Here is a 55,061-nt window from a genome sequence, read left to right as displayed (position 1 = left end):
ACATGATCGTGGCCGACACCCTGCACGAGCATCAGGTCTTCGATTACATCACCCCCGACGCGGTCAAGCAGTGCCAGGATGTGGTCGTCTTCGAGGAGTCGGGCCAGCCGCGCGTGTCCGCGTGGAAATACTGGCTCGGCGTGGGCAAGTGCATCCAGGCCGACTACCTGCTGGTGCCCCAGCTGACCACCTGGCGCGAGCGGGTGGGCTCTGACGGCGGCGTGCAGACCCCGGCCTCGGTGGCCATCGATTTCTACCTCATCGACATCAAGGCGGAGCGCATGACCCGCTCCCGGTACGAGGAGACCCAGCAGGGCTTGTTGGAGAACCTCTACAACGCCAAGAAATTCGCCGCCCGCGGCGGCAAGTGGGTGACCGCCACCCGCCTGGCCCAGGACGGCATCGACGAAAAACTTATGGAACTCGGATTATGATTCTTTTTCCCGCTGTAGACATCAAGAACGGTGAATGCGTCCGCCTGGCCCAGGGCAAGGAGGACGAGGTCACCGTTTTCGCCTCCGATCCGGTGGCCCAGGCCCGGTATTGGGAGGAGCAGGGCGCGCGGTTCCTCCACGTGGTGGACCTGGACGGCGCCTTTTCCGGCATGCCCAAGAACTTCGAGCTGATCAAGGCCATCTGCTCCGAGCTGCACATTCCGGTGCAGCTGGGCGGCGGCATCCGCGACATCGAGACCGCCCGCAAGTACGTGGAGGCGGGGGTCCATCGGCTGATCATCGGCACCATGGCCCTTGAGGACCCCGAGCTGTTCTCGGACCTGTGCCAAGCGCTGCCGGGCCGCATCGGCGTGTCCCTGGACGCGGTGGACGGCAAGCTCAAGACCAAGGGGTGGGTCGAGGATGCGGGATTGTCCATCGACGACGTCCTGCCCCGCCTGGAAGCGGACGGCATCTGCTTCATCGTCTACACCGACATCTCCCGCGACGGCATGCAGACCGGCGTCAACCTCGACGGACTGGCCGCCCTGTGCTCCAAGACCTCGGTCCCGGTCATCGCGGCTGGCGGCGTCCACACCCTCGACGACATCAAGAATCTCTACCCGCTCTCCAGAAAAGGCCTCGAAGGCGCCATCTCCGGCCGGGCCATCTACGTCGGCACCCTCGACGTCAAGGAAGCCAACGCCTGGATCGACGCCCAGTAAAAGAGCCGATTTCACCACCGATTCAACCAATAAAAGCCCCCGGTTCGACGAACCGGGGGCTTTGCTTATCCCCTTTGGAGCGACTTGAGGCGCAGCCTCAACCAGCGGCTTTCCTCCCCCGCCGCCCCGTCCGAAAGCCCTCCCCTGGAACGCCTTTGAGGCGGAGCCTCAAACAGCGGCTTTCTTACTCCGCCACCACGTCCGAAGACCCTCTTTCTTCGCCCGCAATTCCGTTAAGCCGCACGGAGCGAGCCCTGTTTCGGACGCCTAGAAGCCGACCGCGAAGGGGCGACGGCTCCGCTCCCGTGGCCCGGGGGGAATCCCATAAAAGGGGTGTTCCCGTGGAGACTGTCCCTATACTTTTGATCGGATGGAGCCGACCCGAGCGGATCGGATTCTCAGCGGCCAAACCTCGGGCGGGGCAGCCCCCCAAAGCACTTTTCTTTGGTTCTTTCTTTTTTGCTTTGGAAAAAGAAAGAACCCCGCCGGGAGGGCTGCAAAAAAACATGGAGGAGCGCCAGCGACGGCTCTGTCTTTCTCTTTCTTCTTCTTCTTCTTCCTTCTCTCATTCGACACCCACCAAAAAAAGGCCGCCTCATAGAGGCGGCCTTCCGTCATTATCCAGTTATCCATCCATCGCGCCGAGGGCGCGAAAACCCTACTGCTTGTCGGTAGGATACACGTGCACATCGGTCTGCGGATACGGAATCGAAATCCCCTCCGCATCGAACACCAGCTTCACCTTCTCGGTGATCGCAAAATACACTCCCCAGTAGTCGCCGGTCTTGCACCAGGGCCGGACCACGAAGTTGACGGAGGAGTCTCCCAGCTCGTTGACCTGAATGACGGGAGCGGGCTCCGGCAGGATGCGCGGCTCTTCGGAAATGATCCGTTCCAGGGTCTTCTTGGCCTTGAGCAGGTCGTCGTCGTAGCCGATGCCGAACACCATGTCCACGCGCCGGGTGTCGTTGGCCGTGACGTTGGTGATGGTCCCGCCGAGCACGGCGGAGTTGGGGACGGTGATGACCTTGTTGTCCGGGGTGGTCAGCACGGTGTTGAAGATGTTGATGGCCGAGACCGTGCCGGACTGGCCGCCCACGGTGACGTAGTCGCCCTTCCTGAAGAACTTGAGGAGGATGAGCATGACGCCCGCCGCAAAGTTGGACAGGGAGTCCTTGAGCGCCAGGCCGACGGCCAGGCCTGCGGCACCGAGCACGGCCAGGAAGCTGGTCACGTTGATGCCCGCCTGCCCGAGCGCCGCGATGACCACCGCGGCCAGCAGGGCGTAGTAGATGATGTTCTTGAGAAACGCTGCCAGGGTCTCGTCGACGGAGGCTTTAAGCATGACCTTCTTGGAGCCGTTGGCCACGCCCTTGGCGATCATGCGGCCGATGATGAAGACGAGCAGGGCGACGATGATGCGCAGCCCGTACTGGGTGACGTAGAAGGTAAGGGTCTCGGCCAATTGGGAAATGTTGAAGTCCATGATTCCTCCGGGAAAGGCAGATTTGTTTCGCTGTGGGAATGATTAGCACAACCAAATGGTTGTTTGGAACAGATTTGTTCGGTCGCGCGCAAGGTTTTTGCTAGGCGTCGCCCCATTTCCCCTTTTCGTTGACGCGGATGTACTTCTGGAAGGTGTAGTAGAATCCGGCCAGGGCGTTGCACAGCCCGGCGGTGCCGTCCAGAAAGCCGAGCTTGAGCAGGTAGAGCTTGATGAAGCGCATGACGGCGTGGAGCAAGGCCTTGCCCGGGCCGCTGGAGACGCCCTTGGCCCGCAGGGCGGTCGCGCCCTCCTCGGCGTAATAGTTGATCTTGTCCATGTGCTGCCTGAAGGACTCGTAGGGGTAGTGAAGGATGTCCCCGGCGAGTTTCTTGGTCTCGCCGCGCGGCTTGAAATGGTAGTGCGCGCCCGAGGCGCTGACCTCCATCTGGCCGCAGCGGAAGACCCGCAGCAGATGGTCCGGATACCAGCCGGAATGCTTCATGAACCGGTTGAAGTAGAAGGAGCTGCGCGGCACGTAGTAGCCCGCCAGGTGCTCCTTGCGGCCCAGGGCCGTGCGGATGGACTCGCGCAGTTCGTCGGTCAGGATCTCGTCCTGGTCCAGGGAGACCACCCAGGTGGTGGACACCTCCTTGAGGGCGAACTTGAATTGGTCCACCGGCCCGGGCCAGGCGCGGACCAGGACGCGCGCCCCGCATCGCTCCGCGATCTCGCGGGTCCGGTCCGTGGACTCGGAATCCACAACCAGCAGCTCGTCGCAGAAGTCGAGCGATTTGAGGCACTGTTCGAGCCACCGCTCGCCGTTGTAGGTCAGCACCAGTCCGGTCACTGTCTCGCGCATGGGGTCAATCCTCCTGATTCGGGCCTTATAGCCCGTAAACCGCGGCCCGGTCCATCGGAAAAGGGGCTGGCGCGGGCCATGAAAAAAGGCCCCCCGCACTTCGGCGGAGGGCCTTGGGATGCGTGTCGGCTAGAGGTCGGTGTGATGATCCGGGCCCGAGGCGTTCACCTCGTCGGGCAGGGATCGTTGCAGTCCTTGCAGGGCAGGATGAGGTTCATGACCACGCCCACGATGCCCGCCAGGCCGATGCCGCCGAGCTTGACGATGACCAGGTCGAAGCTCATGCCGCCGATGCCGAAGACCAGGATGATGGCCACGATGGCGAGGTTGCGGGGGAGCATCAGGTCGTTGCCCGCGCGCACCAGGGTGTTGATGCCGATGACGGTGATGGCGCCGAAGAGCAGGATCATGATGCCGCCCATGACCGGGACCGGGATGGTGTTCAGGAACGCGCCGAGCTTGCCCACGAAGGCCAGGATGATGGCGGTGATGGCCGCCCAGGTCATGATGGCCGGGTTGAAAGCGCGGGTCAGGGCCACGGCGCCGGAGACCTCGGAGTAGGTGGTGTTCGGCGGGCCGCCGAGCATCGCGGCCAGGGAGGTGGCCAGGCCGTCGCCGAGCATGGTCTTGTGAATGCCCGGGTCCTTGACGTAATCCTTGCCCGAGATGCCGCCGATGGCCAGGATGTCGCCGAAGTGTTCGATGGCCGGGGCGATGGCCACGGGCACGATGAACAGGATGGCTTCCAGGTTCCAGGTGGGGAAGGTGAAGTTGGGCAGGGCCAGCAGCGGGGCCTCGGCGATCTTGCCGAAGCTGACCAGCACCGGGGCGGTCCAGTTCTGGAGCGCGCCGGGGTCGAAGGCGGCCTGTTGCGCGGCGGTAAAGCCGGTGATGTCCAGGATGATGGAGGTCACGTAGCCCACCGCGATGCCGAGCAGGATCGGGATGAGCTTGATCCAGCCCTTGCCGAGCAGGGAGGCGAAAATGGTGGTCAGGAGCGCCACGCCCGCGATGATCATGGCGGTGGTGTTGGGCACCAGCCATGCGGAGCCGTCGCCGGTGCGGCCCAGGGCCATGTGCACGGCGACCGGGGCGCCCGTGCAGCCGAGCCGAGCCGCGGGCCAGCGCGCGGAGGCACCATGTGCACGGCGACCGGGCGGGGCCAGGATCAGGCCGATGACCATGATCACCGGGCCGGTGACCACGGGCGGGAGCACGCGGCGCAGCATGTTGGAGCCGTAGATGCGGATGAGCATGCTCAGGATGACGTAGAGGATGCCCGCGCCGAACAGGCCGCACATGGTGGACGGGATGCCCCAGGTCTGCACGCCGTAGATGATCGGCGCGATGAAGGCGAAGCTGGAGGCCAGGAAGACCGGCACCTTGCCCCGGGTGACGACCTGGAACAGCAGGGTGCCCGCACCCGCGGTGAACAGGGCCACGTTCGCGTCCAGGCCGGTCAGCAGCGGCACCAGGACCAGCGCGCCGAAGGCCACGAACAGCATCTGCGCGCCGAGCAGGGCGTTCTTGGGTTTGAAATTGTACTCAGTGGAATGCACGTCACTCATGATTTGCCAACTCCTCTCTTGTTGCGGAGCCCCCCGACTCCTTTGTTGCCCCTCATTGCATCTCTCTAAAAAAAGGCACGCTCTGGAGCGTGCCGTGTTGCCTACTTGGTGCCGAAGATTTTGTCTCCGGCGTCACCGAGACCAGGGAGAATGTATCCCACGTCGTTCAGCTTTTCGTCCACCGCAGCGGTATAGAGGTCCACGTCCGGGTGCGCGGTCAGGATGCGCTCGATGCCCTCGGGCGCGGCGCACAGGAAAAGGCCCCGGATGGACTGGCAGCCCGCATCCTTGAGCAGGTTGATGGTCGCGTTCAGGGTGCCGCCGGTGGCCAGCATGGGGTCGAGGATGAGCGCCATGCGCTCCTCGATGTTCTTGGCCAGCTTGACGTAGTACTGGACGGGCTGCAGGGTCTCCTCGTCGCGGTAGAAACCGACCACGGACGCCTTGGCGCCGGGGATCATGTCGAACACGCCGTCCATCATGCCGAGACCGGCGCGCAGGATGGGCACCACGGTGACTTTCTTGCCCTTGATGGAGTCCACTTCGACCTTGCCGGCCCATCCCTTGATGGTCCGTTTCTCGGTCTCGAAGTCCTTGGTCGCCTCGTATGTCAGAAGCCGGGTGATTTCATTCGCAAGCGTGCGGAAGTGGCTGGTGGAGATGTCGTGCTGTCGCAGCAGACCCACCTTGTGCCTGACCAGAGGGTGGTCGACCAGGTGTAAGGCCATGGTTTGCCTCTCTTTGGTTATGGGTTGTGATATTATCTAAAGAAATTTTCAATTGCGCAAAATTTCTTTTTTCTATGCCGATGCGCAAATCGGGTCAAGAGCCAATTTCCTGTTAGGACAGTAGATAAAATCAAATTGAATTTTACTTTCCAATGATTCCCGGTATATCACTTTGATCATGACGGATACGAAAAACGAACAACAGTGGGAACGGACCATTTCCTTTGCCGACGGCGGCACGCGGCTCGACAAGTTCTGGGGCCGCGAGCTGGCGGACGAGGGCGTGTCGCGCGGACGGGTCAAGGCGTGGATCGAGTCCGGCCTGGCCAAGGTGAACGGGCGGGTCGTGGACAAGGGCAAGTACAAGCTCGCGGCGGGAGAGAAGACGGTCATCGGCGCTGCCGAGCCCGAGGCCGGGGAGGGCGCGCCCGATCCCGTGCGCGGGCGGCTCGACGTGCTCTTTGAGGACGCGGCCATGCTCATGGTCTGCAAGCCCGCCGGGCTGACCACCCACCCCGCGCCGGGCGAGCCCGGGCCGACCCTGGTCAACCTCCTGCTGCACCGCTGGCCCGACATCGCGGCGGACAAGAGCGGCATGGACGAGCAGCGGCCCGGCATCGTGCACCGGCTGGACAAGGACACCTCCGGGGTCATGGCCGTGGCCCGGACCGAGGCGGCGCGGCTGAAGCTGTCCGCCGACTTTGCCGAGCACAACGTCTTCAAGGTCTACCTCGCCCTGGTGCACGGCGTTCCGACCCCTGCCCAGGGGACCGTGGACGCGCCCATGGGCCGCCATCCGAGCCAGAAGACCAAGATGGCCGTGGTGGACAAGGGCGGGCGCGAGGCGCGCAGCGACTACCGGGTGCTGTGGACCGGCCCGCGCGGGCTGGCCTCGCTGGTGGCCGTGCGCATCCACACCGGGCGCACCCACCAGATCCGGGTGCACATGGCCCACATAGGCCATCCGCTGCTCGGCGACGCGGTCTACGGCCCGCGCGAGAGCGCCGAGTGGGAGCGGCGGCCCGACCTGCTGGCCGGGCTGGCCCCGCGCCAGATGCTCCACGCCTTCTATCTCTCCGTGTTCCATCCCGAGACCGGCGAACCGGTGACCCGCTGGCTTCCCCCGCCCGAGGACTTTTGCGCGCTCCTGGCCGGGCTGCCGCGCGAGTGCCTGCGGGTGGGCGTCGTGGGCATGCCCGGCGGCGGCAAGTCCGCCCTGATGCGGTTCCTGGGCGCCATGGGCCGCCCCTGCTTCTCGGCGGACGAGTGCGTGGCCGAGCTGTACAATCCCGGCGGCGACGGCGCGGCCATGATCAACCAGCGGTTCGGCGGGGCGTACACCCTGGAGGACGGCGGGGTGGACAAACCCGGGCTGTTCGCGGCCATGCGCGAGTCCGACCAGGTGCGCCGCGAGGTCAACGACATGGTCCATCCCATGGTCCGCCACCGGTGCGAGGAGTTTTTCAAGGCCCACCGCGACGAACCGGTGGCCTATGCCGAGGTTCCGCTGCTCCTGGAGGGGGGTTGGCACAAGGAGGGCATGGTCGACCTGGTGGCCGGGGTGCGCTGTCCGGCGGACAAGCGGACCGGCGAGCTGCGCAGGCTGCGCAACCTGCCGCCGGAGATCCTGGCCGTGTTCGACTCCTGGCAGTGGCCGGAGAAGGACAAGCTCGCGGCCTGCGACTTCGTGGCCGACAATTCCGCCGGGCTGGACCACCTGGAGCGCGAAGCGGAGCGCCTCGACGCGGCGGCCCTGGCCGCCCTGGCCGACCGCGACAGGGCGACCGAAGCGTGGATGGACGGGCTGTGGCCCGGACTGGCCGGAGAGCTGGACCGCGAGCGGGCGGGCGGGGAGGGGCCGGCGTGATCCCCCTGCGGAGCAACGTGCCCAGGGTGACGATTCCCTACGCCGTGTCCGCCATCATCGCGGTCAACGTGCTGGCCTTTCTCTACGTGCGCACCCTGGACCCCCACGCCGTGGCCCGGCTCTACCATCTCTTCGGGGTGGTCCCGGCCCGGTTCATGGAGCCGGACTGGGCCGTCTGGGCGGGTTATCCGAAGACCCTTGGATGGCCGCTGGTCACGTACATGTTCCTGCACGGCGGCTGGCTGCACCTGATCCTGAACATGTGGATGCTCTGGCTGTTCGGGGACAATATCGAGGACGTCACCGGCCACGGCTGGTTCGTGCTCTTCTACCTGCTCTGCGGGCTGGCCGCGGTGGGAACCCACATGGTCTTCGAGGGAAGCTCGCCCATGCCGGTGGTGGGGGCGTCCGGGGCCGTGGCCGGGGTGCTCGGCGCGTACATCGTGCTCTACCCCCACGGGAGGGTCCTGACCCTGATCCCGGTCTTCTTCTTTCCGTTCATCTTCCGCATCCCGGCGTCGCTCTTCCTGGGGTTCTGGTTCCTGCTCCAGGTCTTCTCCGGGATATACTCCAAGGTCCAGGGGGCCCAGGACGTGGCCTGGTGGGCGCACGTCGGCGGCTTCGTGGCGGGCATCGTGCTCATCCGCTGGTTCCGTCTGCCGGGCGTCTGCCGCTACTGCTACAACCCGGACAGCAAGGATTACGACCGCGAGGACTCGGCCCTGCCGCCCCTGTGACGGCTAGTTGCCGTTGAATCGGTCCTTTAGCCTCCATTTTTCCACCAGCGCCGCCACCGAGGGCGGGACCAGGCTTTGCCACTCGCCCCCGTCGCGGATGGCCGCGCGCACGTCCGTCCCCTTGATGCCCTTCTCGTCCTCGGGCCGCTCCCACATGACGTGGGTCGCCAGCCCCAATCCTTTCAGCCGCGCGAGCTTCTCCCGTCCCCAGTCGTCGTAGATGGTCAGGTAGAAGACCGCGTCCCCGGGTGCGCTCTGCCGGATCAGCTCGGGCCGGTTGATGGGAAAGGGGACCACGGAAAAGGAATGGCGGTCCACCCCGGCCTCGACCATGGCCGCCTCGATCATGGCCTTGCGCTCCTCGAAGGTCAGCGGGTTGCTCTCGGCGGTGGACCGTTCCGGGTTGGTCGGCTCGTCGCGGATGGAGTCCGCGTCCGGGTTGGTGATCCCGATGACCAGCCGCTCGCAGAGCGCCTTCCCGGCCAGCAGGTAGACGAGGTGGTCGTTGTGCAGAACCTGGAACCGTCCGTGGATGAAGCCGAGTGGGTGCATGCCTATTCCTTGGGATCGAGGATGAAGGGGGGATGGTCGCCGGGCCAGTATTCCACCTGGTCCGGGGAGTCGTGGATGCCCGCCAGCCGGGCGCGGTCCAGGAGGTTGAGGACCGAGAACAGGAACTCGCGGCCGCGCATGCAGCCGAGCGCGCCCCCGGCCGCCGAGACCTCGTCGAAGCGGGTGACCTGGTCGCGCCGCACGCCCTCGCCCGCGAAGAGCAGGGGGACCGGCTCGCCGGAGTGGATGAGCGGCCCGCAGCTCGGGGTGGAGTGGTCGGCGGTCACGGCCAGGAGGACGCGCGGGTCGTCGGTGAGCCGCTCCGCCACCTCGGCCAGCCCACGGTCCAGGGACTCGATGACCCGGACCTTGGCCAGGGGGTCCTTGGTGTGGGCCGCTTGGTCCGGGGTCTTGGTGTGGACGTGAATGAAGTCGAAGTCGTCCAGCCGGTCGAGCGCGGTGCGCACGCGATCGGCCAGGTCCGCGCCCGGATCGCCGGTGTCCGGCGCGTTCGAAAAGTCCATGCCCAGGAACCGGGCCAGCCCGGCGAACAGGACTCCGCTGGTGATGCACAGGCCGCGCAGCCCGTAGCGCGCCCCCATGGACGGGCAGGGGACCAGCCGTCCGGCGCGCTGGGTGACCAGCCCGTCAGCCGGGACCTGCCCGGCCTCGGCCCGCTCGCGGTTGAACGGCAGGGCCGCCAGGGTGCGGTGGGCGTGCAGGAGGTAGGCGCGCAGCGCGTCCGCCGTGCGCAGTGCGGCCGGATCGTCGGCGTGGGAGCTGCGGGGCAGGGGCGGGGGGCAGGAGCCGCCCGTCCACCATGGGGTTGGTGTCCGTGACAAAGGGGGAGACGTCCCCGCGCAGGACCAGGACCCCGAACAGCCCGCCCACCGGGTGCAGGGAGATTTCCACGCCGCCGTGCTCGAAGCGGTCCACGGACCGGAACAGTGTTTCGCGCTCCTCGGGCGAGACCTTGACCTTGTCGCGGAGCAGCACCAGCCGGTCGTCCCGGTCCGGGCCGATGTGGGCGAAGTGGGTCAGCACGGCCACGTCGTCCGGGCCGAGGGCAAGCCCCGCGCCCAGGGCCTCCAGCGGGCCGCGTCCGGGAAACTCGCCGGGCAGCCCGCCGAACAGGGCGAAGTGGGCGTTCTCCGAGGGCAGGGGCTGGCCGAAGAAGGTGGCGTGGTAGAGGCCGTTGGCCCCGGCGGCGGCCAGCCGGTCCAGGCAGGGCGTGTGCGCGGCCTGGAGCGGGGTCAGCCCGCCCAGTTGCGGGTGGGAGCGGTCGCCCAGGCCGTCGAGCAGGATCAGGATGCAGCGTTTATCCATGGCGTGTTCCGATATAGGGAAATTCTATGATCCGCATGTGTATCCATAAATACAATCGCATTGCAATCACCGCAAGCAGGGGTAGTATGCAATAATGCTCATCGATCTGCACGTCCATTCCACCTGCTCCCAATGCTCGGTGCTCCGGCCCGGCGAGATCCTCGCCCACGCCCGCGCCATGGGGTTGGACGGCGTATGCATCACGGACCACGACACCATGGCCGTCCGCTCCCAGCTGCGGGAGGGGTTCCAGCCGGACGGGCTGCTGGTCATCGTGGGCATGGAATACGCCACACCCCAGGGCGACTACCTGGTCTTCGGGAACCTCGATTCCCTGCCGGGCGGCCTGGGGGCCGAACCCCTGCTGGAGCGGGTCCGCTCCCTGGGCGGCGCGGTCGTGTCCGCCCACCCCTGCCGGACCCTGCGGCCCGCCGATCCCGCCGTCCTGGCGGGCGGGCTGTGCTCTGCGGCCGAGGTCGAGAACGGGCGCAACTCCAGGGCGGAGAACCTCCTCGGGCTGCGGCTGGCCGTGCGCCACGGGCTGAGCCAGGTGGCCGGGTCCGACGCCCACACCCTCGAGGAGCTGGGCCGTTGCCCCACGCGGTTCTCCGTGCCGGTGGCCAGCGCCGCCGATCTGGCGGACGCCCTCAACCGGGGGCTTTGCCGTCCCTTCTCCGAAAACCGTTCCGCCGCCTGATCTCCCCATCCGCTACTTGCTCGGGATGAGGAAGGACGTGACCTTCTTCACTCCCTTCACGCCCCTGGCCACCTTCACGGCCAGGGCGGCGTCCGCCTTTGACCGGACCATGCCCAGCAAAACCACCTCGCCGTCCATGACTTCCTGCTCGATCTGGGTGGCGCTCAGGTCGCCCTCGGCGATGAGGTCCGTGCGCACCTTGGCCGCGATCTCCAGGTCGTCGGCGGTGGTGTCGGTCTCCTTCTTGAAGTAGTCGGTGACCTTGCCCACGTTCTCGGTCCCCTTGGCGGTCCGTATGGCGAAGGCCCGGAAGTCCTTGTCGTCGATGGCTCCCACCAGATAGACGTGACCCAGGAAGCAGTATACGTGCACCTTGAGCGCCAGTTTCGAGTCCTTGTCCGCCAGGGTCCCCTTGATGGACAGGGAAATCTTGTTGTCCGAGGCCTGGTCGCCCACGCTGCGTTCGTCGCGGGCCGAGCCGTAGATGGCCCCCCATGGGGTCCAGGCGGCGGAACCCAGGGCCAGGCAAAGAATCGTCAGGCAGGCCGCGAGCCGGAATGGGTTGTTCATGAACGCCTCCTTTTCGCTTTGTGGATAACTCTGTGGAAAGTATGATTCGGAATCCGTTTTCGGTCTTGACACCCCGTACAGGCAGATTACTTTAGGTGAGCATCGGTAAAATTATTATTTCGTCTGCATGAAGGAAAACGATTCTAATGGAATATAGAGACTATTACAAACTTCTCGGCGTGTCCCGTTCCGCGTCCAAGGAAGAGATCGGCAAGGCCTTCAAGAAGCTGGCCCGCAAGTACCACCCCGATCTCAACCCCAACGACGAGGGCGCGGAGGCCAAGTTCAAGGAAATCAACGAGGCCTACGAAGTCCTCAAGGACGAGAAGAAGCGGAAGCTCTATGACCAGTTCGGCTCCAACTGGGAGCACGGGCAGAATTTCCAGCCCCCGCCGGGCTACGAGAACGTCCATTTCGGCGGCTCCGGATTCGGCGGTGGCGGCGGAGGCTTCTCCGACTTCTTCGAGACCATCTTCGGCGGTGGCGGCGGAGGCGGCTCCTTCCGTGGCGGCTTCCAGTCCGGCGGGTTCTCCCAGGGCGACTTCGGCGGCTATCAGCAGCGTCCCCGCAGGGGGGCGGACTCCGAGGCGTCCTACGAGCTGTCGCTGGAAGAGGCCTTCCGAGGCGGCAAGAAGACCATCTCGCTCCAGGAGCAGACCGCCGGTCCCGACGGGTTCCCGCGCATGACCACCAAGACCCTGGAGGTCAACGTGCCCGCGGGCATCAAGGACGGCCAGAAGATCCGGTTGGCGGGCCAGGGCAATCCCGGCCTGAACGGCGGCTCCAAGGGCGACCTGTACCTGAAGATCAAGCTCATGCCGCACGCCATGTTCAAGGTGTCGGATTCGGACGTGGTCCTGGACCTCGCCCTGACCCCGTGGGAAGCGGCGCTCGGCACCACCCTGCGCGTGCCCACCCTGGACGGCGCGGTGGAGATGAAGATTCCGCCCGGCATCGGTTCCGGCAAGAAACTGCGCATCAAGGGCCGCGGGCTCGGCTCCGGCTCCCGCAAGGGAGACCAGTTCGTGCGCATCATGATCCAGGTCCCCGAACGCCTCACCACCGAGGAGCGGGACCTGATGGAAAAGCTGCGCGACGTGTCCCAATTCAAGCCGAGAAGCTTCTAGAGGTAGGACGATGACCACCAAGAAATTGCAGGAAATGATCATGCACATGCCGGGCCTGAACCTGCCCGAGCGGAGCGAATACGTGGCCTGGGCCCAACTGGTCCAGCTGACCTCCATCCAGTCCGACGAGATCGGCGAACTGGTGGACCTGGGCTGGATCAGCCCCAAGAAGACCGGGTCGGAGGAATACCTCTTCCGACTGCGCGACGTGTACCGCATCCACAAGCTCATGCGGCTGGTGCACGACCTGGAGGTCTCGGTCTACGGCGGGTCCATCATCGTGGACCTGATGGAGCGGATAGAAGAACTGGAAAAGGAAGTCGTGGAACTCAAGCGACTGATATAAATATACATTACGTGAGGAGGTAACCGTATGGATCCCAATACCTTTACGCGAAAAACACAGGAAGCCGTGTCCGAGGCCCAGAACCTGGCCATTCGGAGCGGACACCAACAGATAGACTGCGAACACCTCATGCACGCCCTGGTGGCCCAGGAGCAGGGCTTGGCGGGACAGATCCTGCGCAAGCTCGGCGTGGCCCCGGACGGGTATCTCGGGGCCATCGACGCCGAGATCGCCAAGCTCCCCCGCGTGACCGGCTCGGGCGCGCGCCCGGACCAGATCGTGGTCACCCAGCGCATGCAGAAGCTGCTGGTGGCCGCCGACGACATGCGCAAGCGGATGAAGGACGAGTACGTCTCCGTGGAGCATCTCTTCGTGGCCCTGATGGACGAGTCCGGCAACACCGGCGTGGGCCGCGTGAACAAGCAGTTCGGTTTGGACAAGAACAAGGTCCTGGCCGCCCTGGAAGAGGTGCGCGGCAAGCAGCGCGTGACCTCCGACAACCCGGAGGCGACCTACGACTCGCTGAAGAAGTACGGCCGCGACCTCGTGGAGGAGGCGCGCTCCGGCAAGCTCGACCCGGTCATTGGCCGCGACGGCGAGATCCGGCGCGTCATCCGCATCCTGTCCCGCCGCACCAAGAACAACCCGGTGCTCATCGGCGAGGCGGGCGTGGGCAAGACGGCCATCGCCGAGGGGCTGGCCCAGCGCATCGTCAAGGGCGACGTGCCCGAGGGGCTCAAGGACAAGACCGTGTTTTCCCTGGACATGTCCGCGCTCATCGCGGGCGCCAAGTACCGGGGCGAGTTCGAGGAACGGCTCAAGGCCGTGCTCAAGGAGGTCGCCGAGTCCGCCGGGCAGATCGTCATGTTCATCGACGAGCTGCACACCATCGTGGGCGCGGGCAAGACCGACGGAGCCATGGACGCGGGCAACATCCTGAAGCCCATGCTGGCGCGCGGCGAGCTGCACTGCATCGGCGCGACCACGCTCGACGAGTACCGCAAGTACATCGAGAAGGACCCGGCGCTGGAACGCCGCTTCCAGACCGTGCTGGTCGAGGAGCCGTCGGTGGAGGACACCATCTCCATCCTGCGCGGGCTGCGCGAGCGGTTCGAGGTGCATCACGGCGTGCGCATCGCGGACGCGGCCATCGTGGAGGCGGCGGTGCTCTCCAACCGGTACATCACCGACCGCCAGCTCCCGGACAAGGCCATCGACCTCATTGACGAAGCCGCCGCCCTGATCCGCACCGAGATCGATTCCCAGCCCTACGAGCTGGACAAGGCCAACCGCCAGATAATGCAGCTGGAGATCGAGCGCGAGGCGCTCAAGCGCGAATCCGACAAGGGGTCGCGCGACCGGCTGGCCGAGCTGGAGAAGAAGCTGGCCGAACTCAAGGAATCCCAGTCCGCGCTGCTGGCCCAGTGGGAGAACGAGAAGTCCTCCATCGAGCGGCTGCGCTCGCTGAAGGGCGAGATCGAGAACGTCCGCCGCGAGATCGACGAGGCCAAGCGGATTCCCGACTACAACCGCGCCGCCGAGCTGGAATACGGCAGGCTGCCGCAGTTGGAGAAGGAGCTGAATCAGCGCAACGAGGCGCTGGAGACCGGCGACGGCCCGCGCATGGTCAAGGAGGAGGTCGGCCCGGACGACATCGCCCAGGTCATCGCCAAGTGGACCGGCATTCCCGTCTCCCGGCTGATGGAAGGGGAGCGCGAGAAGCTGCTGCGGCTGTCCGACGTCCTGCACGAGCGGGTCATCGGCCAGGACCAGGCTGTCCAGGCCGTGGCCGACGCGGTGCTGCGCGCCCGCGCGGGCCTCAAGAACCCGACCCGGCCCATCGGCTCGTTCATTTTCCTCGGCCCCACGGGCGTGGGCAAGACCGAGCTGTGCAAGACCCTGGCCGCTGCCCTGTTCGACACCGAGGACAACATGGTCCGCATCGACATGTCGGAGTACATGGAGAAGCACACCGTGGCGCGGCTCATCGGCGCGCCTCCGGGCTACGTGGGCTATGACGAGGGCGGCCAGCTGACCGAGGCCGTGCGGCGCAAGCCGTACTCGGTCATCCTGTTCGACGAGATCGAGAAGGCGCACCACGACGTGTTCAACGTCCTGCTCCAGATCCTCGACGACGGGCGGCTGACGGACTCCCACGGGCGGACCGTGGACTTCAAGAACACCATCGTGATCATGACCTCCAACCTCGGGGCGGAGTTCATGCTCGACGGCATCGACGAGCAGGGCGAGTTCAAGCCCGGCGTGGAGGACCAGGTCCGCGAGGTCCTGCGCCGCCACTTCCGGCCGGAGTTCCTGAACCGCGTGGACGAGACCGTGCTCTTCCGGCCCCTGACCCAGGACCAGCTGGTGGGCATCATCGACCTGCTGGCCGCCGGGCTGCGCAGCCGTCTGGCCGATCGCAAGATCGGCCTGGTCCTGACCGACCGGGCCAAGGGGTTCATCGCCCAGTCCGCCTACGACCCGTCCTTCGGCGCGCGCCCGCTGCACCGGTATCTCCAGCACAACCTGGAGACCCCGCTGGCCCGCAAGCTCATCGGCGGCGAACTGACCGACGGCGACACCGTCACCGTGGACGAGCGCGACGGCGCGCTGGTCTTCGACTAGGCCCTCGAATCACGATCATCCGGGGCCGGCGTCCGCAGGGACGCCGGCCCCTTTTCTTTTGGCACGCACGGGCCCGCCGCCAATCACCGCTTGACATCGGGCGGTTCTTTCTTGAAAGTTGCGCCTTCAACTTTTTGAGGAGCCGATGCCCAATCTGATCCTGCTTTCCCTGCTGGCGGCCTTTCCGCCGTTGTCCACGGACATGTACCTTCCGGCCATCCCGACGTTGCAGGCCCTGTGGGGAGTGTCCTTCGCCACGGTGAACCTGTCGCTGGTCCTGTTCATGGCGACCTTCAGCGTGTTCCTGCTGATCCACGGCCCGCTGTCCGACCGGTTCGGGCGCAGGCCGGTGCTCATGGTCGGCATTTTTCTGTTCATCGCCGGGACGAGCCTGTGCGCGGCCTCCCAGTCCATCGCCATGCTGCTGGCGGGGCGCTGCGTCCAGGCGGCGGGGGCGGCGGCCGCGTCCTCCCTGGCCCTGGCCCTGTCCAAGGACCTCTATTCCGGTCAGGAGCGCCAGAAGATCCTGGCCTACATCGGGGTGATCATGGCCTTCGCGCCCATGCTGGCCCCGACCATCGGCGGGCTGATGCTCAAGTTCGCGTCCTGGCGGCTGATCTTCGTCTCCCAGTCCTGCCTGGCCCTGGTCGGCCTGTACGGGGTATACAAGCTCAAGGAGCCGGTGACCCGGTTCACGAGCGGCGGGTTCCTGGCCGTGGCCGGACGCTACCTGACCGTGGCCCGCAACCTGCCGTTCATGGTCCTGTCCCTGGGGTTCGCCCTGATGGTCCTGCCGCACTTCGCCTTCATCGGCGGGTCCACGGACATCTACATGAACCGGTTCGGCCTGTCCGAGGACGTCTTCGGCTATTACTTCGGGTTCAACGCCCTGGGCTTCATGCTCGGCTCCCTGGCCTGCACCCGGCTGGCGGGCGTGTACAAGCCCCTGCACATGCTCTATTTCACCATCGGGACCTTCTTCCTGGGCGGGGTGCTGATGCTCGTCCTGGGCGGCGACACCCCATATACCGTGGCCGCCGCCATGATCTGCATCACCTTCTCGGTGGGCTTCTCGCGGCCCATCTCCAATTCCATGATCCTGGACCAGGTGGACACGGACGTGGGCGCGGCCTCCGGCATCCTGACCTTCGAGATTTTCATGATCGCGGCCGTGGCCATGCAGCTCATCTCCCTGGACTGGGCGGACAAGCCCATGCTCATCGGCATGGGGGCCATGATCAGCGCCCTGGTCCCCCTGGCGGCCCTGCAACTGGTCAAGAAGCGGTGCCGGTTCTGACCGCTCCTCGCCGGAACGAAAAACGCCCCCTCGCGGAACAATCCGCAAGGGGGCGTTTTCGTTTCCACGGGCGGGATCAGCGGGGCAGCCCGGCCAGGAACGTTTCGGCCCGCCGCTCGGACCAGTAGACGTTCTCCCGGTTGCGGAGCACGAACCCGACGTGGCCGCCGCAGACCGGCATCTCCAGGAACAGGCTCGGGTTGGACATGGCCTCCTGCACCGGGAAGCAGGAGGGCGACAGGAACGGGTCGTTCTGCGCGTTGACCAGCAGGGCGGGCACCCGGATGTCGCGCAGGAACTGGAGGCTGGACGCCTTGGCATAGTAGTCGGCGGCGTCCGCGAACCCGCCTACCGGCGCGGTGAACCGGTCGTCGAAATCGCGCAGGGTGCGGATTCCCTTGAGCCGCTCGGCGCGGACCACGTCCGGGAACCGTTCGCCCTTTTCGCGCATCTTCCGGCGCAGGCCGCGCATGAAATATTCGAAATACACGCGGCGGCCGGAGATGATCCTTTCCGCCGCGTCCAGGTCGCAGGGCACCGAGAACACGGCGGCTCCGGCCACCTCGCCGGGCACGCGGCCCGGGTCTTCGCCCAGGTACTTGAGGATCTGGTTGCCGCCCATGGAAAAGCCGATCAGGACCACGCGGGAATAGCGCCCGGCGGACAGGCAGTGGAGGATGATCTCGTGCAGGTCGTCGGTCTCGCCGGAGTGGTAGGAGCGGGCCAGCCGGTTCGGCTCCTCGCTGCACCCGCGCTGGGACCAGCAGACCGCGTCCCAGCCCAGCCGGGTGGCCGCGGCGGCCATGCCGAGCACGTATTTGCGCCGCGAGTTGCCCTCCAGGCCGTGGCTGACGATGACCAGCCCGGACGGGTCGCCCGCGCGGCTGCGGTGCCAGTCCATGTCCAGGAAGTCGCCGTCCGCCAGCTCCACGCGCTCCGGTTCGGGCGCGGTCAGCGGGTTGAGCCGGAACAGGGGCGGGTACAGGGTCGCCAGGTCGCCGGAGCCGAAGGGGAAGGGGGGGGCGTAGTCGGGAATGGGGAGTACGGGCATGGGACCGGTGTACGACCGGTCGGTCCGGATGTAAAGGGGCGCGGCCACGGGAAAACGGTTGCCCGGACACCCCTTCCTTGGCTACCCTGGAAGGACCGCCGCGCCAATGCCGCGGAACAAGGGAGCCACTGTGCCGCTGTACGAACAGATAGACATGGAGAACTACGCCGAGGTCCTGACCTGGGCGCTGGCCGAATCCAGGGAGCGCCCGCTGCGCAACGGCGAGCCGGTGCTCATCCGCTACGACATCCCCGGCCTGGCCCTGGCCGAGGCGGTCTACTCCCGGCTCATGGACATGCACCTCTCCCCGGTGACCATGGCCAACCCCACGCCCTACATGGAGATGGAGCGCTACCTGAACTCCAGCTACGGCCAGCTCCTGTTTCAGCAGCCCGGCCTGGCCGAGCTCTATTCCCAGGTGGGCGGGGTCATCAACATCATCGCCCCGGAGGAGCTGACCCACCTCCAGACCGTGGACCCGCGGACCATCGCCGAGGCCAGGCGGGCCGACACGCCCAACCGGCGCATCCTCCAGCGGCGCAGGCAGTCCGGGGCCATGGGCTGGACCACCTGCATCTATCCCACCGAGGCCCTGGCCGAGGCGTCCGGCATGACCCTGGACGAGTACGCCAAGGCGCTCCTGCGCGCCTGCTGGCTGAACATGCCCGACCCGGTGCGCGAGTGGCGGCGGATGCAGCGCGAGGTGGGCGAGCTCGGCGCCTGGCTCGACGGGCTGGCCATCGACCGGCTCAAGGTGGAGTCCGAGAACGCGGACCTGACCGTGGGCATGGGCGAGAACCGCCGGTTTGTGGGCGTGAACGGGGCCAACATCCCGGGCTACGAGATCTACGTGGCCCCGGACTCGCGCAAGGTGGACGGAATCTACTACGCGGACCAGCCGACCCTGCGCTACGGGCGGCTGCTCTTCGGCCTCTCCCTTGAGTTCTCCGGGGGCATCGCCACCACGGTGGAGGCCGAGCGGGGCGCGACCTTCGTCCAGCAGCAGCTTTATTCGGACGCGGGCGCGCGCCGGGTGGGGGAGTTCTCCCTGACCGACAAGCGGTTCTCGCGCGTGGACCGGTTCATGGCCCATACCCTGCTCGACGAGAACTTCGGCGGCGAGCACGGCAACTGCCACATCGCCCTGGGCGGCTCGGTCCTGGAGAGCTTCGCCGGCCCGGCCGAAATGCTCACCCCGGAGCTGGAATACGAGCTGGGCTTCAACAGCTCGGACATGCACTGGGACCTGGTCAACACCCAGCCCAAGCGGGTCACGGCCTGGCTCAAGGACGGCACCCCCAAGCTGATCTACGAGAACGGCGAGTTCCGCCTCTGATCCCCGCATGAATCGTCCCTGTCCGCTTCCGGGCGGTTTTTCTTGTCATACCGGTTATTGACAACCTTATCCCCATGCTTATTTTCCCCACAGGTCTCGCTGCCTGCGGGGCTTTCCAAACTACAATTCGACTTCCAAGGATTTGATTTTCATGGCGAAAAATAGAAACGACGTGCCCATCAACGGCCTTTACGACGACGAGGGCAAGATCTTCGGCGAGGAACAGGCGGCGGAAGGGGGCCAGGCCCCGGACCAGGCCGACGAGGCGGGCGAGACCGAGGTCTCCCTGAGCCGCGAGGAGCTGGCCGCCCTGTGCAAGGAATCCATCTGTCCCGGCTGCGACGTGTTCAAGGAGGCGGAGTCCATTCGGCTGCGCGCCCTGGCCGATTCCGAGAACGTCAAGAAGCGGCTGCTGCGCGAAACCGAGGAGATGAAGAAGTATGCGGGCGAGTCCGTCCTGGCCGACCTGCTGCCCATCCTCGACAACCTGGACCTGGCCCTGGCCCACACGGACGGGCTGTCCGCCGAGTGCAAGAATTTCGTCATCGGCGTGGACATGACCCGCAAGCTGTTCGTCGACGCGGTCAAGGGCCACGGCCTGGAAGTGGTGCAGGCCGCCAAGGGCGCGGACTTCGACCCCGAGGTGCACGACGCCGTGGGGACCGTTCAGGAGCCCGGCCTCGGCGACAACCAGATCGCCCAGGTGATCCAGAACGGCTATCGCCTCAAGGGTCGGCTGCTGCGTCCGGCCAAGGTGATGGTCAACAAGCCGTAGTTTTTTTGACGCTCCGGCCTTTACAAGCCGAATCGCGTGATTATTGAAGAAAGTAACGAAAATTCACGTACAATTCGCTGATATATTTTAGGAGGAATAATATGGGTAAAATCATAGGGATCGACTTGGGAACCACCAACTCCTGCGTTTACGTCATGGAGGGCAAGGACCCCAAATGCATCACCAACCCCGAAGGGGGCCGGACCACCCCGTCCGTGGTCGCCTTTACCGATAAGGAACGGCTGGTCGGCGACATCGCCAAGCGTCAGTCCGTGACCAACCCCGAAAAGACCGTTTTCGCCATCAAGCGCCTCATGGGCCGCTCTTCGGACGCGCCCGAGGTCAAGAAGTGGCAGCAGCACTGTCCCTACAAGATCGTGGCCGGCAACGGCAACGACGCCTGGGTCGAGATCGACGGCAAGAAATACTCTCCGCCCGAAGTCTCCGCCATGATCCTGCAGAAGCTCAAGAAGGACGCCGAGATCTACCTGGGCGAGCCGGTCACCGAAGCGGTCATCACCGTTCCGGCCTACTTCAACGACTCCCAGCGCCAGGCCACCAAGGACGCGGGCAAGATCGCGGGCCTCGAGGTCAAGCGCATCATCAACGAGCCCACCGCCGCGTCCCTGGCCTACGGCTTCGACAAGAAGGCCAACGAGAAGATCGCGGTCTTCGACCTCGGCGGCGGCACCTTCGACATCTCCATCCTGGAAGTGGGCGACAACGTCGTGGAAGTGCGCGCCACCAACGGCGACACCTTCCTGGGCGGCGAGGACTTCGACCACCGGATCATCGAGTACCTGGTGGACGAGTTCAAGAAGGAGAACGGCATCGACCTGTCCAAGGACCGCATGGCCCTGCAGCGCCTCAAGGAGGCCGCCGAAAAGGCCAAGCACGAGCTTTCCTCCTCCATGGAGACCGAAGTCAATCTGCCGTTCATCACCGCCGACCAGAACGGGCCCAAGCACATGATGGTCAAGATCAGCCGCGGCAAGCTCGAAAAGCTCGTCGATGACCTGGTGGACCGCACCGTCGAACCGTGCCGCAAGGCGCTGAAGGACGCCGGCCTGTCCGCCGCCGACATCGACGAGGTCATCCTCGTGGGCGGCATGACCCGCATGCCCCTGGTCCAGGAGAAGGTGAAGTCCTTCTTCGGCAAGGAGCCCAACCGCTCCGTGAACCCGGACGAGGTCGTGTCCATGGGCGCGGCCATCCAGGGCGGCATCCTGGCGGGCGACGTCAAGGACGTCCTGCTCCTCGACGTGACCCCGCTGTCGCTGGGCATCGAGACCATGGGCGGCGTGATGACGCACCTCATCGAGCGCAACACGACCATCCCGACCAAGAAGTCCCAGGTGTTCACCACCGCATCCGACAACCAGCCGTCGGTGTCCATCCGGGTCTTCCAGGGCGAGCGCCCCATGTGCGCGGACAACAAGCTGCTCGGCAACTTCGAGCTGACCGGCATTCCGCCGGCGCCGCGCGGCGTGCCGCAGATCGAGGTCTCCTTCGACATCGACGCCAACGGCATCGTCCACGTCAACGCCAAGGACCTGGGCACCGGACGCGAGCAGTCCATCCAGATCACCGCCAGCTCGGGCCTGTCCGACGACGAGATCCAGCAGATGGTCAAGGACGCCGAGGCCCACGCCGACGAGGACAAGAAGAAGCAGAAGCTCATCGAGACCCGCAACCAGGCCGATACCCTGGTCTACACCTCCGAGAAGTCCCTGCGCGACCTCGGCGACAAGGTGGACGCCACCCTCAAGGCGGACATCGAGTCCAAGATCGAGGCCGTGAAGAAGGCCCTGGAGACCGACGACGAGACCGAGATCAAGGCCAAGGCCGACGAGCTCGCCCAGTCTTCCCACAAGCTGGCCGAACAGCTCTACGCCCAGCAGAACGCCGAGCAGGCCGGTCCCGGCCCCGAGGCCGCCGCAGGCGCGGCCGGTTCGTCCGCCAAGGATGACGACGACGTGGTGGACGCAGACTACACCGAGGTCAAGTAGTTCGGCTTGCCTTCAAAGGCCAAGCGAAGTATAGCATTACCCGGTCCGCATTGCTGCGGGCCGGGTTTTTTTATCTGGCCGAGGGCTACCGCCGAGGCCGAACCGACAATGCACCACAGCGCCCCCATGAAACAATCCGCATATATCGCCAAGATTCTGGCCTGTCTGGCCCTTGTAGCCGTGTTCGCCTGGGGCTGCGCGCCGAGAACGCAGCCCGTCAAGAGCGCGGACCTGCTGTCCACGCCCAACCTGCTGGTGGAGGCCGACGCCGCGTGGCAGGCCAAACGGTGGGAAGCCGCCGAGCTGTACTACGCCGCCGCCCTGGAGCGCCAGGACCTGGTCCGCAGCGAGATGCCCACCATCTACGCCCGGCTGGCCGAGTCCGCGTCCGCCAACGGCCACTACCACCAGGCGCGCATCGCCCTGGAGCAGTGGGCCAACGAGGACGCCAAGGCCCTGGAGCGGGCGGACTGGGAGCGGCTCTACCTGGACGCCATGGCCGGTCTGGCCAAGACCGAGCGGCTGCGCAACCACCTGCAATGGGTGCTCGACAGCACCAACGTTCCCTGGGCGACCAAGCAGGAGGTGGCCCTGTGGTACGGTGAATATTTCCGCACCCACGAGGACTACCCCGGGTCCCTGGACGTGCTCGCCAAGTTCCATGCCCAGGCCCCGGACGACCGGGACAGGGCGCTCCTTGAAAACGACTACCAGCAACGCCTCCTCGGCCTGGACGACGGGGCGGTCGACACCCTGGCCAAGGCCGTCACCCCGGCCGACCAGTGGCGGTTCCCCTATGCCCTGGTGGCGTTCGAGCGCGGCGTGCGCAAGGCGTCGGACCCCGAAGCCTGGGCCGCTTCCTGGCGCACCCTGCGCGATCTGGCCGCGAACAGCGAGCTGGTCGACCGGGTGCCGCTGGAGACCCGGCTGGCCGAGTTGGAGGCCCGCTACGGGCTGCCGACCATCGGGCTGGCCCTGGTCCTGCCCGTGACCGGCCCCTACGCCAAGGTGGGCGTGAAGATCCTGCGCGGCGCGGGGCTGGCCCAGTGGCGGCTGGCCCAGGAGGGCGTCAACGTGGACCTGCGGGTCATCAACTCCGAGGCCCCGGGCTGGGAAACCCGGCTGGCGGAACTGCCGGGCCACTTCACCGTGGTCGGCGGCCCCCTGCGCGTGGACGCCTTCAAGCGGCTCTACGAACCCGATTCTCCGGCGGCGGGCGTGCTTGAACACCGCGCCGTGTTCGCCTTCCTCTCCTCCCTGGGCGACCTGTCCGAGGGCAAGGACGCCTGGCGTTTCTTCACCAGCCGCAACGACGAGGTCCGCAGCCTGGTCTCCCTGGCCGTGGACAAGCTCGGCATCACCGACCTCGCGGTCTTCTATCCCGAGGAGAAGTTCGGCCGGACCATGGCCCAGACCTTCTACAGCGAGGCCGCGCCCCTCGGCGGGCGGATCAAGGGCATGCAGTCCTATCCGCCGCAGGACCTCAAGCAGTGGTCCAAGCGCGTGGGCAGGCTCCTGAACGTGCCCGCCGACTTCAGCGACAACAAGGACGTGCCCCTGCCCCTGCCCGACTTCGGGGCCGTGTTCATCCCGGACGGCTGGCGTCAGGCCCAGACCCTGCTGCCCAACTTCTTTTTCTACGAGGGCGAGCAACTGGTCTTTCTCGGCCCCGGCCTGTGGAGCCGCGCCCTGGACGACGCCAAGAACGTGGACGAGCACTACTACCGGCTGGCGGTCTGCCCCGGCGCGTGGTGGGACGGCTCCGACGGCGGCAAGGCGCTGCAGTCCGCGCTGACCGAAGAGGGACTCGGCCAGGCCGATTTCTGGGTGGCGCTGGGATACGACTTCCTGCGCTTCGCCGGGAAGTTCGGCGCTCTGCCCGCGTCCTGGGACAGCGACCTGGTCAACAAGCGCATCCGCAAGGTCCAGGACATGGACTTCAGCATGGCCCCCATGACCTGGGACGACCACGGCACGGCCAGCCAGAACCTCTACCTGTTCACCCCGGTGTCCAACGGCAAGCAGATCGTGGATACCGAGCGGATCGCGGCCCGCATCGCCAAGGCCCAGGCCCGGCGCGAGCGGCGCATGGAGAATTACGAAAAGCGTATCGAAGCCGAAAGCAGACCGCCTTCGGCCAATCCGGACGACACGCCCCCGGCCCCGTAGCCGGGTCACGCATAAAGGAGTCAGCATGAAGATCAGCCCCGAAGAAGTGGCCAAGGTCGCCGGCCTCGCGCGGCTTGACCTGAGCCAGGACAAGCTGGAACTGTTCGCCGGGCAGCTCGGCGACATCCTCGCCTACATGGACAAGCTGGGCGAGCTGAATACGGACGAGGTGGAACCCCTCTACAGCCCGGTGCAGCACACCACGGTGCTGCGCAGGGACGAGGTCCGCAAGGATTACGCCCGAGAGGAAATCCTGGCCAATGCTCCCGAGCAGGACGGCCAGTTCTTCATTGTTCCGAAGATCGTTTAATATTTTGATATAATTCAGGATTGATTAATGTCTGAACTGCACACGAAGACCCTCTCCGAGATCGCGGCGCTGCTCAAGTCCGGGGAAGTGAAGGTCGCCGAGGTGGTCGCGGACTGCCTCGCCCGCATCGAGGCCACGGAGCCGCGCGTCAAGGCGCTGATCACGGTCATGGCCGAGGAAGCCATGGCACAGGCCAAGGCCATGGACGCCGCCGGGCCGGACCCGGACAAGCCGCTGTGGGGCGTGCCCATGGTCCTCAAGGATCTGCTCACCCTGAAGGGCGTGAAGACCACCTGCGGCTCGAAGATCCTTGAGGATTTCGTTCCCTTTTACGACGCCACGGCCGTGACCAGGCTCAAGGACGCCGGGGCGGTGTTCGTGGGCAAGGCAAACATGGACGAATTCGCCATGGGGTCCTCCACCGAGAACTCCGCCTTTTTCATGACCGCCAACCCGTGGGACGTGGATCGCGTGCCCGGCGGGTCGTCCGGCGGCTCCGGGGCCACGGTGGCCGCGGGCCAGTGCTTCGCCGCGCTCGGCACCGACACCGGCGGCTCCATCCGCACCCCGTCCTCCTTCTGCGGCATCGTGGGCCTCAAGCCCACCTACGGCCGCATCTCCCGGTTCGGGCTCATCGCCTACGGCTCGTCGCTGGACCAGATCGGCCCCATGGTCCGGTCGGTGGAGGACGCCGCGCTTTTGCTCCAGGTCATGGCCGGCCACGACCCCAAGGACTCCACCTCGGTGGACGTCCCGGTGCCGGACTACCTCGCCGCCCTTGGCCGCGAGGATTTGGACGGCGTGACCATCGGCCTGCCCGAGGAGTACTGGGGCGAGGGGCTGGACGAGGAGGTTAAGGAGGCGTGCGCCAACGCCGTGGCCGAGATGGAGAAGCTGGGCGCCAAGACCGTGCCCGTCAAGCTCGCCCTGACCGAATACGCCATCGCCACCTATTACATCATCGCCATGGCCGAGGCCTCGTCCAACCTGTCGCGTTTCGACGGCGTGCGCTTCGGCTATCGCAACAAGAAGGCCGACGAGCTCATCGACATGTACACCGCCAGCCGCACCGAAGGGTTCGGCGACGAGGTACAGCGGCGCATCATCATGGGCACCTACGTGCTCTCCAGCGGCTACTACGACGCCTACTACAACAAGGCCGCCAAGGTCCGCCGCCTGCTGCGCCAGGACTTCGAAAAGGCGTTCGCCCAGTGCGATCTGATCGCCGGCCCGGTCTGCCCGACCACGGCCTTCGTCAAGGGCGCCAAGGCCGACCCGCTGCAGATGTACCTGCTCGACATCTTCACCATCTCCGCCAACCTGGCGGGCATTCCTGCCATGTCCCTGCCCGTGGGGTTGGGCAAGGACTCCAGCATGCCGGTGGGACTCCAGTTCATGGGCGCTCCCTTCTCCGAGCCGACCATGCTCGGGGTGGCCGAGTGTTTGGAGCGCCACCTCGACCCCATGCCCATGCCGGAACTGTAGGAACCGATCGAAAAATGAAAGCCGGTTGCGCGCTGATGCGTGCAACCGGCTTTTTTCCATCCTTCATCTGTGCTAACAACTCATCTTATGTTGAACCAATCCCGCATTGATTTCTTCCCCCCTTGCGCCAAGCGCACCCGACGCGTTTCGGAAGGGAGAGGGGATGGCGGCCAGGAGAAGGCTTCCTCATGACCGTGGCCGTGGCCGTTTCTGGGGGCATGGATAGCCTGCTGGCGCTCGCGCTGCTCAAGGAGCGGGGGGAGCGGCTGATGGCCGTGCACGGGCATTTCCTGCCGCCGAACCCGGCCTGGGAGCGGGTCGTGGCCGGGTTGACCAGGGCGTGCGCCACCCTCGGCGTTCCCTTTCACGCCCTGGATTTGCACGAGTCCTTCGACGACCGGGTCATCAAGCCGTTCGTGGCCGAGTACAGGGCGGGGCTGACGCCCAACCCGTGCGCCATGTGCAACCCGCGCATGAAGTTCGGGGTGCTCTTCGACGCGGCCCGCAACCTCGGGGCCGAGCGGCTGGCCACCGGCCATTACGTCAGGCTGGAGGAGCGCGCTCCGGGCCGGATGCTGGTGCGCGGCGAGGACGCGGCCAAGGACCAGAGCTATTTCCTTTCCATGGTGCCGGTGGAGAAGCTGCGGCTGGCCGAGTTCCCGCTGGCCCGGACCTTCAAGCGGGACGTGCCGCGCTTCCTTGCGGCCCTCGGGCTGAACCCGCCCCTGCCCTCCGAGAGCCAGGAGATCTGCTTCGTGCCGGACGACGATTACCAGCATTTCCTGACCTCGCGCTGCGCCATGCCCGGCCCTGGCCCGGCGGTCCTGCCGGACGGGCGGGTCGTGGGCGAGCACCGGGGGCTGTGGCGGCACACTCAGGGGCAACGGCGCGGCCTGGGCATCGCCTGGTCCGAGCCGCTCTACGTTCTGGACAAGGACGTGGCGGCCAACGCGCTGGTGGTGGGGCCCAAGGAGTTCCTGGCCGCCGACGGGTGCGTGGCCGGGCAGGTGAACCTGATGTGTCCGATGGATTCGTGGCCGGAGACCGTGATGGTCCAGACCCGCTACCGCCAGAAGGCCAAGCCCGCCAGGGTGCGGCTCACGGGCGGCAGGCTGCACTTCGACTTTCTGGAACCGCACGTGCGCCCCACGCCGGGCCAGGTGGCGGCGGTCTACGATGCGGACGGCACCGTGCTGGGCGGCGGGATCATCGAGTCGGAAGCATAGCTGCTACCAGGTTTCGCGGCGCATTTCGAGGCGCTCCTGGGCGTCCCGGTCGTAGCCGTCGCGGCGTTCGCGGTTCATGGCCTTGTGGATTTCCTCCGGGGTCAGCTCCGGTTTTTTCTCCAGGTAGGCGGCCATGCGCTGCACCGCGGAGGTCCCCCGGTAGTAGTACGGGTCGCGGTAGGTCTTGAGCAGCCCGAACCCGGCCTCGCGCTCGCCCAGGTAGATGAGCGTCAAACCGAGGTAGTAGGTGGAATCCGGCAGGTCCGGGTATTTTTCGAGGGTATCGGTGAAGATTTTGCGGGCCGCTTCGAAATTTCCGTCGTCAAGCTGCTTGATGCCCGCCTTGTTGTTGAGGTAGGCCTCATTCGGCCCGTTGTTCAGGAAGTCGCCGTAGGAGTTGATGGACGCGCCCAGCCCGCCCGAGACGCCGACGCCGACCGAGGTCCGGCCGCCGCCTATGCCCACGCCCACGCTGGTCCCGGACGTGCCCACGCCGACGCCCACGCCGGTGACGCAGCCGGTCAGAAAGAGTGCGGGCAGAAAGAGCGCGGCCAGCAGGGCGACGGAGAGCGGGGCAAGGGTTTGCTTCACGGGTTGTATCTCGGCTAAGGTGGATGAACTTTTTTCTAACGACGTTGACGGACCATACCATGACAACCTTTCATACCGCTACCCTGGGTTGCAAGATCAACCAGTACGAGACCCGCTCCATCGCCGAGGCATGGGCCGGGCGAGACGCCGTGGAGACGGACGACCCGCGCGCGGCGGACCTCATCCTGGTCAACTCCTGCGCGGTCACGGCCAACGCCGTGGCCGACCTGCGCCAGACCGTGCGCCGCTTCCACCGCGACAACCCGGCGGCGGAGATCATCGTCACCGGGTGCGCGGCCCAGGTCATGCCCGAAGAGCTGGCAGCGCTGCCCGGCGTGGTCCGGGTGGTGGCCCAGGCGGACAAGGCGGACCTCCTGGGCGGTCCCATGACCCCGGCAACTCCCGCACCGGCATCGGAGAAGCCCCGGTTCGCGCCTTTTTCCATCTCCGGCTACGGCCGGGCCAGGGCCGTGGTCAAGGTCCAGGACGGCTGTTCCCATTTCTGCACCTACTGCATCGTGCCCCTGACGCGCGGGCGGTCCGTGAGCCGTCCCGTGGCCGAGGTCGCGGACGAGATCGCCCGCTTGTTCGGCGCGGGGTTCCGCGAGTTCATCCTGAGCGGCATCAACCTGCGCCACTTCGGGCGCGATCTCGAATCCAAGCCCGACTTCTGGGACCTGGTGGCCGAACTGGAGCGGACCTTCGCCCCGGACTGGGCGGGGCGCGCCCGGCTGCGCATCTCCTCGGTGGAGCCGGGCCAGCTCACGGACAAGGCGCTGGACGTCCTGTCCTCATCCCGGCTGGTCTGCCCGCAGCTCCATCTCTCGCTCCAGAGCGGCGACCCGCAGGTCCTGAAGGCCATGGGACGCGGCCATTATTCGCCACGGTCCGCCGTGGACTTCATGGACCGGCTCAAGGGTGCGTGGCCGGTCATGGGGCTGGGCGCGGACCTGATCACCGGGTTTCCCGGCGAGACCGAGGCGCAGTTCGAGAACACCATGGAGCTGTGCCGCGAACTCCCGCTGACCTACGGCCACGTCTTTCCCTACTCCGAGCGGCCCGGCACCAGGGCGGCCGAGCTGCCCGGCGCGGTGGACGTGCCGGTGCGCAAGGAGCGGGCGGCCCGTCTGCGCAAGCTCATCGGGCGCAGGAAGGCCGCCTTCCTCAAGCGCCTTCTCGACCTGGACCATCTGGACGTGCTGGTCCAGGACGACCGGGGACGCGGGGTCAGCGAGTACTACGCGGCCTGCCGGTTCGAACAGCCTCCCGGAGCCGCGCCGCGCTCCCTGGTCCGGGCGCGCCCGTTGCGCGTGGAGCGGGGCGTGGTCATCGTCGAGCCGTGGGAGGCAAGCGAATGAGTACGCCCAAGACCCCTGATCCGGGGATGCTGGTCATCTCGGTCCTGAGCGCCGACTGGGGCGCGTTCTGGCCGCAGGTCGGCGCGGAGCTGGCCGACCGGTTCGGTCCTTTCGACCCGTCCGAGGAGTTCGATTTCGACCAGACCGACTATTACGACAAGGAGCTGGGAACGCCCATCACCCGGCGGCTCCTGGCCTTCGATGCGCTGCGCCCCCTGGACGAGCTGGCGGATATCAAGCTGTGGACCAACTCGGTGGAGCAGCGGTTCGCGCGGGACGGGCGCAGGTTGTTCAATCTGGACCCCGGCTTCCTGACCCAGCAGTCCCTGGTGCTCGCCACGGGCAAGAACTTTTCCCACCGCATCTACCTGAAGGACGGCATCTGGGCCGACCTGACCCTCATCTGGCAGAAGAAACGGTGGGTGGATTTTCCCTGGACCTTCCCGGATTACGCGGGCGAGGCCATGAAATCGCGGCTGACAAAGCTGCGTCAGTCGTATAGAAACAGGCAGAGCAAGCCGCGAACGTGACGTTTTCCGCACAACTCGCGGCTTACAACCATAAAAGGACACCCATTTATGCCAGTAAGCATGACCGGCTTCGGCCGTAACGAAACCAACGAGGACGCCTGGACCCACGTGTGGGAGATCAAGAGCGTCAACGGCCGCTTCCTCGACGTGAAGTGGCGCATCCCCGGATTCCTCCGCTCCCTGGAGACCGCCTGGGAGCGGCAGGTCCGCACCCACGCCTCGCGTGGCCGCGTGGACGTCTCCCTGAACCTGGAGGTCCTGGACGCCGAGGTCCTCGGCGTGACCTTCAACAAGACCATGGCCAAGGCCATGTTCCGCCAGATGGAAAAGCTGGCCGCCGCCCGGGGCGAAATCTTCAATCTCGACTACAACCGGGTGCTGGCCATGCCCGCCCTGTGGCGCGACAACGGGTCCGAGCCGGACCCCGGCCTGGCCGAGAGCCTGAACAAGGGGCTCGAAGCCGCCCTCAGGGATTGGGTAGACTCCCGCGCCCGCGAGGGCCAGGCCCTGGTGGCCGACCTGACCGCCCGGTTCGCCACCCTGCGCGAGCTGACCGAGAAGGTCCGCGAACGCATTCCGGACATCCTGGAGGCCAAGAAGGACGGCTTGAGGCAGCGCATCACCGACATGCTCGACTCGGCCAATGCGGACTTCTCCGAGGACCGCATGCTCCAGGAGGTGGCCTACCTCACGGACAAGCTCGACGTATCCGAGGAACTGACCCGCCTGGACGCCCATCTGGAGCGGCTGGCGGAGGTCCTGGCCGACAAGGACGACGTGGGCAAGAAGCTCGATTTTCTGGTGCAGGAAACCTTCCGCGAGATCAATACCTGCGGCAACAAGGCGCAGGACACCGAGGTCAGCCGGTTGGTCGTGGATTTCAAGGCGGAGCTGGAGCGCTGCCGGGAACAGGTTCAAAACATCGAGTAGGGGACCATGCAGAAACAGGGATTACTGAACGTCGGCTTCGGCAACTTCGTGGTGCTCGACCGGGTCATCTCCATCGTCAACCCGTCCAGCGCGCCCATGCGGCGGCTGCGTGAGGACGCCCGCGCCGAGGGGCGGCTCATCGACGCCACCCAGGGGCGCAAGACCAGGGCGATCATCGTCACCGACTCCAACCACGTGGTCCTGTCCGCCATCCAGGCGGAAACCATCGGCCAGCGGTTCAGCGCGGAAGAGGGGGATTAGGTGACCAGGGACGATCACAAGTTCAGGCTGGGGCAGGTCCTGGTGGTCTGCGCGCCCAGCGGCACCGGCAAATCCACCCTCATTTCCATGCTCCGCGAGGAGTTCCCCGATTTCGGCTTCTCCATCTCCTACACCACCCGCGCGCCGCGCGGTGCGGAGCAGGACGGGCGCGAATACCATTTCGTCTCCCGCGATACCTTCGTGGCCATGCGCAGCCGGGGCGCGTTCTGCGAGTGGGCCGAGGTCCACGGCAACTTCTACGGCACGGCCACCAAGCCGGTGGAGGAGATGCTCGGCGCGGGCCAGGACGTGCTCTTCGACATCGACGTGCAGGGCGCCAAGCAGCTCAAGAAGACCTTCTACAAGGGGACCTTCGTGTTCCTGCTCCCGCCCTCGCGCGAGGAGCTGGTGCGCCGCCTCAAGGGGCGCGGCACCGACTCCGAGGAGTCCATCGCGAAAAGGCTGGCCAACGCCTCGGGCGAACTTTCCCAGGCCGAGTGGTTCGACTCCTGGGTGGTCAACGACGACCTGGACGAGGCCTACGCCGAGCTCAGGGCCGTGTACCTGGCCGGGCGGTGCAAGCCGTCGCTCAGGCCCGGCATCCTCGAAAACATCATGGACACCTGGAAGCAAGATGGCTGAGCTGGTCGTTGCACTGGATTTTCCGGACGCGGCTTCCGCCCTTGCCATGGCCCGCGCCCTTGAGGGCACGGCCCCGTGGATGAAGGTCGGGCTGGAGCTGTTCACGGCCGAGGGCCCCAAGGTGGTCACCGGCCTCAAGGAGCTGGGCTTCAAGGTCTTCCTGGACCTGAAATTCTTCGACATCCCCAACACCGTGCAGGGCGCGGTCCGGTCCGCCGTGCGGCTGGGCGCGGACATGGTCAACATCCATGCCCTGGGCGGGGAACGCATGGCCCGCGCGGCCATGGCGGGGTGCGCCGAGGGGACTCTGCCCGGACAGGAGCCGCCCCTGGTCCTGGCCGTGACCATGCTGACCAGCATGGGGGCCGGGGACCTGCCCGTGGAGAACGCGCCCGCGCCCTCGGACATGGCCCTTGACCTGGCTGTGAAAGCCAAGCAATATGGCTTAAATGGCGTGGTCTGTTCCGGCCTGGAGGTCGAACGGATCAAGGGTGCGTGCGGCGACGGGTTCGCCTGCCTCACCCCCGGCATCAGGCCCGCTTCGGCCGAGGCCGGGGACCAGCGGCGGGTGGTCACTCCGGAGGGTGCCGTGCGAAGCGGGTCGGACTTTCTGGTGGTGGGCAGGCCCATTACCCGGGCGGAGCGTCCCGGCGAAGCAGCCATGGCGATCATCGGGGAGATGCGGCGGGCCGGATAGGAGCAATTGATGGCCGAGCATGAGCAGACTGCCGACAACCGGCAGGGAGTAGTTCGCGACGGCGCGGAGAAGATCAAGGGCATCTTCTCCACACAGACCGTGGCCAAGGTCGGCACCGGAACGACCCAGCGCAAGACGATCCAGAAAACCTACTGGAACGTCGAGGAGCTGGACGACGGCGAGGTTTCGGTGCAGCCGCTCAACCGCAACTACGTGCCGTCCGGTCCCAAGCGCAACGTCCCGCGCGACGACTTTCTTACCAAATTCAATCCCGAACCCGAGTTCTACATCTCCACGGTCTATCCGGCCATCAAGGAGATGGACGGGGCCATCGTGCGCGGCGAGAAGCACCGCGAGCGGGGTGCCGCCTATTCCGCCGAGTTCGAATACCAGCAGGCCATGGCCATCGACGAGGAGAACGTCCGGGCCAACTTCGGCCTGGGGCTGACCTATCTCGACCGGGGCGACCAGGTGAAGGCCAACGACATCTTCGAGCGGTTGGTGGGGCTGGAGGCGGCCTTCGACACCGAGCACAAGCACCTGTTCAACGACTTCGGCATCAACATGCGCAAGAACAAGATGTACGACCAGGCGCTGCGCTACTATCTGCGTGCCGAGGAATTGGTGAAGAACGACGAGCACCTCTTTCACAACATTGCCCGCTGCTACTTCGAGAAGGGCAATGTGGAGGAATGCAAGAAATATCTGCTCAAGAGCCTGGAGGTGAACCCCAAGCTCGACGCGAGCCTGAAGTTCTGGGCCTTCCTCAAAGGCCGAGGACTGGTGGCCGAGGGCGAGGGACCCAACGTGGCTCCTGGCGGCAAAGGCGGCAAGCCCAAGGGCGGTTCCGCCGGGGTGAACCTGGATGCGGCCCGCGAGGACGGCGAACCCAAGACCGGGGACAACGGAGCGCCGAAGAAACCGGCAAGCTCCGCGCCCATCAAGCTGGACTAATCTTTCGGGACAGGAGGGCGCATGAACCAGGACAGGATTCAGGGATTTCTCCAGGAGCTTCCGCAAATGCGGCAGGACCTCCCGTTTTCGCCCGAAGTCCTGCGCACGCTCTTCGTCCAGACGGGCGGGGGATCGCTGGCATCGCTGGAGGACGTGGGCAAGACCCTGGGCAAGGACCAGGGACTGACCACCCGCATCCTCAGCCTGGCCAACTCCGCCTATTACGGGTTGCAGGCCGAGGTCCAGTCCGTGCCGCGCGCCGCAGCCGTGCTCGGCATGGCCGAGATCCGCAACATCGTCCTGGCCCTTGGCGTCAACGGGCTGACCCGCCGCTATCCCATTCCCGAGGATTTCGATCTGGGCGAGTACTGGACTCACCAATTCCTGGTGGCCATGGTCGCCAAGGAACTGTCCGACATGACCGACGTGGGCAAGCCGGACAACCTCTTTACTTCCGGCCTGCTGCACGACATCGGCAAGCTGATCACCGCGCTGAAGCGGCCCGACGACTGGGCGGCCATACGCGAGAAGGCCGAGAGCGACGAGATGACCGACAGCGAAGCCGAGGAAGACTACTGGGGGTTGGACCACGCGGTTATCGGCGCGCTGGTGCTCCGTTCCTGGGACCTGCCCGCCACCCTGGTGGAGCCGGTCAACTGGCACCACTCGCCCGACCTCTCCCCGGAGCACTCCACCGAGTCCAACGTCATTTGCCTGGCCGATTGCGTGACCCACGCCGTGACCGACCCCGAGGGGCCCTACGTGGAGCGGGTCGAGCAGCTCTGCCAGGCAGTGGACGTGGACATGGACGACATCATGGAAGTGGGCGAGGAACTCCTCGATTCCGACGACATCGAACAATTCGTTAACATTCTTTCCTGATCATTCCCGGATAATACATTGCCCTGCATTTGGAAACACCGCGGCGAGGGAGCCGCGCCCCCGGCTTCGGCCACGGCCATGGCCGAAGAGCTTGAGGTTTCGCCCCTGATCGTCGAGATCCTCTGGAACCGTGGACTGACGGACGTGGCCGACATGGACCGCTTCCTGAGTCCGCTGCTCCGGCACATGGCCAACCCCGCCGAGATTCCCGGCCTGACCGAGGCCGCCGAGACCCTGGCGCGGGGGCTGGCCGAGGGACGCAAACTCGCCGTGTGGGGCGACTACGACGTGGACGGCATCACCGCCACGGCGGTGGTCAAGGAGTTCTTCGCCATGCGCGGGATCGAGGTCATGCACCATCTGCCCAACCGCATGGAGGAGGGCTACGGCATGAACGTGCCGTGGGTGGAGCGCCTGCACGAGCAGGGCGCGGACATGCTCCTGACCGTGGACTGCGGCATCTCCGACCTGGAGCCCGTGGCCCGCGCCCGCGAGCTGGGCATGGTCGTTGTCGTCTCGGACCACCATCTGCCGGGAGAGACCCTGCCGAGCGCGCACGCCGTGTGCGATCCGCGCCTGAAGGACGGCGGCCCGTGCGACGACCTGGCCGGGGTGGGCGTGGCGTTCATGCTCATGGTCGCCCTGAACCGGCTGCTGCCGGGCGATCCCGTGGACGTCCGTCCGCTGCTTGACCTGGTGGCGCTGGGGACCATCGCCGACATCGTCCGGCTGACGGGCCAGAACCGCATCCTGGTCAAGAACGGGCTGCTGCTCATCAAGGAGGCCAAGCGGCCCGGCATGGCGGCCCTCAAGGTGGTCAGCGATTACGAGCGCCAGGCCGAACTGGGCGCGGGGCAGATCGGCTTTCACCTGGCGCCGAGGATCAACGCCGCCGGACGCATGGGCGACCCGGAAAAGGCCCTCCGGTTGCTGCTCTCCAAGGATTTCGACTCGGCCATGCCCATCGCCGAGGAACTCAACGCCATCAACATGGAGCGCCGCCGCCAGGAGCAGGAGATCGCGGACGAGGCGTTTGCCCAGGCCGAGGCCATGCGCTCACAGGCCGGGCTGGTGCTCCACGCCGATCACTGGCACCCGGGCATCATCGGCATCGTGGCCTCGCGGGTGGTGGAGAAATATTACCGGCCCACGCTGCTGCTCTGCGCGGCGGAGTCCTCGGGACTGCTCAAGGGGTCCGGGCGGAGCATCCCGGAGTTCAACCTCCACGAGGGGCTGGTCTCGCTGGCCGAGCTGTTCGAAGGGTTCGGCGGCCACGCCCAGGCGGCGGGCGTCTCCCTCAAGCCCGGGAACCTGGGCGAGTTCCGCGAGCGGTTCAACGCCAAGGTCATCGAGGCCCTCGGCCCCAAGCCGTTGACACCGACCCTCAAGCTCGACCACGAGCTGCCGTTCTCTTCCATCGACAACACCCTGCTCAAGGAGCTGGAACTGCTCCAGCCCTACGGCATGGGCAACCCGGAGCCGGTCTTTGCAACCCGCCCGGTGCGCGTGGCCGAGCACGCCCTGTTCGGGCGCGAGCGGGAGCACGTCAAGCTGGTGCTGGAGGACCAGGAGACCGGCACCAAGCTGCCGGGCAAGGCGTGGCGCATGGCCGACACCCTGACCTCCGTGGTCCGGGGCCGAACCATGCGGTTCGCCTTCACCCCCAAGATCGACCGCTACATGGGCATCCCCAAAATCGATCTGCGCATCAAAGACTGGATATTCTAGCAGGCTGTTGAAAAACGGCGATCTGCGTCGTTGCTTCAAAAAGTTCAAACTCTCGCGTACAGGAAGTACGCTTCGACCTTGAACTCTTTTCGCGCCTAGCATCTCACCATTTTTGAACAGCCTGCAAAACCATTCTGCGGTTGAAACAGCCTGTTTTTCGGTACGAATCCGAGCGAAGCGAGCGCCAAAAAGTTTCGGAAGATTCTTAAGAAACCCTTTTCAGCGGCAGCTCTTAGCGAGTCTACGAGCTCTAGAGATGGCGACAGCAGCGATAAGGGGTTCTTAAGCCCTCGGAGAGGCCCCCGGCAGGGCCGCCGGAGGCTCGTCTAGACGAATTCGGCGGCGTTGTAGCTCGACCGGACCAGCGGGGCGCTGTGCATCCGGCGGATGCCGCGTTTTTTGCCTTCCTCGGCGTACCACTGAAACCGTTCCGGCTCCACGTAGCGTTGCACCAGGGGATGGCGGCGGCTCGGCTGCATGTACTGGCCGATGGTCACGATGTCGCAGCGGATGGCGGCCAGGTCGTCGAGCACGGCCAGTATCTGGTCGTCGGTCTCGCCCAGGCCGACCATGATGCCGGACTTGGTGGGGATGGCCGGGGCCAACCGCTTGGCGTTCTCCAGCACGGCCAGGGACTGGCGGTAGTTCGCCTGGGGCCGGATGGTCCCGTAGAGCGGCGGCACGGTCTCCAGGTTGTGGTTGAGCACGTCGGGCCGGGCGTCGAGCACGGTCCCGAGCGCGCTCTCGTCGCCCTGGAAGTCCGGGATGAGCACCTCCACGGTGCAGGCGGGCAGCACTTGGCGCACGGCCCGGATGGTGGCCGCGAAGTGGCCGGACCCGCCGTCGTCGAGGTCGTCCCGGGTGACCGAGGTGATGACCACGTGCTTGAGTTCGAGCCTGCGCGCGGCCTCGGCCACGCGGCCGGGTTCGGACGGGTCCAGGGGGGCCAGGTCGCCCGGTTCGATGTTGCAGAAGGCGCAGTTGCGCGTGCAGATGGACCCCATGACCAGGAAGGTGGCCACGTTGCGCGAGAAACACTCCCACTTGTTCGGGCATTTGGCCGACTGGCAGACCGTATTCAGCCGCAGGTCGTCGATCAGCCCGGACGTGCAGGAGAAATTTTCGTTGCTAGGGAGCTTGATCCGCAGCCACGGCGGAATCCGCAAAGGTTTCTGCAAAGGCTTTTCCGAAGACATTCTTGACGTCCTTGATGTCGATGTCGCGCCCGGCCTCAGCGGACAGGGAGGTGGGAACCGCCCCCTGTATGCCGCACAGGGTGATGGCGTTGAACAGGCTCACGTCGCGCGCCACGTTGAGGGCCAGCCCATGGTAGGTGACCCAGCGGCGAACGCCGATGCCCATTGAGCATATTTTCCTGGTTTCGTCCACCCATACCCCGGGGTGCTTGGGCCGCCGGATGGTGGATACGCCGTAGTGCGCGCAGGTGTCCATGACCGCCTGTTCCATGTCGTGGAAGAATTTGCGCATGCCGCCGGGCCGCTTTTCCACGCGCCAGATGGGGTAGGCCACCAGCTGGCCGGGAAAGTGGCAGGTGATGTTGCCGCCGCGCGCGGTCCGGGCCAGCTCGATATTGTGGGCCTTGAGCTGCGCCTCGTCCAGGTGCAGGTTCTCGGCCCCGCCCTGGCGGCCCAGGGTGATCACCTTGGGGTGCTCCAGCAGGAAGAGGGTGTTCTCCTCCCGCCCGGCGGTCACCGCTTCCAGGGTCTTCAGTTGCAGGGCTTCGGCCTCGGCATAGCCGATCAGCCCCAGGTCCACGATTCTCACTTCTTGCCTTCGCCCTTGTACGGCAGGATGACCGCCTTGGACTTGAGGTCGGTCTTGGGGTTTTGCGGCCAGTCCGGGGCAAAGGATTGGCCCGGGAACAGCGGCCGCACGCCCTGCGCGTACTGGAGCAGGGTCAGCCCCCGGTCCGAGCACGCGTACTGTCCCTTGTCGCCGTGCAGCTTGAACGGTTCGGAAACGGCCCGCACCGCGCCCCATTCCTGGGCTCCGTTCTGGGAGAGATAGAGGAAGTTGAGGGTCACGTTGTCCTTTTCCAGGCTGGCTTCCTTGGACACGGACTCCAGCCACTCGGGCGCGCCCTTGGACAGGAAGTTGAAGTGGCACCACGGCCCCTGGCCCAGGGCGGGCATGGGGCATTCGCCGGTGTGCGGACAGGGCGCGATGGGCTTGAACCCCTTGACGAGCATCTGGGCGCGCATCTCGGCGATGATCCGCCCGGTCAACCGAACCCCGGTCTCGATGATCAGGATGCGGCCCGTGTCCTTGGCGCAGCCCGCCAGGTGGGTGGCCAGCTTCTCGGCCTGGGGCCGGGCGGTGCGGCCCGACCAGTCCAGCTCGTTGAGGGCGTTGGCGACCAGCAGCAGGTCCGCCCGCTCGCGCAGGTGGTCGGTGAACGCGGCCTTGACGGTCTTGATGCGCCACGGCGAGTCCTCCCCGGCCAGGGCGCGGAAGAGTTTCAGCCCGGCCTGCATGGTCTTGGGCGCGATGTCCAGGCAGGTGAAGTTGAGCCGCCGCTCCCGCAGGTGGGGCCGCGACATCCACAGGGCCAGGACCGTGGTCAGCGGACCGGTGCCGAGGTCGGCCACATGCCCGTCCTCGGGGATATCCAGCTCCAGCCCGGAGAAGAGGCGGGACATGCGCAGCAGGTTCCAGGGCAGGAAGTAGTACAGGTAGGGCGACAGGAACTTGTCGTCGGTCATGTACTCCTTGCGCCGGGTGGACCGCTCGTTGGTCAGGCTGCGCGACATGTCGCGGATGTCGTACTTGAGCTGGTCGCGGTGTTTGCCCTTGAGGGGCCAGACGGACTTGAGCAGTCCGCCGAACCGTTCGAGCTGGTCCGCGTTGTCATCGGTCAGGTTGGGGAACAGGCCGTCAATCGACATGGGTAAAGCGCATCCTTGCTATGAATTGTTCGCCGAAATTTTCCTCGTCCGTCAGGTCGAGGCGGGTCAGAGTCGCGGACAGTCCCTCGGCGAAACCGCGCGCGCCGGGGTCGGTCAGAAACAGCTCGGTGCCCTTGAGGGACGTGTTGCCCGCCTTGACGGTCCGGGGCGCGCACCCCTGGGGCAGAAAACCGAGGGTCTCCAGGTCCGAGGCCGAGACGTGTTCGCCCAGCGCGCCCGCGACGTGGATTTCCTTGAGCTTGCCGGGGCCGATCCCCGCCGCCTTGAGCAGGGCGGAAACGGCCAGGTTGAAGGCCGCCTTGACCTTGAGAATCTCCTCCACGTCCGAGGCCGGGAGCAGGACCCCGTCTGCGGCCTCGAACACCGGTTCGCCCTCCCTGGTCCCGACCCCGGCGGCCAGCTTGGCGGCCAGCGGGGTGGCCCCGTCCGCGAACCGCCCGGTGTCGTCGAGCACGCCGTGGGTGCGCAGGACGGCGCACAGCGAGAGGTAGCCGGTGCCGGTCATGCCGTTGACCGGCGTGCCGGACGCATCGAAATATTTCGGGACCAGACCCTTGGGGGTCAGGGTGAAGCCGGTCACGGCCCCGGGGCCGGCGGTGCGCCCGAAGGAGAGGCCCACGCCCTCCAGGGCGGGACCCATGGGCACGCTGGCGCAGATGCGCTTGTCCGGGGAAAGGGCCAGGACGAACTCGCCGTTGGTGCCGAGGTCGGCCAGCAGGAACGGGTATTGGGGCGAGCCGCCGTATTCTATGGCCGTCAGCCCGGCGGAGATGTCCGCGCCCACGAACGGGGCGAGCAGGGGCGGTATGTAGGCCGGGGGCAGCCCCGCGCCCAGCCGCTTCTCGTCGCCGCCCGCATAGGACAGGACGTAGGGCGCGGCGGCCAGGTCGTCCGGTTTTTTGCCGAGCAGGATGTAGGTCATGGCCGGGTTGCCGGAAACGGCCAGCCCGGTGCACTTCCCGCCCAGGTTGCGCGTGGCGAGCTGGGCCAGCTCGGCGATGCGGTCGGTGACCAGGGCGCGCAGCACGAAGCGGCCTTCGGCTGTCGAGGCGGCGGCCAGCCGGGACATGACCTCGGACCCCATGCCGGTCTGGGGGTTCAGCTCCTGGCCCGTGGCCACCCGTTCGCCGTCCACCAGGGCGGTCCAGTGGATGGAGGTGGTGCCGAGGTCCACGGCCAGGGCGAAATCGCCGGTCTTCTGCGCCAGGGCGCGCACGGCCCGCTGGCTGCGCACGGGCTGGGGCAGCTCGATCTCGCACGGCTCGGACGGGTGCAGGCAGGACAGCCGCCACCCCTGGTCGAGCTTGTCGCGGCCGAGCTTCTTCAGCTCCTCGCGGCCCGGTTCGGGCGCGTCCTTGAGGTAGCGCACCCGGCACAGACCGCACTTGCCCAGGCCCGAGCAGAGCGGCACGCCGTGCCAAAGCCTCGACAGAAAGATGGTCCGGGCCAGGGTGTCGCCCGGTTTCGGCTCAAGGGCGAAGCGCCCGCCGTCATGGGTATGGATCAGTATGCTCACATGTTCTCCGTAGGCTCGGAGACTAGCCCATGGGTCGGATGGTGTAAACGGCGATCATGGGGGGTTGGCAGCCGCCGGGGGAATTGATAGAACCTCCGGACCGCAGGATGTTCCCCATGGCAGCAAAACCGTTCGACATTTCATTCGGCGATTCCACCGGCCCCCGTGGGGCCTACCGCGCCAAGATCTCCGGGCTCCACGTCAAGGTGGCCGGACGGCCCGCCGTGTATTCCGCAACCGACGTCAGCCCCACCGGGGTCGGCCTGTCGGGCAGCACCGGCATGCGCGTGGGCGAGCGGTTCGAGATCGGCCTGTATCACCGGGGCGTCCGCGTCGGCGGTCCCATCCGGGCCAAGGTCGTCCGCGTGGACAAGACCTTCAGCGGCCTGGTTTTCGAAGACCTGGACCGCCGCAATCAGGACGCCGTTCACCGCCTGGTCCTCGACGAGCAGAAGCGCCAGGCCGAGGAACGCAGGAAGGACCGCCTCAAGAAGTCCTAGCACCCCGACCGCCTCCCCGGGCGGTCCGTTATCCGAACAATCCGCGCCATCCGCGCCCACCCCCGCTCAATCACGCTCGTTCACGCCCATAAATGGCCCGGCGCTTCCGGTCCCGTCTTTTCGCGCGCCTTCGGATTGCCCCATCCCCTGTGATAATGTTGCAACTCCTGATTTGTACACGGTGTCAGCCTTGACATGGTGATGCAAAAATGTTTAGTGGCAGAATCCAGACACCATTCTCATAAGTTTTATGAAATTTGAATTGGTTATTTGCAAAATATGGATACTTCAATTTGTGAGGATGAATCCATTTTTTGATCAATAATGTATTTATATATGTAGTCAATACTTGGCGTTGATTCGAGGTAAATGAGTAGTTACTGCAATGCAATTTTATTGTAACTTGCAAAGTTACATTGCCTTATACAGAGAAAATTTTGTGCAACGTAAACCTGCAACAAGAGGAGAACCATGGAACAGACTCCGGAAAAATGGGTGGCCACCTATGAGGCCAAGACCCCGGACGAGCTGGCCGAGGCGTATCGCTGCTGGGCCAGGGAGTATGACAGGGACACCTGCGAGGGCATGGGTTACGTCGGCCCGGGCGTGGCCGCCCGGTTGCTGGACAGGTATCTGGATTCCGCCGAAGCGAAGATACTGGACGCGGGCTGCGGCACCGGGCTGGTGGGGCAGGCCATGCGCCACATGGGCTACCGCCGCATCGAGGCCATGGACTACTGCCGGGACATGCTCGACGTGGCCGAGGAGAAGCGGGTCTACGAGAATGTGTTCAGGGCGGACATGAACCGTGAGTTGACCATTTCCGACAACGCCTACGACGCCACCATCTGCGTGGGCACGTTCACTTACGCCCACGTGGGCCCGGATGCCTTTGACGAGCTGGTGCGGATCACCCGTCCCGGCGGGTATGTCTGCTTCACGGTCCGCGACGGCGCATACCAGGAATACGGCTACCGCAAGCGGATGTTGGAGCTTGAAGCGAACAACGCCTTCGAGCTCAAGGAGATGGTCGATACGGACTACCTCCATAAGGAGGACGTGACGGCCAAGTATTGCATCTACGAAGTACAGGAAGCGTAGGGAGGACGAATGGTTTCCGACAACAAGACACTGGACAAGGTTTACACCGCCGACAATCACAAGGATCTGATGGAGGCCTATGGCGATTGGGCCGAGAACTACGACGCCGACACCGTCGAGGCCTTCGGCTACGTGGCCCCCGAGATCACGGCCAGGGCGCTCGAGCGCGTGGTACCCGTCACTTCGGCGCGCATTCTGGACGCGGGCTGCGGCACCGGTCAGGTGGCCGAGGCGCTTCGGAGCAAGGGGTACGGCGATCTTCATGCCCTGGACTATTCTTCGGACATGCTCAAGGTCGCCGAGGAGAAGAAGGTCTACCGCAGCCTGAAGCAGGCGGACCTGAGCAAGCCCCTGGACATCGAGGACGACGCCTACGACGCCGTGGTCTGCGTCGGCACCCTGACCTACGGCCACGTTGACGCTGCGGCGTTTGACGAGCTCATCCGGGTCACCCGGCCCGACGGCCACATCTGCTTCACCATCCGCGAAGGCGCCTATGAGGACTACGGCTACCGCGACCGCATGATCGCCCTGGAACGGGCCGATGCCTGGGAGCTGGTCAGCATGGAGGACGCCGACTACCTCAGGAACGAGAACGTCGGCTGCAAGCTGTGCACCTACAAGGTGACGGCGGGCGGCAGCCCGGCTGTTCCGGCATGACCGCCGGACCACGGACGTGAGAAAGGGGCGGCAACGCCCCTTTTTTCATGGAGAAGCATTCTGGAATGGATTTCCCTCGGCCCAGGCCCCGCAAAGAGGCACGGCCGTCCGCTATCCCCAAAAACTCGCGCAGCGACACAATAAGTTTTGGAAGGATGAGGGGATGGGGGTTCGGGGGAAGGGGAGAAGGAAACCTTTCCCAAAAGGTTTCCTTCTCCCCTTCCCCCGTTTCCGCTAACAGCGGTTCAACCGCTTGAGGGCGTCGTGGAGATGGGTGAGCCAGATGTTGACCAACCGGTCGTATTCACCGGCCCCCTTGAGCAGGGCCTCGCATTGGATGCCCGCCTGTCCCAGCCGGGTCTTCCAGCTGGTTTCGGAATCGCCGACCATGTCGCGGGCGGCGTGCCAGCCCGCGCCGAACAGGAAGGGGAGCAGGTGGGCCTTTTTCACGCCGTCGGCCTTGAACCGCTCGATGACGGCGTCGATGCCCGGCTCGGCCTCCATGGCCCCCATGTGCACCGATGCGTCGCGCTTCTGGAAGGCGCGGTGCAGGGCCTCGTAGTAGACGTTGCCGTCGTGCTTGGTGCCGTGGCCCATGAACAGCACGGCGTCGTTCTCGCCCTTGACCTGTCGGGCGATGGACAGGACCACGTCGGCCACTTCCTCGACTCCGGCCTCGCCCGCCACCAGCGGGAACCCGACCTCCACGCGGCGGAATCCGTCCTCTCGCAGCATGGCCTCGTTGGCCAGGGCGAGGAGGTCGTGGAATTCGGTGCCGGGGATGATGTGCAGGGACTGGATGACCACGTGGGTGATGCCCTCGGAGAGCAGCTTGTCCAGGGCGGCCGGGACCGAGTCCACGTCCTCGCCCGCCTTCTTCATGTGTCCCCGGATGGTCTTGGAGGTGTAGGCCACGCGCACGGGCAGGTCCGGGTAGGCTTGCCCGACCCGTTCGGTGATGTGGGTCAGCGAGGCCGCCGCGTTCTTGTGGCGGGAGCCGAAGGCCGCCAGGACGATGGCGATGCGCATTACGCCTTGCTCCTCTTGACCAGGGCCAGGGAAAAGTAGTGGGGCTGCTTGGGGGCGTCCTTGATGTCCATGAGGATGGACTCCTCGTCCATGCCCAGGCGGGAGACCAGCACGGTGGTGTCGGCCAGCCGCAGCTTGGTCAGCAGGGCTCGTATCTCGTCGAAATTCTTGTACGCCTTGAGGATCACGGCATTGTCGGCGCTGTTCAGCTGCTCTTCCAGCCGGGCGGAGTCGGCCACGCCGGAGGTGATCAGCAGGGACTCCTTGGACTCGCACAGGACCAGGCCGATGCGCGCGGCGGCGGCATGGAAGGAGGTGATGCCCGGCACGGCGCGGAGCTTCAGGTCCGGGTTCATGGAGAGCAGGGTGCGCTGGAGGTAGCCGTAGGTGGAGTAGGTCAGGGGGTCGCCCAGGGTCAGGAAGGCGGCGTTTTGGCCCGCGTCCAGGACTTCGGCCACGGCTTTCGCGTTGGCGCGCCACGCGGTTTCCAGGGCGTCCTCGTCCTTGGTCATGGGGAAGCCGAGCTGGACGATGCGCACGCCGTCCTTGAGGTGCGGCCTGGCGATGGCGTAGGCCGTGGAATAGTCGTTCTTGGTGGAGGCGGCGGCAAAGATCACGTCCACCTCGCCGAGGATGCGGACGGCCTTGAGAGTGAGCAGTTCCGGGTCGCCGGGGCCGACCCCGATGCCGTAAAGAGTGCCTTTCTTGGTCACGTTGGATTCCCGTATGGTTTTTCGTCGGTAGCCGACTGTGTCTGTTTTCGCCCCGAGCGTCAACTTGCGGTCGGGTGGAGCAGCCGGAACACGGTGTCTATGCCCTGGAGCAGCCGCATGGTCGGCCTGGAGACGAGGCGTTCGTCCACCAGGAAGACGTTGCGCGACAGGACCGCCTTGATGCGCGAGGCGGCGGGCGCGTTCACGATGTCCGGCACCGAGACCTCGTTCATGGTTCCGTGCTGGGCCAGATAGACGTCGATCCGGTCGCCATGGTTCAGGACCCGTTCCATGCCGTAGTCCGCGATGTTGGTCCCGTGCCGGGGCCGGGCGTCGGCGGCCATGTTCCTGCCGCCCGCCTTGTCCAGCACGAAGAGCGGCATGGAGCCGGGCGAAAAGGTGGCGTACTTGGAGTGGATGGATTCGAAGAAGACGCCGGGACGGTCGTCGTCCGGCAGGGAGGCGAGGCGATCCTCGGCCCGTCGCACCCCGTCCTGAAAGTCCTCGATCATGTATTCGGCCTTTGTCTCGCGTCCGGTCAGCAGCCCCAGGGCGCGCCAATAGGCGTACATGGCCTCCACGGTGTCGGGCTGCAGGGCGACCACGGCGACGCCGCGCTTCCGGAGCGCCTTCCACAGCCCAGCGTAGGCCCGCATGTGCATGGGCCGGATGAGGATCAGGTCCGGCTCGGCGGCCAGGAACTTTTCCACCCCGTCGCGGGAGTTGAAGGACGGCTTGGCCGTGGCGGCCAGGGGGTAGTCCTCGCTTGTGGACACGCCCACGATCTCCTCGTCCAGGCCGAGGCCGAAGAGGTTTTCGGTGTGCGCGCCGTACAGGGAGATGATGCGGGTGAACGGCCGGTCGAAGGTTACGGTATGGCCGGTGTCGTCGGTCAGGGTGTGGGCGTGGGCCGTGGTGCACAAAAGCAGCGTGAAGACGATGGTGAACAGAATGCGTTTCAAGTCGGAATTCCTTAAAGATAGGCTAGGTGCGGTCCGCTTTCCGTGTTCAGGATGGCGGCGCGGACGCCGAAGACCGCGTGGATGTTTTCCGGGGTGAGCGTCCGGGAAACGTTGCCATAGGCGTGAACGGTCCCTTTGTCCAGCATGAACAGGAAATCGCAGTTCCGGGCGGCCAGGTTCAGGTCGTGGAGCACGGTCACCACGGTGCGGCCCTCCTCGCGGGCCAGGCGGGCCAGCTCGGCCATGGTCGCCATGGCGTAGCGGATGTCCATGGCCGAGGTCGGCTCGTCCAGGAGCAGGGCCGGGGCGTCCTGTGCCAGCCCTCTGGCCACGGCGGTCCGCTGGCGCTCGCCCCCGGACAGGGCGGCCAGTGGACGGTCGCGCAGCTCGCCCAGCTCCATGGCGGCCAGGGCGTGCTCCACGCGGGCGAGGTCTGTGTCAGCGGGCCGGGCGAACCGGGGGATGTGCGGATGGCGGCCCATGAGCACGGCCTCGTAGACCGTGAACGGGAAATTCGGCGCGCTTTCCTGGGCGACCAGGGCGCAGAGCCGGGCGAATTCGCCGGGCGGGTAGGCGGCCACGCTCCTGTGGTTCAGCGTTACGGTCCCCTGCGAGGGCGCGAGGTGCCCGGCCAGGAGGTGGAGCAGGGTGGATTTGCCGCTGCCGTTGGGGCCGATGATGCCGTACAGCCGTCCCGGCGCCAGGGCGATGTCCAGCCCGTGGAGCACGGGCCGCGCGCCGTAGGCGAAGGAGACCCCGGACAGGGCGAACCCGGCGTTATCCACGATGCCCCCCACGGCTGCGGGCAAAGATCCAGCAGAAGACCGGGCCGCCGATGAGCGCGGTGAGCACGCCGATGGGTACCTCGTGGGGCAGCAGGGCGCGGGAGCCGGTGTCGGCCAGGAGCAGGAGGATGGCCCCGCCCAGGCCCGAGGCGGGCAGCAGCCAGCGGTTGTCCGGCCCGACCAGGTACCGCATGAGGTGCGGGACGATGAGGCCCACGAAGCCGATGACCCCGCTCACAGCCACGCAGACCGCGCTGACCAGGGAGGCGGTGACCAGGAGGATGACGCGCACGGTCCCGGTGTCCACCCCCAGGCTGCGCGCGGGGCGGGCGCCGAGGCTCATGACGTTCAGGTCGCGGGCGAGGAACAGGCAGACGAGGAGCCCGAACAGGGCGGCCGGGCCGGTCAGGGCGGCGTCGCTCCAGGTGCGGCCCACGAAGCTGCCCATGAGCCAGAAGACGATGACCGAGACGCGCTCGTCGGCCAGGTATTTGATGAAGCTGATGCCCGCCGAGAGGATGGCCGAGACGATGACGCCGGCCAGGATCAGGGAGCCGGGGGAAAAATCGGTGTCGCGCCCGGCCAGGGCCAGGACGGCCAGCAGGGTGGCCCCGGCGCCGGCGAAGGCCAGGACCAGCAGGGTGGCCGGGCCGAACAGGGAGACCCCCAGGAGCAGGGCCAGGGCCGCGCCGAAGGCCGCGCCCGAGGACACGCCCAGGGTGAACGGATCGGCCAGGGGGTTGAGCAGCAGCCCCTGGAAGACCGCGCCCGCCATGGCCAGGCCGAACCCCACGGACAGGCTGGTCAGGATGCGCGGCAGCCGGATGTCCAGGAGCACGTCCGCCTTGAGCGGATCGATGGACTGCGCCGCTCCCCGCGCCCCGTCCAGCAGGGCGGACACCACCTCCGACGGGGAGATGGCGATGAAACCCATGCCGCAGGCGATCACCGCCAGCCCGGCCAGGGTCGCGGCCAGGAGGAGGATGGTCAGCCCCTTGCGGGCGGGGGTGCGGGGAGCGGCGTCCTTCATTGCCTTACTTGCCCGTCCCTTGGGCCAGGGCGTCGGCGAGATGGTCCACGTACAGGTCGGCCCAGCCGTCCACCATGCCCAGGCCGCGCAGGTCGATGATCACGGAGTAGCCAGCCTTTTCGAGCATGACCTTCCACGAGTCGTCCTCGTCCCCGGCCATGTCGTTGGAGGCGTGGTCGCCGGCCACGATCATGAACGGCTTGAGCAGGACCTTCTTCTTGCCGGACGCGGCCAGGAGCGCGGCCATGTCGTCAAAGGCGGGATAGCCCTCCACGCAGCCGATGAAGATGGGGTAGCCGTATTCGGCCCGGAGGGTCTTCTGGAATTCCGCGTAGATGCCCGTCGAGAAGAAGTCGTTGCCGTGGCCCATGTAGACCAGGGCCGCGTCTTCCTTGCGCGCGTGCTCCACGTCGCCCTTGAGGACCTTGGCCGCCTTCTCCATGTCCTGGACGTAGGGGTAGGCCTCGCCGGGCTGGCCCAGGGCCGGGCGTCCCACCACGAGACGGGCGAACGGGGTGTATTTGGCCTTGAGGGAGCGGATGGACCGCAGACCGCCCACCAGGGTGAGCAGGTCGTGGTATTCCTCGCCCGCAAAGACGTGCAGGGACTGCACGGCGACGTCGCGGTAGCCGTCGTTCTGCAGGTCAGCGATGGTCGCCAGGGGATGCTTGACGTAGAGGATCTCGGCGGGGATGTCCGCGTTGGCTTTCCGCCATGCCGCGTCTCCCTGGCGTTCCTGCCATATCTTGCGGATGATGTTGGAGGTGAAGGCCAGGCGGACCGGCACGCCGGGGTGCGCCTTTTCCACCTTGGCCTTGATGTTCAGGATGGATTTGACCGCTTCGGGGTATGAGGTCCCGAAGGCGGCCAGGACGATGGCCTGCCTGACCGGCCCTTCGTCGTGATGTCCGGCCAGGGCCGGTGTGGCCAGCAGCAAGGCCAGCAGCAGGAAAACGGAGGTTCTGACGAACGTCATGCTTTTCTCCAAAAAAGAGGGCGGGTAGGGAAAAGAAAAGCCCCTTCCTCATCGATTTCTGAGGAAGGGGGCCCGTATTCTCCCTTCTATACCATGGCGGCAAGCCCACGTACCACCGCGGCAAGTCCTGAGATCGCATCAGGCAGGTCTTCCGGCTGGTCCCTCCCGCTTCCGCCTTCCCAGGGTTTCCCCCAGTGGCATGAGTGGCAGCGGTTCGACAGGACGTCACGGCGGCGGGTCCGCTCCCGATTCGCACGGGATTCCCTATTGAGTCATAGGACACCTGATCGAACGAACCTATGCCCTGGCTTTGGGTTATGTCAAGGAAGCCTGTGCCGACTGGGCGATGCGCTCCTGGAATTGCTGGATCATCTCCTCGGCGTCGATGACCAGGGCGTCGGATTCGCCCATCATGCCGTAACCGAGGATGGGGATGTGGAAAATCTGTTCCACCGGGACCGTGAAGCCGGTGATGACCACCTGCTGCTGGCGAAGGACCTCGTCCACCAGGATCGCGCCCTTGTAGTCGCCCACCCGGACCACGATGGCCTGGGCCATCTCGATGTTGTCGATCTCCGGGGTCAGTTCCAGGAGGTCGGCCAGCCGGAGCAGGGAGTGGATCTCGCCGCGCACGTCCACGGTCTCGCGGCCGTCGGGCAGCTGGACCACGTCGTTGTGCCTGGGCATGTAGATCTCCACCACGTCGCGGCTGGGCATGATGAAGGTGTCGCCGCCGACCTTGCAGACCAGGGCGTCCACGATGCCCTCGTTGGCCGAGCGGTCCAGGGGGATGATGATGGTGAAGGCCGCGCCCTTGCCCAGCTCGCTTTCGATCTCCACGTCGCCGTCCAGGGTGACCTTGATGGCGTTGACCACGGCGTCCATGCCCACGCCTCGGCCGGACACGTCGGTGATCTTCTCGGCGGTGGAGAAACCGCTCTGGAGCACGAACTGGAGAATCTCGGAGGTCTCGTATTCCTTGTCCGGCTCGGCCAGCCCCTTTTCCAGGGCCTTGGCCAGGATGCGGTCCGGGTCCAGCCCGCGTCCGTCGTCCCGGACCTGGATGAACGCGCTGTCGCCCTTGCGCCAGGCGGACAGGGTCACGGTGCCGGTCTCGGACTTGCCCGCGGCCTTGCGCCCCTCGGGGTCTTCCAGGCCGTGGTCCACGGCGTTGCGCAGCAGGTGGACCAGCGGTTCGTTCAGGGATTCCACGATGGTCTTGTCCAGGGCCAGGTCGTCGCCCTTGACGTCGAAGTCGAGCTTCTTGCCGATCTTCTGGCTGAGGCTCTTCACCAGCCGGTGCATGGGCATGAAAATCTGCTTGAGCGGCACCAGCCGGATGGCATTGACCTCCTGCTGGAGACGGCTGATGACGTTGTCCAGCTCGCGCAGGCTGGAGGCCATCTGGCTCATGTTGGTGGCCCCGCCCTGGGCGATGACCGCGTAGGTGACCATGAGCTTGCCCACCAGTTCGATGACCCGGTCGAGACGGTCGGTGGCCACGCGGATGGAGGCGATGGCCGAGGTCGACGTCTTGGTCTCGGGCCTGGCGTCCGCCTTGCCCTTGTCCTCATCCTCGTCCGCCTTGGCTTCCGGGGCTTCCTCCTCGGGCTCGGCCTCGGCGGTGGGCGGCTCCTCGAATGCCTTGGCCGCGTCTTCCTCGGATTCCTCGACCACTGGCGTCGAGGGCGCCTTCTTGATCTTGGCCAGGGCGTCGGCGCTGCCCGCCAGCAGCCCGCCCAGGGCGAAGAAGAACTTCTTGTGCGCCTCGCAGATGCCGAGCATGGCGGAGACGATGTCGTTGTTGACCGGGGTGATGCCGTCCTTGAGCATGTCGAGCAGGGCCACGACCCCGGCGGAAGAGAGCTGCATGCACGACAGGCCGAGCGCGTCGACCGCCTGCTCGACCCCCTGGCCGGTGGCATCCACCTCGAGGATCTGCTTCTCTATGTCCTCGATGCACTGGATGATGCTGTCCTGCATGTATGTTTCCCCTTACTGTCTCGTGAAATAGGTTTCTTCGTCGGTGTAGACGGAGATGGTCTTGTCAAAGCCCCAACCGATCAGGGTCTGGCGGGCGTCCGGAGAAACGCCGCAGGCCGCGATCTTGAAGGTGATGCCCATGCTGGCGATGGCGGCCCAGGCCCCGGACCCGAAGGTCAGGACCCTGGACAGGTCCAGGAGGATGTCGTCGCCGGGCTCGACGAACAGGATGGCCGAGACGATGGGCTTGAAATGGCCCTCCAGGTGGACGCGCGGGTCCTTGACCCGGATGATGGTCACGCCGTCCCGGTTTTCCACGTCCACGCCCGCGCCGAGCGCCTCGTCGGCCACCTGTCCGGTGGCGGACGCCTCGCGGATCAGCTCCAGGACCTCTTCCTGCTCCTCGGTGTCCAGGCTGCCCTCGCGGAGCTGCTCCAGGACCTGGAAGATCATGTTCACCCCGCGCGCGAGAGCAGGGTTACGTTGTCGCCGGTGGACTCCACCTCGCCGGACTGGACCTTCTTCAGGAAGTCTTCGATCTTGTGGGTGAAGTGGGAGGCCTCCTCGAAGCCGGCCATGAAGCCGGTGACGCCCTTGATGGTGTGCAGCGGCCTGGCGAGAATCTCGATGCCCTCCTCGATGTCGGCGGCTTCAAGCTTCTCCAGCCCCTCCATCACCTGGGGGTAGTACTTGTCGTTCACCTCGGAGAAGAATTCTTCGACCATGGGATCTTCGCTCATGACGTCTCCCTTGTTTACTTGTGCAGGAGACCGAGCTTTTCCAACTCGGCGTAGAGCTTGTCCTTGGCGACCGGCTTGACGATGTAGGCCGAGGCCTCGCCGTCGTAGAACGTCTTGAGCACGGTTTGCGGGTCGTCTAGGGCCGTTGTCATGATGACCTTGGCCCGGGGCTTGTACCCGTTTTCCGACTCGATGTTCCGGATTTTCTGCAGCGCCTCGATCCCGTCCACCTCGGGCATCATGATGTCCATGAGGATGAGGTCGTAGGGCCGCTTTTCGGCATGCCCCAGTTTGAAGGCTTCAACCGCTTCCCGGCCGTTGACCACGATGTCCACCTCGAACAGTGTCAGCAGGAACGACCGCAATACCTTGCGGCTCAGGAATTCGTCTTCGACAATCAGTGCACGCATTTCGCTCTCCGAGTTCTTGCTCAGAATAAGAGTGTTTCGACCATTCTTTTCCTATATAAAATAAAAAAATGTCAACATGATGATGTTATTTTATAATTCCTTGGCAAAAGAATTCGGCGCACTTTCCGGAGTGGCTCCGCCGGTCAACGGGGTTGCCAAAGCTTCCCATAATGGATACCAACCCCGCATGCCCAGACAGATTACTGAAGAAAGGAAAGAGCGTATAAACAAGGTCTTGTCCAGACGGCAGAAGGATTTGACCCTGGTGATGGACAACATATGGGACCCGCACAACGTGTCGGCGGTGTTGAGAAGTTGCGACGCTTTCGGCGTGGCCGGGGTGCATTTGTACTACACCGACTCCCAGTGGCCCGACCTGGGGAAAAAGACCTCGGCCTCGGCCAAGAAGTGGATCGCCCGCACCGAGCACACCGATGCGGCGGCCATGGTCGGCGACCTGAGGGCCCAGGGGATGCAGATCCTGCGCACCGGTTTTTCGGAGCGCGCGCGTCGGGTCATGGACGTGGACTTCACCCGGCCCACGGCGATCATCCTCAGCAACGAGCACCGGGGGACCTCCCCGGAACTGGCCGAGCTGGTCCCGGACGAAATTTACATCCCCATGCAGGGGATGGTTCAGAGCTTCAATGTCTCGGTGGCCGCGGCCATCATATTGTATCAGGCGTTCATCCAGCGTGACAAAGCCGGTATGTACGACGTTCCGACCTTTTCCGGGGAGGAACTGGATCGGCTTAAAACGGAATGGTATACGAGGTAAGGAGGCTGTCATGCAAAGTTTGCTCAAGGCCCTGCGTTCCGAAGGCATTGTCATATATCCCACCGAAACACTCTACGCCCTGGGGTGCGACGCGACCAGCGCCACGGCGTGCGCCCGGGTGGCCAAGGTCAAGGTCCGCACAGAGGAACGGCCGCTGCCCCTGATCATCGGCGGGCTGGACATGCTCGACCTGGTCACGGACGAACAACCCAAGCACCTGCGGGAGCTGGCGTCGGCGTTCTGGCCCGGCCCCCTGTCCATACTCGTCAAGGCGTTGCCGTCGCTCCCGGCCTGGCTGTCGGACGCGGAGGGCTACACCTCGGTCCGCTGGTCCGGCCATCCCTTCGCCTCGGAGCTGTCCCGGCGGCTGAAGCATCCCATCGTGGCGACCAGCGCCAACCTGTCGGGCAAGCCCCCGGCGGCCCTGCCCGAAGACATCGACCCCGACCTGCTCAAGCTGGTGGACGAGACCTATTTCGACCCGCCGTGGCCGCGCGGCCACCTGCCTTCCACCGTGGTCCGCATGCTCGGCTCCAGCAAGCTGGAGGTCATCCGCGAGGGAGAGGTGTCCATCAAGAAGCTCTGCGACAAGGGATATTCCGTGGCCGTGCGCAACGGCTAGCCCCTTCCCCGGTGGGCGGGTCAAAAATCTTGAACCCGAATACACCGGAAATGGAGCTTTCCTCGATTCCGGTAAAAAATCCTGTACCCCTTTCGGGGTGCGGGGTTTTTTCTTTTGTCAGAGGTTTTTCTCAACTTACTGAAATAATTGTGTAAAAAAATATTCATCACTTTTATCCGTCGTTTGGCACGAGCGTTGCTACATAGAAAGCATCCTTCTTCCTTTTTTTGCACACGAGAATACAAGGCTTCACCGGATGGTCCGATGAAGCCTTTCTCGTATGGTTTATCCAAGAAATATATATCCAATTATTACGAACTGTTGTTGGTTTTCATTTCCACCGGAGCGGTGCCGGGGATCCCCTGCCTGCGGGTTCGGGCGGGGGAGGGCGGTTCCGGAGGCGGGTAAAAAAATCCGTACCCGGCCCGATCCGGGTTTGACTTGGGGACCGCGATTGGGAAGAGTCGGCTTACGACAAAAACAAGGGAGCGAGCCATGGGCAAGATTCGGGCCTGTCCCCACTGCGGCGGGGAGATAGAGGTCTACCGTAACCCCACGCCCACCGTGGACGTGGTCATCGTCATGGACTGTCCCGGCGGGGGCGAGGGCGTGGTGCTCATCGAGCGGGCCAACCCGCCGCTCGGCTGGGCGCTGCCCGGCGGGTTCGTGGATTACGGCGAATCCTGCGAGCGGGCGGCCGTGCGCGAGATGCGGGAGGAGACCGGCCTGGACGTAAACCTGACCGGCCTGCTCGGCGTCTACTCCGACCCGGACCGCGATCCCCGGCAGCACACCATGAGCGTGGTCTACACCGGCAAACCCGAGGACCCGTCCAGGCTGGCCGCCGGAGACGACGCGGCCAAGGCCAGGGTCTTCCCCATGGGCCGGTGGCCGGACCTGGTCTTCGACCATGCGAAAATACTTGCCGACTTCCTGGCCCTGCGGGAGCGGGCCGGATGTCCGGATTGACTTGCGCCGGGGCCGAAGGTAGCCTCCCCGGACGCGATTTTCCAACCACCGAACGCTAGGTGACACGACTATGCGAACCCTGTGCATCACCCTGGGCGACCCCTGCGGCCTCGGCCCGGAGCTGGTGGCCCGACATTTCCTCGAAAACCCCGCCGACAAGGACCGGATGCTGGTCATCGGCCCGGTCTCGGCCATGGACCGCGAGCTGGACCGCATGGGCGCGGACCGGTTCTTCACCGTGCTCGACGACCCCACGCAAGTGGCCGACGGCGGGCCGGGCGTCTACCTGTATGAGCCGGAGCTGCTGCGGACCATCAGTTTTCCTCCCGGCCACGCGTGCAGCCAGGGCGGGCTGGCCGCCGGAGAGAGCCTGGACCTGGCCGTGGAGGTCCTGCAATCCGGCCTGGCCCAAGGGCTGCTGACCTGCCCCCTGAACAAGGCCATGCTCCACGCCGCCGGGTTCGACTTCCCCGGACATACCGAATTCCTCGCCGACAAGCTGGGCGTGGGCCGCGACAACGTGTGCATGCACCTCTGCGGCCACGACCCGGATGACCCCTCGCCCAAGCTGCGTGTCAGCCTGGTCACCACCCACCCGCGCCTGCGCGACGTGCCGGACCTGGTCACCGGCGAGCGCATCCTGCACTGCCTGCGGCTGACCACCGAGTTCGTGCGTACCCTCGGCCTGGCCGGCCCGGTGGGCGTGTGCGGCCTCAACCCTCACGCCGGGGAGTCCGGGCGTATCGGCGACGAGGAGATCACCACCATCATCCCGGCCCTGGAACGGGCCAAGGCCGACGGCATGGATGTGGCCGGTCCCATTCCCGGCGACACCATTTTCCACTTCGCGGCCAAGGGACGCTATCCCGCCGTGCTCGCCATGTACCACGACCAGGGACTGGCCCCGCTCAAGCTGCTCCACTTCAGCCGCGCCGTGAACGTGACCCTCGGCCTGCCGTACCCGCGCACCTCGCCGGACCACGGCACGGGCTACGACCTGGTGGGCAAGGGCGAGGCCTCCATCCACAGCTTCCAGGCCGCTCTCGACCTGCTCCAAAAACTGGTGGGCCGACAGTGAGCGACTTCAAGCGCTATGTCCTGCTCGACAGGGACGGGACCATCATCAAGGACAAGCACTACCTTCACGACCCCGAAGGCGTGGAACTCCTGCCCCAGGCCGTCGAGGGCCTCAAGCGCATCCTGGGCATGGGGTTCGGCCTGGCCGTGCTGACCAACCAGAGCGGCATCGGGCGCGGCTACTACACCGAGGAGGACGTCCACGCCTGCAACGCGCGCATGGTCGAGCTCCTCGAAGCCGAAGGCGTGACCATCGACGGCGTGTTCTTCTGCCCGCACGAGCCGGAAGCGGACTGCGACTGCCGCAAGCCCGCCCCGGGCCTCATGCTCCGGGCCGCCGAGGAACTCGACTTCAACCCCGCCCAGAGCTTCATGATCGGCGACAAGCGGGCCGACATGGGACTG

General features: G+C 65.7%; 57 protein-coding genes and 1 riboswitch (2 of these 58 only partly in view). Of the genes, 33 read left to right on the top strand and 24 right to left on the bottom strand.

Going from position 1 to position 55,061, the window contains the following annotated elements; genetic code table 11:
• Together AWY79_RS15100 and hisA are read left to right on the top strand one after the other, a co-directional pair.
• On the top strand, window positions 1-434 hold the 3' portion of the coding sequence (locus tag AWY79_RS15100) for a hypothetical protein (RefSeq protein ID WP_066805761.1). 220 nt of this gene lie to the left of the window's left edge; only the last 434 of its 654 coding nucleotides appear in the window; its start codon lies off the left edge, out of view; its stop codon occupies window positions 432-434.
• On the top strand, window positions 431-1,159 hold the full coding sequence (gene hisA / locus AWY79_RS15095; protein ID WP_066805759.1) for a 1-(5-phosphoribosyl)-5-[(5-phosphoribosylamino)methylideneamino]imidazole-4-carboxamide isomerase: 729 nt from the start codon (window positions 431-433) through the stop codon (window positions 1,157-1,159). The genes AWY79_RS15100 and hisA overlap by 4 nt, the downstream gene beginning before the upstream one ends.
• A 658-nt stretch (window positions 1,160-1,817) precedes the next feature.
• Here the strand turns inward: hisA and AWY79_RS15090 are convergent.
• The 4 genes from AWY79_RS15090 to upp form a co-directional block, all read right to left on the bottom strand.
• Window positions 1,818-2,645: a mechanosensitive ion channel family protein gene (locus AWY79_RS15090; RefSeq protein ID WP_066805757.1), complete on the bottom strand. Its 828-nt coding sequence runs from the start codon at window positions 2,643-2,645 to the stop codon at window positions 1,818-1,820.
• 100 nt (window positions 2,646-2,745) lie between these two features.
• Entirely contained in the window at window positions 2,746-3,504 is a 759-nt protein-coding gene (locus AWY79_RS15085; protein ID WP_066805755.1) for a glycosyltransferase family 2 protein, read from the bottom strand.
• A 164-nt stretch (window positions 3,505-3,668) separates the two neighbouring features.
• Window positions 3,669-5,072, bottom strand: a complete 1,404-nt coding sequence (locus AWY79_RS15080) for a uracil-xanthine permease family protein (RefSeq protein ID WP_066805754.1) — start codon at window positions 5,070-5,072, stop codon at window positions 3,669-3,671.
• Window positions 5,073-5,173: 101 nt separating this feature from the next.
• Window positions 5,174-5,800 (bottom strand): uracil phosphoribosyltransferase, encoded by a 627-nt coding sequence (upp, locus tag AWY79_RS15075; RefSeq protein WP_066805752.1) that lies wholly within the window; start codon window positions 5,798-5,800, stop codon window positions 5,174-5,176.
• Window positions 5,801-5,978: 178 nt separating this feature from the next.
• Between upp and AWY79_RS15070 the strand changes: the two genes are divergently transcribed.
• Both AWY79_RS15070 and AWY79_RS15065 read left to right on the top strand, forming a co-directional pair.
• Window positions 5,979-7,667: a dephospho-CoA kinase gene (locus AWY79_RS15070; RefSeq protein WP_066807287.1), complete on the top strand. Its 1,689-nt coding sequence runs from the start codon at window positions 5,979-5,981 to the stop codon at window positions 7,665-7,667.
• On the top strand, window positions 7,664-8,404 hold the full coding sequence (locus tag AWY79_RS15065; protein ID WP_066805749.1) for a rhomboid family intramembrane serine protease: 741 nt from the start codon (window positions 7,664-7,666) through the stop codon (window positions 8,402-8,404). Before AWY79_RS15070 ends, AWY79_RS15065 begins: the two co-directional genes overlap by 4 nt.
• A 3-nt stretch (window positions 8,405-8,407) precedes the next feature.
• On the opposite strand, the gene AWY79_RS15060 is transcribed toward AWY79_RS15065, so the two are convergent.
• The 3 genes from AWY79_RS15060 to AWY79_RS19435 are packed head-to-tail and all read right to left on the bottom strand — an operon-like array spanning window position 8,408 to window position 10,282.
• Window positions 8,408-8,956, bottom strand: a complete 549-nt coding sequence (locus AWY79_RS15060; protein WP_066805746.1) for a hypothetical protein — start codon at window positions 8,954-8,956, stop codon at window positions 8,408-8,410.
• A gap of 2 nt (window positions 8,957-8,958) precedes the next feature.
• A complete protein-coding gene (locus AWY79_RS19440; protein WP_233491056.1) occupies window positions 8,959-9,558 on the bottom strand; it encodes an alkaline phosphatase family protein in 600 nt (199 codons plus the stop codon).
• 46 nt (window positions 9,559-9,604) lie between these two features.
• The gene (locus AWY79_RS19435) at window positions 9,605-10,282 is read right to left on the bottom strand and encodes an alkaline phosphatase family protein (RefSeq protein WP_233490935.1); all 678 of its coding nucleotides are present in this window, start codon (window positions 10,280-10,282) and stop codon (window positions 9,605-9,607) included.
• 94 nt (window positions 10,283-10,376) lie between these two features.
• Between AWY79_RS19435 and AWY79_RS15050 the strand changes: the two genes are divergently transcribed.
• On the top strand, window positions 10,377-10,979 hold the full coding sequence (locus tag AWY79_RS15050; protein WP_066805743.1) for a PHP domain-containing protein: 603 nt from the start codon (window positions 10,377-10,379) through the stop codon (window positions 10,977-10,979).
• 12 nt (window positions 10,980-10,991) lie between these two features.
• On the opposite strand, the gene AWY79_RS15045 is transcribed toward AWY79_RS15050, so the two are convergent.
• Entirely contained in the window at window positions 10,992-11,549 is a 558-nt protein-coding gene (locus tag AWY79_RS15045; RefSeq protein ID WP_078063802.1) for a BON domain-containing protein, read from the bottom strand.
• 146 nt (window positions 11,550-11,695) lie between these two features.
• Between AWY79_RS15045 and AWY79_RS15040 the strand changes: the two genes are divergently transcribed.
• From AWY79_RS15040 to AWY79_RS15025, 4 genes are all read left to right on the top strand, one after another.
• The gene (locus AWY79_RS15040; RefSeq protein ID WP_066805740.1) at window positions 11,696-12,676 is read left to right on the top strand and encodes a DnaJ C-terminal domain-containing protein; all 981 of its coding nucleotides are present in this window, start codon (window positions 11,696-11,698) and stop codon (window positions 12,674-12,676) included.
• A gap of 10 nt (window positions 12,677-12,686) precedes the next feature.
• Complete coding sequence (locus AWY79_RS15035) at window positions 12,687-13,022, top strand: chaperone modulator CbpM (protein WP_199533822.1); 336 nt, start codon at window positions 12,687-12,689, stop codon at window positions 13,020-13,022.
• Window positions 13,023-13,049: 27 nt separating this feature from the next.
• Window positions 13,050-15,647 carry an ATP-dependent chaperone ClpB gene (gene clpB / locus AWY79_RS15030; protein ID WP_066805737.1) on the top strand — a complete coding sequence of 866 codons (2,598 nt, stop codon included), beginning with the start codon at window positions 13,050-13,052 and terminating at the stop codon, window positions 15,645-15,647.
• A gap of 145 nt (window positions 15,648-15,792) precedes the next feature.
• Entirely contained in the window at window positions 15,793-16,944 is a 1,152-nt protein-coding gene (locus AWY79_RS15025; protein ID WP_066805734.1) for a multidrug effflux MFS transporter, read from the top strand.
• A 76-nt stretch (window positions 16,945-17,020) separates the two neighbouring features.
• Here the strand turns inward: AWY79_RS15025 and AWY79_RS15020 are convergent, their stop codons facing one another.
• Window positions 17,021-18,043: a YheT family hydrolase gene (locus tag AWY79_RS15020; protein ID WP_233490934.1), complete on the bottom strand. Its 1,023-nt coding sequence runs from the start codon at window positions 18,041-18,043 to the stop codon at window positions 17,021-17,023.
• 82 nt (window positions 18,044-18,125) lie between these two features.
• Between AWY79_RS15020 and AWY79_RS15015 the strand changes: the two genes are divergently transcribed.
• The 7 genes from AWY79_RS15015 to mnmA all read left to right on the top strand — a co-directional run bounded on the left by AWY79_RS15015 (window position 18,126) and on the right by mnmA (window position 27,305).
• A complete protein-coding gene (locus AWY79_RS15015) occupies window positions 18,126-19,331 on the top strand; it encodes an aminopeptidase (protein ID WP_199533821.1) in 1,206 nt (401 codons plus the stop codon).
• A gap of 151 nt (window positions 19,332-19,482) precedes the next feature.
• Window positions 19,483-20,106: a nucleotide exchange factor GrpE gene (locus tag AWY79_RS15010; protein WP_078063800.1), complete on the top strand. Its 624-nt coding sequence runs from the start codon at window positions 19,483-19,485 to the stop codon at window positions 20,104-20,106.
• A gap of 101 nt (window positions 20,107-20,207) precedes the next feature.
• A complete protein-coding gene (gene dnaK, locus AWY79_RS15005; protein WP_066805731.1) occupies window positions 20,208-22,115 on the top strand; it encodes a molecular chaperone DnaK in 1,908 nt (635 codons plus the stop codon).
• A gap of 126 nt (window positions 22,116-22,241) precedes the next feature.
• Window positions 22,242-24,284: a type 1 periplasmic-binding domain-containing protein gene (locus tag AWY79_RS15000; RefSeq protein WP_066807273.1), complete on the top strand. Its 2,043-nt coding sequence runs from the start codon at window positions 22,242-22,244 to the stop codon at window positions 24,282-24,284.
• A 25-nt stretch (window positions 24,285-24,309) separates the two neighbouring features.
• Complete coding sequence (gene gatC, locus AWY79_RS14995) at window positions 24,310-24,594, top strand: Asp-tRNA(Asn)/Glu-tRNA(Gln) amidotransferase subunit GatC (RefSeq protein ID WP_066805729.1); 285 nt, start codon at window positions 24,310-24,312, stop codon at window positions 24,592-24,594.
• Window positions 24,595-24,621: 27 nt separating this feature from the next.
• Window positions 24,622-26,079: an Asp-tRNA(Asn)/Glu-tRNA(Gln) amidotransferase subunit GatA gene (gene gatA, locus AWY79_RS14990; protein WP_066805727.1), complete on the top strand. Its 1,458-nt coding sequence runs from the start codon at window positions 24,622-24,624 to the stop codon at window positions 26,077-26,079.
• A 188-nt stretch (window positions 26,080-26,267) separates the two neighbouring features.
• Complete coding sequence (gene mnmA / locus AWY79_RS14985; protein WP_066805725.1) at window positions 26,268-27,305, top strand: tRNA 2-thiouridine(34) synthase MnmA; 1,038 nt, start codon at window positions 26,268-26,270, stop codon at window positions 27,303-27,305.
• A gap of 3 nt (window positions 27,306-27,308) precedes the next feature.
• Here the strand turns inward: mnmA and AWY79_RS14980 are convergent, their stop codons facing one another.
• Complete coding sequence (locus tag AWY79_RS14980; RefSeq protein WP_066805723.1) at window positions 27,309-27,896, bottom strand: tetratricopeptide repeat protein; 588 nt, start codon at window positions 27,894-27,896, stop codon at window positions 27,309-27,311.
• Window positions 27,897-27,955: 59 nt separating this feature from the next.
• Here AWY79_RS14980 and mtaB point away from each other — a divergent pair, with 59 nt between their 5' ends.
• The 9 genes from mtaB to recJ are packed head-to-tail and all read left to right on the top strand — an operon-like array spanning window position 27,956 to window position 35,878.
• Window positions 27,956-29,254 (top strand): tRNA (N(6)-L-threonylcarbamoyladenosine(37)-C(2))-methylthiotransferase MtaB, encoded by a 1,299-nt coding sequence (gene mtaB / locus AWY79_RS14975; protein ID WP_066805721.1) that lies wholly within the window; start codon window positions 27,956-27,958, stop codon window positions 29,252-29,254.
• A complete protein-coding gene (locus AWY79_RS14970; protein WP_066805719.1) occupies window positions 29,251-29,784 on the top strand; it encodes a DUF4416 family protein in 534 nt (177 codons plus the stop codon). The genes mtaB and AWY79_RS14970 overlap by 4 nt, the downstream gene beginning before the upstream one ends.
• A 48-nt stretch (window positions 29,785-29,832) precedes the next feature.
• Complete coding sequence (locus AWY79_RS14965; RefSeq protein WP_066805716.1) at window positions 29,833-30,714, top strand: YicC/YloC family endoribonuclease; 882 nt, start codon at window positions 29,833-29,835, stop codon at window positions 30,712-30,714.
• Window positions 30,715-30,720: 6 nt separating this feature from the next.
• Window positions 30,721-30,975, top strand: a complete 255-nt coding sequence (locus AWY79_RS14960; protein WP_066805713.1) for a DUF370 domain-containing protein — start codon at window positions 30,721-30,723, stop codon at window positions 30,973-30,975.
• Entirely contained in the window at window positions 30,976-31,617 is a 642-nt protein-coding gene (gene gmk / locus AWY79_RS14955) for a guanylate kinase (RefSeq protein ID WP_066805710.1), read from the top strand.
• Window positions 31,610-32,314, top strand: a complete 705-nt coding sequence (gene pyrF / locus AWY79_RS14950) for an orotidine-5'-phosphate decarboxylase (RefSeq protein WP_066805707.1) — start codon at window positions 31,610-31,612, stop codon at window positions 32,312-32,314. Before gmk ends, pyrF begins: the two co-directional genes overlap by 8 nt.
• A 9-nt stretch (window positions 32,315-32,323) precedes the next feature.
• Window positions 32,324-33,268, top strand: coding sequence for a tetratricopeptide repeat protein (locus AWY79_RS14945; protein WP_066805704.1), 945 nt, complete (start codon window positions 32,324-32,326; stop codon window positions 33,266-33,268).
• Window positions 33,269-33,289: 21 nt separating this feature from the next.
• Window positions 33,290-34,150, top strand: coding sequence for an HDOD domain-containing protein (locus AWY79_RS14940; RefSeq protein WP_066805701.1), 861 nt, complete (start codon window positions 33,290-33,292; stop codon window positions 34,148-34,150).
• A gap of 18 nt (window positions 34,151-34,168) precedes the next feature.
• Entirely contained in the window at window positions 34,169-35,878 is a 1,710-nt protein-coding gene (gene recJ, locus AWY79_RS14935; protein WP_066805698.1) for a single-stranded-DNA-specific exonuclease RecJ, read from the top strand.
• A 326-nt stretch (window positions 35,879-36,204) separates the two neighbouring features.
• Here the strand turns inward: recJ and lipA are convergent, their stop codons facing one another.
• From lipA to AWY79_RS14915, 4 genes are read right to left on the bottom strand one after another with little or no spacing between them, the layout of a single operon-like run.
• Window positions 36,205-37,074, bottom strand: a complete 870-nt coding sequence (gene lipA / locus AWY79_RS14930) for a lipoyl synthase (protein WP_066805695.1) — start codon at window positions 37,072-37,074, stop codon at window positions 36,205-36,207.
• The gene (lipB, locus tag AWY79_RS14925; protein ID WP_066805692.1) at window positions 37,007-37,663 is read right to left on the bottom strand and encodes a lipoyl(octanoyl) transferase LipB; all 657 of its coding nucleotides are present in this window, start codon (window positions 37,661-37,663) and stop codon (window positions 37,007-37,009) included. Before lipB ends, lipA begins: the two co-directional genes overlap by 68 nt.
• On the bottom strand, window positions 37,660-38,784 hold the full coding sequence (locus tag AWY79_RS14920; RefSeq protein ID WP_066805689.1) for a small ribosomal subunit Rsm22 family protein: 1,125 nt from the start codon (window positions 38,782-38,784) through the stop codon (window positions 37,660-37,662). Before AWY79_RS14920 ends, lipB begins: the two co-directional genes overlap by 4 nt.
• Window positions 38,774-40,321, bottom strand: a complete 1,548-nt coding sequence (locus tag AWY79_RS14915; protein WP_066805685.1) for an ASKHA domain-containing protein — start codon at window positions 40,319-40,321, stop codon at window positions 38,774-38,776. The genes AWY79_RS14920 and AWY79_RS14915 overlap by 11 nt, the downstream gene beginning before the upstream one ends.
• Before the next feature lie 116 nt (window positions 40,322-40,437).
• Between AWY79_RS14915 and AWY79_RS14910 the strand changes: the two genes are divergently transcribed.
• From AWY79_RS14910 to AWY79_RS14900, 3 genes are all read left to right on the top strand, one after another.
• Window positions 40,438-40,821, top strand: coding sequence for a PilZ domain-containing protein (locus AWY79_RS14910; protein ID WP_158509899.1), 384 nt, complete (start codon window positions 40,438-40,440; stop codon window positions 40,819-40,821).
• Between the two features lie 471 nt (window positions 40,822-41,292).
• Window positions 41,293-41,922 (top strand): class I SAM-dependent DNA methyltransferase, encoded by a 630-nt coding sequence (locus AWY79_RS14905; RefSeq protein ID WP_066805675.1) that lies wholly within the window; start codon window positions 41,293-41,295, stop codon window positions 41,920-41,922.
• Window positions 41,923-41,931: 9 nt separating this feature from the next.
• A complete protein-coding gene (locus AWY79_RS14900) occupies window positions 41,932-42,582 on the top strand; it encodes a class I SAM-dependent DNA methyltransferase (RefSeq protein ID WP_066805673.1) in 651 nt (216 codons plus the stop codon).
• A gap of 234 nt (window positions 42,583-42,816) precedes the next feature.
• Here the strand turns inward: AWY79_RS14900 and AWY79_RS14895 are convergent, their stop codons facing one another.
• From AWY79_RS14895 to AWY79_RS14855, 10 genes are all read right to left on the bottom strand, one after another.
• Window positions 42,817-43,611, bottom strand: a complete 795-nt coding sequence (locus tag AWY79_RS14895; protein ID WP_066805670.1) for a sirohydrochlorin cobaltochelatase — start codon at window positions 43,609-43,611, stop codon at window positions 42,817-42,819.
• A complete protein-coding gene (cobI, locus tag AWY79_RS14890; protein ID WP_066805667.1) occupies window positions 43,611-44,324 on the bottom strand; it encodes a precorrin-2 C(20)-methyltransferase in 714 nt (237 codons plus the stop codon). The genes AWY79_RS14895 and cobI overlap by 1 nt, the downstream gene beginning before the upstream one ends.
• A gap of 59 nt (window positions 44,325-44,383) precedes the next feature.
• Complete coding sequence (locus AWY79_RS14885; protein WP_066805664.1) at window positions 44,384-45,286, bottom strand: ABC transporter substrate-binding protein; 903 nt, start codon at window positions 45,284-45,286, stop codon at window positions 44,384-44,386.
• An 11-nt stretch (window positions 45,287-45,297) separates the two neighbouring features.
• Window positions 45,298-46,071, bottom strand: coding sequence for an ABC transporter ATP-binding protein (locus AWY79_RS14880; RefSeq protein WP_066807271.1), 774 nt, complete (start codon window positions 46,069-46,071; stop codon window positions 45,298-45,300).
• Complete coding sequence (locus AWY79_RS14875) at window positions 46,064-47,101, bottom strand: FecCD family ABC transporter permease (RefSeq protein ID WP_066805661.1); 1,038 nt, start codon at window positions 47,099-47,101, stop codon at window positions 46,064-46,066. The genes AWY79_RS14880 and AWY79_RS14875 overlap by 8 nt, the downstream gene beginning before the upstream one ends.
• A gap of 4 nt (window positions 47,102-47,105) precedes the next feature.
• Window positions 47,106-48,077, bottom strand: a complete 972-nt coding sequence (locus tag AWY79_RS14870) for a sirohydrochlorin cobaltochelatase (protein WP_066805658.1) — start codon at window positions 48,075-48,077, stop codon at window positions 47,106-47,108.
• A 124-nt stretch (window positions 48,078-48,201) separates the two neighbouring features.
• A riboswitch (cobalamin riboswitch) is annotated at window positions 48,202-48,379 on the bottom strand.
• 13 nt (window positions 48,380-48,392) lie between these two features.
• Window positions 48,393-50,060, bottom strand: a complete 1,668-nt coding sequence (locus tag AWY79_RS14865) for a chemotaxis protein CheA (protein ID WP_066805654.1) — start codon at window positions 50,058-50,060, stop codon at window positions 48,393-48,395.
• 12 nt (window positions 50,061-50,072) lie between these two features.
• Window positions 50,073-50,513 carry a hypothetical protein gene (locus tag AWY79_RS19430; RefSeq protein WP_233490933.1) on the bottom strand — a complete coding sequence of 147 codons (441 nt, stop codon included), beginning with the start codon at window positions 50,511-50,513 and terminating at the stop codon, window positions 50,073-50,075.
• Window positions 50,514-50,515: 2 nt separating this feature from the next.
• Complete coding sequence (locus AWY79_RS19425; RefSeq protein WP_233490932.1) at window positions 50,516-50,800, bottom strand: Hpt domain-containing protein; 285 nt, start codon at window positions 50,798-50,800, stop codon at window positions 50,516-50,518.
• A gap of 14 nt (window positions 50,801-50,814) precedes the next feature.
• Entirely contained in the window at window positions 50,815-51,210 is a 396-nt protein-coding gene (locus tag AWY79_RS14855; RefSeq protein ID WP_066805652.1) for a response regulator, read from the bottom strand.
• 187 nt (window positions 51,211-51,397) lie between these two features.
• Here AWY79_RS14855 and AWY79_RS14850 point away from each other — a divergent pair, with 187 nt between their 5' ends.
• The 5 genes from AWY79_RS14850 to AWY79_RS14830 all read left to right on the top strand — a co-directional run.
• Window positions 51,398-51,988 (top strand): TrmH family RNA methyltransferase, encoded by a 591-nt coding sequence (locus AWY79_RS14850; protein ID WP_066805649.1) that lies wholly within the window; start codon window positions 51,398-51,400, stop codon window positions 51,986-51,988.
• 10 nt (window positions 51,989-51,998) lie between these two features.
• Entirely contained in the window at window positions 51,999-52,610 is a 612-nt protein-coding gene (locus tag AWY79_RS14845; RefSeq protein ID WP_066805646.1) for an L-threonylcarbamoyladenylate synthase, read from the top strand.
• 495 nt (window positions 52,611-53,105) lie between these two features.
• Window positions 53,106-53,579, top strand: coding sequence for an NUDIX domain-containing protein (locus AWY79_RS14840; protein ID WP_066805643.1), 474 nt, complete (start codon window positions 53,106-53,108; stop codon window positions 53,577-53,579).
• A gap of 70 nt (window positions 53,580-53,649) precedes the next feature.
• Window positions 53,650-54,657 (top strand): 4-hydroxythreonine-4-phosphate dehydrogenase PdxA, encoded by a 1,008-nt coding sequence (gene pdxA / locus AWY79_RS14835; protein WP_066805640.1) that lies wholly within the window; start codon window positions 53,650-53,652, stop codon window positions 54,655-54,657.
• Window positions 54,654-55,061, top strand: the 5' portion of a protein-coding gene (locus tag AWY79_RS14830; protein WP_066805637.1) for a D-glycero-alpha-D-manno-heptose-1,7-bisphosphate 7-phosphatase. 138 nt of this gene lie beyond the right edge of the window; the window shows 408 of its 546 coding nt (coding positions 1-408); it begins with the start codon at window positions 54,654-54,656; its stop codon lies off the right edge, out of view. Before pdxA ends, AWY79_RS14830 begins: the two co-directional genes overlap by 4 nt.

The organism is Pseudodesulfovibrio indicus, from assembly GCF_001563225.1.
Taxonomy (GTDB): domain Bacteria; phylum Desulfobacterota; class Desulfovibrionia; order Desulfovibrionales; family Desulfovibrionaceae; genus Pseudodesulfovibrio; species Pseudodesulfovibrio indicus.
The sequence above is the reverse complement of the archived record's forward strand: the minus strand, read 5'-3'. Positions and strand labels throughout refer to the sequence as shown.

Bases quoted from the DNA above. Each gene is read 5' to 3' on its own strand.
- hisA (WP_066805759.1), top strand. From the start codon at position 431: ATGATTCTTTTTCCCGCTGTAGACATCAAGAACGGTGAATGCGTCCGC.
- AWY79_RS15090 (WP_066805757.1), bottom strand. From the start codon at position 2,645: ATGGACTTCAACATTTCCCAATTGGCCGAGACCCTTACCTTCTACGTC.
- AWY79_RS15085 (WP_066805755.1), bottom strand. From the start codon at position 3,504: ATGCGCGAGACAGTGACCGGACTGGTGCTGACCTACAACGGCGAGCGG.
- AWY79_RS15080 (WP_066805754.1), bottom strand. From the start codon at position 5,072: ATGAGTGACGTGCATTCCACTGAGTACAATTTCAAACCCAAGAACGCC.
- upp (WP_066805752.1), bottom strand. From the start codon at position 5,800: ATGGCCTTACACCTGGTCGACCACCCTCTGGTCAGGCACAAGGTGGGT.
- AWY79_RS15070 (WP_066807287.1), top strand. From the start codon at position 5,979: ATGACGGATACGAAAAACGAACAACAGTGGGAACGGACCATTTCCTTT.
- AWY79_RS15060 (WP_066805746.1), bottom strand. From the start codon at position 8,956: ATGCACCCACTCGGCTTCATCCACGGACGGTTCCAGGTTCTGCACAAC.
- AWY79_RS19440 (WP_233491056.1), bottom strand. From the start codon at position 9,558: ATGGGGGCGCGCTACGGGCTGCGCGGCCTGTGCATCACCAGCGGAGTC.
- AWY79_RS19435 (WP_233490935.1), bottom strand. From the start codon at position 10,282: ATGGATAAACGCTGCATCCTGATCCTGCTCGACGGCCTGGGCGACCGC.
- AWY79_RS15050 (WP_066805743.1), top strand. From the start codon at position 10,377: ATGCTCATCGATCTGCACGTCCATTCCACCTGCTCCCAATGCTCGGTG.
- AWY79_RS15045 (WP_078063802.1), bottom strand. From the start codon at position 11,549: ATGAACAACCCATTCCGGCTCGCGGCCTGCCTGACGATTCTTTGCCTG.
- AWY79_RS15040 (WP_066805740.1), top strand. From the start codon at position 11,696: ATGGAATATAGAGACTATTACAAACTTCTCGGCGTGTCCCGTTCCGCG.
- AWY79_RS15035 (WP_199533822.1), top strand. From the start codon at position 12,687: ATGACCACCAAGAAATTGCAGGAAATGATCATGCACATGCCGGGCCTG.
- clpB (WP_066805737.1), top strand. From the start codon at position 13,050: ATGGATCCCAATACCTTTACGCGAAAAACACAGGAAGCCGTGTCCGAG.
- AWY79_RS15025 (WP_066805734.1), top strand. From the start codon at position 15,793: ATGCCCAATCTGATCCTGCTTTCCCTGCTGGCGGCCTTTCCGCCGTTG.
- AWY79_RS15010 (WP_078063800.1), top strand. From the start codon at position 19,483: ATGGCGAAAAATAGAAACGACGTGCCCATCAACGGCCTTTACGACGAC.
- dnaK (WP_066805731.1), top strand. From the start codon at position 20,208: ATGGGTAAAATCATAGGGATCGACTTGGGAACCACCAACTCCTGCGTT.
- AWY79_RS15000 (WP_066807273.1), top strand. From the start codon at position 22,242: ATGAAACAATCCGCATATATCGCCAAGATTCTGGCCTGTCTGGCCCTT.
- gatC (WP_066805729.1), top strand. From the start codon at position 24,310: ATGAAGATCAGCCCCGAAGAAGTGGCCAAGGTCGCCGGCCTCGCGCGG.
- gatA (WP_066805727.1), top strand. From the start codon at position 24,622: ATGTCTGAACTGCACACGAAGACCCTCTCCGAGATCGCGGCGCTGCTC.
- mnmA (WP_066805725.1), top strand. From the start codon at position 26,268: ATGACCGTGGCCGTGGCCGTTTCTGGGGGCATGGATAGCCTGCTGGCG.
- mtaB (WP_066805721.1), top strand. From the start codon at position 27,956: ATGACAACCTTTCATACCGCTACCCTGGGTTGCAAGATCAACCAGTAC.
- AWY79_RS14970 (WP_066805719.1), top strand. From the start codon at position 29,251: ATGAGTACGCCCAAGACCCCTGATCCGGGGATGCTGGTCATCTCGGTC.
- AWY79_RS14965 (WP_066805716.1), top strand. From the start codon at position 29,833: ATGCCAGTAAGCATGACCGGCTTCGGCCGTAACGAAACCAACGAGGAC.
- AWY79_RS14960 (WP_066805713.1), top strand. From the start codon at position 30,721: ATGCAGAAACAGGGATTACTGAACGTCGGCTTCGGCAACTTCGTGGTG.
- pyrF (WP_066805707.1), top strand. From the start codon at position 31,610: ATGGCTGAGCTGGTCGTTGCACTGGATTTTCCGGACGCGGCTTCCGCC.
- AWY79_RS14945 (WP_066805704.1), top strand. From the start codon at position 32,324: ATGGCCGAGCATGAGCAGACTGCCGACAACCGGCAGGGAGTAGTTCGC.
- AWY79_RS14940 (WP_066805701.1), top strand. From the start codon at position 33,290: ATGAACCAGGACAGGATTCAGGGATTTCTCCAGGAGCTTCCGCAAATG.
- lipA (WP_066805695.1), bottom strand. From the start codon at position 37,074: ATGTCTTCGGAAAAGCCTTTGCAGAAACCTTTGCGGATTCCGCCGTGG.
- AWY79_RS14920 (WP_066805689.1), bottom strand. From the start codon at position 38,784: ATGTCGATTGACGGCCTGTTCCCCAACCTGACCGATGACAACGCGGAC.
- AWY79_RS14910 (WP_158509899.1), top strand. From the start codon at position 40,438: ATGGCAGCAAAACCGTTCGACATTTCATTCGGCGATTCCACCGGCCCC.
- AWY79_RS14905 (WP_066805675.1), top strand. From the start codon at position 41,293: ATGGAACAGACTCCGGAAAAATGGGTGGCCACCTATGAGGCCAAGACC.
- AWY79_RS14900 (WP_066805673.1), top strand. From the start codon at position 41,932: ATGGTTTCCGACAACAAGACACTGGACAAGGTTTACACCGCCGACAAT.
- AWY79_RS14895 (WP_066805670.1), bottom strand. From the start codon at position 43,611: ATGCGCATCGCCATCGTCCTGGCGGCCTTCGGCTCCCGCCACAAGAAC.
- AWY79_RS14875 (WP_066805661.1), bottom strand. From the start codon at position 47,101: ATGAAGGACGCCGCTCCCCGCACCCCCGCCCGCAAGGGGCTGACCATC.
- AWY79_RS14870 (WP_066805658.1), bottom strand. From the start codon at position 48,077: ATGACGTTCGTCAGAACCTCCGTTTTCCTGCTGCTGGCCTTGCTGCTG.
- AWY79_RS14865 (WP_066805654.1), bottom strand. From the start codon at position 50,060: ATGCAGGACAGCATCATCCAGTGCATCGAGGACATAGAGAAGCAGATC.
- AWY79_RS19430 (WP_233490933.1), bottom strand. From the start codon at position 50,513: ATGATCTTCCAGGTCCTGGAGCAGCTCCGCGAGGGCAGCCTGGACACC.
- AWY79_RS19425 (WP_233490932.1), bottom strand. From the start codon at position 50,800: ATGAGCGAAGATCCCATGGTCGAAGAATTCTTCTCCGAGGTGAACGAC.
- AWY79_RS14855 (WP_066805652.1), bottom strand. From the start codon at position 51,210: ATGCGTGCACTGATTGTCGAAGACGAATTCCTGAGCCGCAAGGTATTG.
- AWY79_RS14850 (WP_066805649.1), top strand. From the start codon at position 51,398: ATGCCCAGACAGATTACTGAAGAAAGGAAAGAGCGTATAAACAAGGTC.
- AWY79_RS14845 (WP_066805646.1), top strand. From the start codon at position 51,999: ATGCAAAGTTTGCTCAAGGCCCTGCGTTCCGAAGGCATTGTCATATAT.
- AWY79_RS14840 (WP_066805643.1), top strand. From the start codon at position 53,106: ATGGGCAAGATTCGGGCCTGTCCCCACTGCGGCGGGGAGATAGAGGTC.
- pdxA (WP_066805640.1), top strand. From the start codon at position 53,650: ATGCGAACCCTGTGCATCACCCTGGGCGACCCCTGCGGCCTCGGCCCG.